This is a genomic window from Nocardiopsis ganjiahuensis DSM 45031, assembly GCF_000341085.1.
GTDB classification, from domain to species: Bacteria; Actinomycetota; Actinomycetes; order Streptosporangiales; family Streptosporangiaceae; genus Nocardiopsis; species Nocardiopsis ganjiahuensis.
Genome location: NZ_ANBA01000015.1, coordinates 169,943 through 226,363, shown reverse-complemented (window position 1 = coordinate 226,363; position 56,421 = coordinate 169,943). Strand labels below are relative to the sequence as shown.

At 72.1% G+C, this 56,421-nt stretch carries 48 protein-coding genes, 3 tRNA genes and 1 pseudogene (2 of these 52 only partly in view); 24 read left to right on the top strand and 28 right to left on the bottom strand.

Translation table 11 applies throughout. The annotated features are described in order from the left end of the window. Together D458_RS0122585 and D458_RS0122580 are read right to left on the bottom strand one after the other, a co-directional pair. Positions 1-344, bottom strand: the 5' portion of a protein-coding gene (locus D458_RS0122585) for a flavin-containing monooxygenase (RefSeq protein WP_017589008.1). Its footprint begins 1,381 nt before the window's first position; the window shows 344 of its 1,725 coding nt (coding positions 1-344); its start codon is at positions 342-344; its stop codon lies beyond the left edge, outside the window. A gap of 354 nt (positions 345-698) precedes the next feature. After that, positions 699-2,285, bottom strand: a complete 1,587-nt coding sequence (locus tag D458_RS0122580; protein ID WP_017589007.1) for a BCCT family transporter — start codon at positions 2,283-2,285, stop codon at positions 699-701. A 235-nt stretch (positions 2,286-2,520) separates the two neighbouring features. Here D458_RS0122580 and D458_RS0122575 point away from each other — a divergent pair, with 235 nt between their 5' ends. The 4 genes from D458_RS0122575 (at position 2,521) to D458_RS0122560 (ending at position 5,924) form a co-directional block, all read left to right on the top strand. Further along, complete coding sequence (locus tag D458_RS0122575) at positions 2,521-3,399, top strand: TetR/AcrR family transcriptional regulator (protein WP_026119587.1); 879 nt, start codon at positions 2,521-2,523, stop codon at positions 3,397-3,399. Positions 3,400-3,476: 77 nt separating this feature from the next. Then, on the top strand, positions 3,477-4,388 hold the full coding sequence (locus D458_RS0122570) for a BKACE family enzyme (protein ID WP_017589005.1): 912 nt from the start codon (positions 3,477-3,479) through the stop codon (positions 4,386-4,388). Positions 4,389-4,485: 97 nt separating this feature from the next. Further along, positions 4,486-5,478, top strand: coding sequence for a 3-hydroxyacyl-CoA dehydrogenase NAD-binding domain-containing protein (locus D458_RS0122565; protein WP_017589004.1), 993 nt, complete (start codon positions 4,486-4,488; stop codon positions 5,476-5,478). Further along, positions 5,475-5,924 (top strand): thioesterase family protein, encoded by a 450-nt coding sequence (locus tag D458_RS0122560; RefSeq protein WP_017589003.1) that lies wholly within the window; start codon positions 5,475-5,477, stop codon positions 5,922-5,924. Before D458_RS0122565 ends, D458_RS0122560 begins: the two co-directional genes overlap by 4 nt. Positions 5,925-6,049: 125 nt before the next feature. On the opposite strand, the gene D458_RS0122555 is transcribed toward D458_RS0122560, so the two are convergent. Then, complete coding sequence (locus D458_RS0122555; RefSeq protein WP_017589002.1) at positions 6,050-7,000, bottom strand: alpha/beta hydrolase; 951 nt, start codon at positions 6,998-7,000, stop codon at positions 6,050-6,052. Between the two features lie 76 nt (positions 7,001-7,076). After that, positions 7,077-7,745 carry a TetR/AcrR family transcriptional regulator gene (locus D458_RS0122550; protein WP_449406593.1) on the bottom strand — a complete coding sequence of 223 codons (669 nt, stop codon included), beginning with the start codon at positions 7,743-7,745 and terminating at the stop codon, positions 7,077-7,079. 184 nt (positions 7,746-7,929) lie between these two features. Here D458_RS0122550 and D458_RS0122545 point away from each other — a divergent pair, with 184 nt between their 5' ends. Next, positions 7,930-8,694: an SDR family NAD(P)-dependent oxidoreductase gene (locus D458_RS0122545; RefSeq protein WP_017589000.1), complete on the top strand. Its 765-nt coding sequence runs from the start codon at positions 7,930-7,932 to the stop codon at positions 8,692-8,694. A 123-nt stretch (positions 8,695-8,817) separates the two neighbouring features. Here the strand turns inward: D458_RS0122545 and D458_RS0122540 are convergent, their stop codons facing one another. Both D458_RS0122540 and D458_RS0122535 read right to left on the bottom strand, forming a co-directional pair. Continuing rightward, positions 8,818-9,744 (bottom strand): universal stress protein, encoded by a 927-nt coding sequence (locus tag D458_RS0122540; RefSeq protein WP_026119585.1) that lies wholly within the window; start codon positions 9,742-9,744, stop codon positions 8,818-8,820. Positions 9,745-9,951: 207 nt separating this feature from the next. Beyond that, on the bottom strand, positions 9,952-11,064 hold the full coding sequence (locus D458_RS0122535) for a hypothetical protein (protein ID WP_017588998.1): 1,113 nt from the start codon (positions 11,062-11,064) through the stop codon (positions 9,952-9,954). Between the two features lie 232 nt (positions 11,065-11,296). Between D458_RS0122535 and D458_RS0122530 the strand changes: the two genes are divergently transcribed. From D458_RS0122530 to D458_RS0122515, 3 genes are all read left to right on the top strand, one after another. Further along, complete coding sequence (locus D458_RS0122530) at positions 11,297-12,142, top strand: MerR family transcriptional regulator (protein WP_017588997.1); 846 nt, start codon at positions 11,297-11,299, stop codon at positions 12,140-12,142. Between the two features lie 3 nt (positions 12,143-12,145). Beyond that, positions 12,146-13,120 carry an arsenic resistance protein gene (locus tag D458_RS0122525; RefSeq protein ID WP_017588996.1) on the top strand — a complete coding sequence of 325 codons (975 nt, stop codon included), beginning with the start codon at positions 12,146-12,148 and terminating at the stop codon, positions 13,118-13,120. Positions 13,121-13,302: 182 nt separating this feature from the next. Further along, positions 13,303-13,800, top strand: coding sequence for a DinB family protein (locus D458_RS0122515; RefSeq protein WP_017588994.1), 498 nt, complete (start codon positions 13,303-13,305; stop codon positions 13,798-13,800). A 226-nt stretch (positions 13,801-14,026) separates the two neighbouring features. On the opposite strand, the gene D458_RS0122510 is transcribed toward D458_RS0122515, so the two are convergent. From D458_RS0122510 to D458_RS0122495, 4 genes are all read right to left on the bottom strand, one after another. Beyond that, positions 14,027-15,505 carry an aldo/keto reductase gene (locus D458_RS0122510; RefSeq protein ID WP_338037020.1) on the bottom strand — a complete coding sequence of 493 codons (1,479 nt, stop codon included), beginning with the start codon at positions 15,503-15,505 and terminating at the stop codon, positions 14,027-14,029. 60 nt (positions 15,506-15,565) lie between these two features. Continuing rightward, positions 15,566-15,639, bottom strand: a tRNA-Val gene (locus D458_RS0122505). Between the two features lie 13 nt (positions 15,640-15,652). Beyond that, a tRNA-Cys gene (locus tag D458_RS0122500) sits at positions 15,653-15,723 on the bottom strand. A 40-nt stretch (positions 15,724-15,763) separates the two neighbouring features. Further along, positions 15,764-15,836 (bottom strand) — tRNA-Gly (locus D458_RS0122495). A gap of 207 nt (positions 15,837-16,043) precedes the next feature. On the opposite strand from D458_RS0122495, the gene D458_RS0122490 reads away from it, so the two are divergent. Next, positions 16,044-17,222 (top strand): molybdopterin molybdotransferase MoeA, encoded by a 1,179-nt coding sequence (locus D458_RS0122490; RefSeq protein WP_026119584.1) that lies wholly within the window; start codon positions 16,044-16,046, stop codon positions 17,220-17,222. A gap of 81 nt (positions 17,223-17,303) precedes the next feature. On the opposite strand, the gene D458_RS34020 is transcribed toward D458_RS0122490, so the two are convergent. Further along, positions 17,304-18,935: an MFS transporter gene (locus tag D458_RS34020; RefSeq protein ID WP_017588991.1), complete on the bottom strand. Its 1,632-nt coding sequence runs from the start codon at positions 18,933-18,935 to the stop codon at positions 17,304-17,306. A gap of 214 nt (positions 18,936-19,149) precedes the next feature. Between D458_RS34020 and D458_RS0122480 the strand changes: the two genes are divergently transcribed. The 3 genes from D458_RS0122480 (at position 19,150) to D458_RS0122470 (ending at position 21,720) form a co-directional block, all read left to right on the top strand. Beyond that, complete coding sequence (locus D458_RS0122480) at positions 19,150-19,701, top strand: TetR/AcrR family transcriptional regulator (protein ID WP_017588990.1); 552 nt, start codon at positions 19,150-19,152, stop codon at positions 19,699-19,701. A 405-nt stretch (positions 19,702-20,106) separates the two neighbouring features. Then, positions 20,107-21,291: a mannose-6-phosphate isomerase, class I gene (gene manA, locus D458_RS0122475; RefSeq protein ID WP_017588989.1), complete on the top strand. Its 1,185-nt coding sequence runs from the start codon at positions 20,107-20,109 to the stop codon at positions 21,289-21,291. 54 nt (positions 21,292-21,345) lie between these two features. Next, entirely contained in the window at positions 21,346-21,720 is a 375-nt protein-coding gene (locus tag D458_RS0122470; protein ID WP_017588988.1) for an FKBP-type peptidyl-prolyl cis-trans isomerase, read from the top strand. A gap of 89 nt (positions 21,721-21,809) precedes the next feature. On the opposite strand, the gene D458_RS0122465 is transcribed toward D458_RS0122470, so the two are convergent. Beyond that, positions 21,810-22,985, bottom strand: a complete 1,176-nt coding sequence (locus D458_RS0122465; RefSeq protein WP_017588987.1) for an acyl-CoA dehydrogenase family protein — start codon at positions 22,983-22,985, stop codon at positions 21,810-21,812. Positions 22,986-23,200: 215 nt separating this feature from the next. Here D458_RS0122465 and D458_RS0122460 point away from each other — a divergent pair, with 215 nt between their 5' ends. Beyond that, positions 23,201-23,842, top strand: a complete 642-nt coding sequence (locus D458_RS0122460; RefSeq protein ID WP_017588986.1) for a TetR/AcrR family transcriptional regulator — start codon at positions 23,201-23,203, stop codon at positions 23,840-23,842. 66 nt (positions 23,843-23,908) lie between these two features. Here D458_RS0122460 and D458_RS0122455 read toward each other — a convergent pair whose 3' ends face one another. Continuing rightward, positions 23,909-24,487, bottom strand: a complete 579-nt coding sequence (locus D458_RS0122455) for a TetR/AcrR family transcriptional regulator (RefSeq protein WP_017588985.1) — start codon at positions 24,485-24,487, stop codon at positions 23,909-23,911. 71 nt (positions 24,488-24,558) lie between these two features. On the opposite strand from D458_RS0122455, the gene D458_RS0122450 reads away from it, so the two are divergent. Beyond that, positions 24,559-25,833, top strand: a complete 1,275-nt coding sequence (locus D458_RS0122450) for an MFS transporter (protein WP_017588984.1) — start codon at positions 24,559-24,561, stop codon at positions 25,831-25,833. On the opposite strand, the gene D458_RS0122445 is transcribed toward D458_RS0122450, so the two are convergent. Then, entirely contained in the window at positions 25,830-29,165 is a 3,336-nt protein-coding gene (locus tag D458_RS0122445) for an acetyl-CoA carboxylase family protein (RefSeq protein ID WP_017588983.1), read from the bottom strand. The genes D458_RS0122450 and D458_RS0122445 overlap by 4 nt on opposite strands. A gap of 115 nt (positions 29,166-29,280) precedes the next feature. On the opposite strand from D458_RS0122445, the gene D458_RS0122440 reads away from it, so the two are divergent. Next, positions 29,281-29,952 (top strand): TetR/AcrR family transcriptional regulator, encoded by a 672-nt coding sequence (locus D458_RS0122440; RefSeq protein WP_017588982.1) that lies wholly within the window; start codon positions 29,281-29,283, stop codon positions 29,950-29,952. A gap of 142 nt (positions 29,953-30,094) precedes the next feature. On the opposite strand, the gene D458_RS0122435 is transcribed toward D458_RS0122440, so the two are convergent. From D458_RS0122435 to D458_RS0122425, 3 genes are all read right to left on the bottom strand, one after another. Continuing rightward, the gene (locus D458_RS0122435) at positions 30,095-31,057 is read right to left on the bottom strand and encodes an SDR family NAD(P)-dependent oxidoreductase (RefSeq protein ID WP_017588981.1); all 963 of its coding nucleotides are present in this window, start codon (positions 31,055-31,057) and stop codon (positions 30,095-30,097) included. 171 nt (positions 31,058-31,228) lie between these two features. Next, positions 31,229-32,884: a hypothetical protein gene (locus D458_RS0122430; RefSeq protein ID WP_017588980.1), complete on the bottom strand. Its 1,656-nt coding sequence runs from the start codon at positions 32,882-32,884 to the stop codon at positions 31,229-31,231. Further along, positions 32,869-33,660, bottom strand: coding sequence for an ABC transporter ATP-binding protein (locus D458_RS0122425; RefSeq protein WP_017588979.1), 792 nt, complete (start codon positions 33,658-33,660; stop codon positions 32,869-32,871). Before D458_RS0122425 ends, D458_RS0122430 begins: the two co-directional genes overlap by 16 nt. Positions 33,661-33,825: 165 nt before the next feature. On the opposite strand from D458_RS0122425, the gene D458_RS0122420 reads away from it, so the two are divergent. Next, positions 33,826-35,067, top strand: a complete 1,242-nt coding sequence (locus D458_RS0122420; protein ID WP_017588978.1) for a sensor histidine kinase — start codon at positions 33,826-33,828, stop codon at positions 35,065-35,067. Next, positions 35,067-35,780: a response regulator transcription factor gene (locus D458_RS0122415; protein WP_017588977.1), complete on the top strand. Its 714-nt coding sequence runs from the start codon at positions 35,067-35,069 to the stop codon at positions 35,778-35,780. Before D458_RS0122420 ends, D458_RS0122415 begins: the two co-directional genes overlap by 1 nt. Positions 35,781-35,786: 6 nt before the next feature. On the opposite strand, the gene D458_RS0122410 is transcribed toward D458_RS0122415, so the two are convergent. Beyond that, positions 35,787-36,365, bottom strand: coding sequence for a TetR/AcrR family transcriptional regulator (locus tag D458_RS0122410; protein WP_017588976.1), 579 nt, complete (start codon positions 36,363-36,365; stop codon positions 35,787-35,789). 134 nt (positions 36,366-36,499) lie between these two features. Here D458_RS0122410 and D458_RS0122405 point away from each other — a divergent pair, with 134 nt between their 5' ends. After that, positions 36,500-37,972, top strand: a complete 1,473-nt coding sequence (locus D458_RS0122405) for an FAD-dependent monooxygenase (RefSeq protein WP_017588975.1) — start codon at positions 36,500-36,502, stop codon at positions 37,970-37,972. A gap of 39 nt (positions 37,973-38,011) precedes the next feature. Here the strand turns inward: D458_RS0122405 and D458_RS34015 are convergent, their stop codons facing one another. Continuing rightward, complete coding sequence (locus D458_RS34015) at positions 38,012-39,421, bottom strand: MATE family efflux transporter (protein WP_040702673.1); 1,410 nt, start codon at positions 39,419-39,421, stop codon at positions 38,012-38,014. A gap of 97 nt (positions 39,422-39,518) precedes the next feature. On the opposite strand from D458_RS34015, the gene D458_RS0122395 reads away from it, so the two are divergent. Continuing rightward, positions 39,519-39,965 carry a carboxymuconolactone decarboxylase family protein gene (locus D458_RS0122395; protein WP_017588973.1) on the top strand — a complete coding sequence of 149 codons (447 nt, stop codon included), beginning with the start codon at positions 39,519-39,521 and terminating at the stop codon, positions 39,963-39,965. A gap of 205 nt (positions 39,966-40,170) precedes the next feature. On the opposite strand, the gene D458_RS0122390 is transcribed toward D458_RS0122395, so the two are convergent. Both D458_RS0122390 and D458_RS34010 read right to left on the bottom strand, forming a co-directional pair. Continuing rightward, positions 40,171-41,295, bottom strand: a complete 1,125-nt coding sequence (locus D458_RS0122390; protein WP_017588972.1) for a hypothetical protein — start codon at positions 41,293-41,295, stop codon at positions 40,171-40,173. Between the two features lie 102 nt (positions 41,296-41,397). Beyond that, positions 41,398-42,050: pseudogene (locus tag D458_RS34010) on the bottom strand (response regulator). A gap of 128 nt (positions 42,051-42,178) precedes the next feature. On the opposite strand from D458_RS34010, the gene D458_RS34945 reads away from it, so the two are divergent. After that, a complete protein-coding gene (locus D458_RS34945) occupies positions 42,179-43,870 on the top strand; it encodes a serine hydrolase domain-containing protein (RefSeq protein WP_017588970.1) in 1,692 nt (563 codons plus the stop codon). Here D458_RS34945 and D458_RS34000 read toward each other — a convergent pair. From D458_RS34000 to D458_RS0122365, 3 genes are all read right to left on the bottom strand, one after another. After that, positions 43,827-45,167, bottom strand: coding sequence for a sensor histidine kinase (locus tag D458_RS34000; RefSeq protein ID WP_152521210.1), 1,341 nt, complete (start codon positions 45,165-45,167; stop codon positions 43,827-43,829). The genes D458_RS34945 and D458_RS34000 overlap by 44 nt on opposite strands. Before the next feature lie 151 nt (positions 45,168-45,318). Continuing rightward, a complete protein-coding gene (locus D458_RS0122370; RefSeq protein ID WP_017588969.1) occupies positions 45,319-45,849 on the bottom strand; it encodes a DUF7144 family membrane protein in 531 nt (176 codons plus the stop codon). A 228-nt stretch (positions 45,850-46,077) separates the two neighbouring features. After that, positions 46,078-46,815, bottom strand: coding sequence for an SDR family oxidoreductase (locus D458_RS0122365; protein ID WP_017588968.1), 738 nt, complete (start codon positions 46,813-46,815; stop codon positions 46,078-46,080). Positions 46,816-46,988: 173 nt separating this feature from the next. On the opposite strand from D458_RS0122365, the gene D458_RS0122360 reads away from it, so the two are divergent. Further along, complete coding sequence (locus D458_RS0122360) at positions 46,989-47,822, top strand: helix-turn-helix transcriptional regulator (protein WP_017588967.1); 834 nt, start codon at positions 46,989-46,991, stop codon at positions 47,820-47,822. A 26-nt stretch (positions 47,823-47,848) separates the two neighbouring features. Continuing rightward, positions 47,849-48,394, top strand: coding sequence for an ArsR/SmtB family transcription factor (locus D458_RS0122355; RefSeq protein WP_017588966.1), 546 nt, complete (start codon positions 47,849-47,851; stop codon positions 48,392-48,394). Positions 48,395-48,550: 156 nt separating this feature from the next. Here the strand turns inward: D458_RS0122355 and D458_RS0122350 are convergent, their stop codons facing one another. From D458_RS0122350 to D458_RS0122335, 4 genes are all read right to left on the bottom strand, one after another. Then, a complete protein-coding gene (locus tag D458_RS0122350; RefSeq protein WP_017588965.1) occupies positions 48,551-49,498 on the bottom strand; it encodes a carbohydrate ABC transporter permease in 948 nt (315 codons plus the stop codon). A 1-nt stretch (position 49,499) separates the two neighbouring features. After that, positions 49,500-50,456 carry a carbohydrate ABC transporter permease gene (locus D458_RS0122345; RefSeq protein ID WP_017588964.1) on the bottom strand — a complete coding sequence of 319 codons (957 nt, stop codon included), beginning with the start codon at positions 50,454-50,456 and terminating at the stop codon, positions 49,500-49,502. Continuing rightward, positions 50,456-51,826, bottom strand: a complete 1,371-nt coding sequence (locus D458_RS0122340) for an extracellular solute-binding protein (RefSeq protein WP_017588963.1) — start codon at positions 51,824-51,826, stop codon at positions 50,456-50,458. The genes D458_RS0122345 and D458_RS0122340 overlap by 1 nt, the downstream gene beginning before the upstream one ends. A 121-nt stretch (positions 51,827-51,947) precedes the next feature. Further along, entirely contained in the window at positions 51,948-53,786 is a 1,839-nt protein-coding gene (locus D458_RS0122335; protein ID WP_017588962.1) for a glycoside hydrolase family 2 protein, read from the bottom strand. Between the two features lie 191 nt (positions 53,787-53,977). Between D458_RS0122335 and D458_RS0122330 the strand changes: the two genes are divergently transcribed. Then, on the top strand, positions 53,978-55,042 hold the full coding sequence (locus D458_RS0122330) for a LacI family DNA-binding transcriptional regulator (protein ID WP_026119582.1): 1,065 nt from the start codon (positions 53,978-53,980) through the stop codon (positions 55,040-55,042). Positions 55,043-55,352: 310 nt separating this feature from the next. Continuing rightward, positions 55,353-56,421, top strand: the 5' portion of a protein-coding gene (locus D458_RS0122325; RefSeq protein WP_017588960.1) for a sensor histidine kinase. Its footprint extends 728 nt past the window's final position; the window shows 1,069 of its 1,797 coding nt (coding positions 1-1,069); the start codon lies at positions 55,353-55,355; its stop codon lies beyond the right edge, outside the window.

Sequence of the window (56,421 nt, the reverse complement as noted above, 5' to 3'; positions counted from 1 at the left end):
GCGTAGGAGAGGATCTCGGGCTGGGCGGCGTAGCGCTCGCTCCAGACCCACTCCTGCTGGAGGTCCTCGTCGAAGGAGTAGGAGTAGAAGACCGACTCGGCGTCGCAGCGGGCACCCGGGTAGCGGTTCCAGTACCAGGTGCCGCCGACACCGTCTCCGGCCTCGAAGGCGTGCGCGGTCAGGCCGAGGCGGTCGCGCAGGCGGTGAAGGGCGTACATGCCGCCGAACCCCGCCCCGATGACGGCCGCGTCCAGCCGGACCGGCTCGGGTGCGGCGGGCGGTGGGGCGGAGGGGGAACGGGGGGCGGGAATCTGCGCGCTCTGGTTCGGGGGGAGGTGCGGCATGGGTTCCTTCCGATGCGCCCGGGGGGTGGGGCAGGGCGGCGCCACATTAACCGCTGAAAGCTCGAAAAGAAAGGGTTTTCGCACCGATCGGCATGATGAAGATCGCTCTGTGTGACTGCGTGTACCCGTGTGTACCCGTGTCCGAATTCGTGTTCCCGGTGGCCGTTCCCGAACGGCCACCGGGGCACCTGGTGGCCCGGTTTTCCCGTGACCAGGCCACCGGGTGGCCAGGTTTTTCACCACCCGGCCACCAGGTCAGGACCCGAAAGTCCAGAACTGTTGTCGGTGGGGTCCCAGGGGCTGAGACCTCGGCGCGAGGACCGGGGCGGTGACGGGGTGGGTGCCCCGGCCGGGTCAGGCCGCGGTCCGGTCCGGACCGCTCTCGGGGGCGGACTCCGCCGGACCGCCCTCGGGAGCGTGTTCCGCCGTGGCGCCCTCGTGGGCGCGGAGCCAGCGGACGAGGGAGACGGCCACCAGGCTCAGGATGGCGATCAGCGGGAACGCGGTCACGACCGACAGGCTCTGCAGTGCTTCGGTGCCCCCCGCGGACATCACCGAGACCGACACCGCGGTGAGCACGCAGGCCCACAGCACGCGGTTGAACCGCGAGGGCTCGACATCGTTGGGCAGGTCGCGCGAGGTGGCCGACCCCATGATGTAGGACGCCGAGTCCAGGGTCGTGGCCAGGAAGATCAGCAGGAGCACCAGGAAGAGCGGCGTGATGACCTCCCTGAGCGGGAACGCCTCCAGTGTGGCGAAGATGGCCGAAACCGCACCCTCGGCCTCCAGGGTGTCGACGATGTCCGCGTTCCCCCGCAGCTCGAAGGCCATCCCGGAGTTGCCGAGCAGGGCGAACGCGAGCCAGCAGCCCAGGCTTCCGAAGCCGCACATCCCGACGATGATCTGCCGGACGGTGCGGCCCTTGGAGATCTTGGCGCAGAACATGCCGACGAACGGGCCGTAGGAGATCCACCAGCCCCAGTAGAAGACGGTCCAGGTCTCCTGGAAGCCCGAACCCCCGACGGGATCCGTGTAGGTGCTCATGCGCAGGATGTTCTGGGCGAGCATGCCGACGCTGTTGGTGAGGGTGTCGATGACGAACACCGCCGGCCCCACCAGCAGGATCAGGACCCCCAGGGTCGCGGCCAGGTAGAGGTTGAGGTTGGCGAGGCGCTTCAGGCCGCGGTGCAGCCCGAGGAAGACGCTGCCGGCGAACAGCAGGGTCCACAGGCCGATGACGACGGTGTTGAGGGTGGCTCCCGCCTCGATCCCCAGCATGCGGGAGGCGCCTTCGGCGATGGTGGGCACGGCCAGGCCCAGAGAGGTGCCGGCCGCGCCGATCATCCCGATGATGAAGAAGACGTCGATCACCCGCCCGGGCCAGCGGTCGACGCGGTCGCCCAGCACGCCCCGGCAGGCCTCGCTGAGGCGCAGGTGGCGGGCGCGCCGTACGTGGTAGGCGTACGCGAGGGCCAGGGTCGGGACGCAGAAGACGGCCCAGGCGGTGGGGCCCCAGTGGAAGAGGGGGTAGGTGGCCGACCACTCGGCGGCCTCGGCGCCACGCGGTTCGAGCTGGTAGGGGGGATCCACGTGGTAGTGCGCCCACTCGATGATTCCCCAGTACATGAGGCCGCCGCCGATCGCGGCGGTGAAGATCATCGCGAGCCAGGTGGGGGTGGAGAACTCGGGGCGGTCCTCGGCGCCGCCCATCCTGATGTTGCCGTACCTGGAGAAGGCCAGCCAGACGAGCAGGAGGGCGAGTGCGACGACGAACCACATGTACGCCCAGCCGAGGTTCGACTGGAGTTGGGATAACACGCCCCCGAGGAGGCGCTCTCCCGCCTCCGGGGCGAGCACGAAGGGTGCGGTGAAGCCGACCACCATGATCAGGGCGGGCCAGAAGACTTTGCTGTCGATGTTCCAACGGATGGCTCGGGTCACCTCCGGGCTCGGGGTCAGGGGCCTTCTAGTTCCTACTGTGTTGCGGTTGACTTATCAAACAGTCAGGTGTCGCATCGTTGCGATTTCATCGTGCGCGCGAGGATGGAGTCAGAGAGAAAACGGCTGGTGGTAAGGGTTGCGTGACGCACGTGGGTGAGAGGTGGGATGTTTGTAACGAAGTGGCAACCAGAGGGCTCGTTGCGATTATCGCTATTCTGTTGCTACCTTCGCTTCCGTGAGCGACCAAGCAGATGTGCGCGGCAGGGCACGTGAGGCCATCCGCAGGTCCGGGCTGTCCCAGCGGGAGTTCGCGGGACGGCTCGGCCTCGACCCCACCAAGCTCTCCAAGTCCCTGACCGGGACCCGGCGTTTCACGGCCCTGGAACTGGCCGGGATCGCCGACGAGACGGGGGTGACCGTCCACTGGCTGCTCAACGGCGACGACGCGGCCGAGACCGTCTCGGCGGCTCCGCGCGACTCGTCGGCGGTGACTCCGCCGCCCGCGAGTCTGGCCGACCGGCCCGGAGCCGCCAAGGAGCACAACCGCAGACTCCAGATCATCGAGGCCGCGTGGCAGCTGATCGCCGAACACGGCTACCACTCGGTCCGGATCGCCCAGGTGGCCCAGCTGTGCGGGACGTCCAGCGCGACCGTCCACTACCACTTCCCGACCCGGGACCTCCTCCTGGAGGAGGCGCTGCGCCACTCGGTGAAGCAGGCGTTCGACCGCCAGGTGGCGAGCCTGCACACCATTCGCGATCCGCACGAGCGGCTTCTGCAGCTCATCGAGCTCCAGCTGCCCGGCTCCGAACGGCTGCGCCTGGAGTGGTCGGTCTGGATGCAGGTGTGGGCGGCCGCCGCCCTCGAGCCGGGGATGCGCGAACTGCACGCCGACTCCTACCGGCGCTGGCACGAGACCATCGCCCGCACCCTGCGCGAGGGGCAGGAGAGCGGGTCCTTCCGCGCCTTCGACGGCGAGGAGATGACCAGACGCCTCACCGCCCTCATCGACGGCATGGGGATCCAGGTCATGACCGGGATGCCCGGGCGGTCCGTCGAGCACATGCGCACCACGCTTCACGCGGTCATCGAGAAGGACGTTCTCGCGGACTGATCAGCCCGGCCGGGCGGCGACCCCTCCCGGCCCCGGGCACGCAGGACCCACACGGACTACGGAGACAGAGCACCGCCATGAGCGACACCATGAACCACAAGCCCATCCTGACCTGTGCCCTCACCGGCGCCGGGGACACCGTCGGCCGGAGCGAGCACGTTCCGGTGACCCCCGAGCAGATCGCGGCCTCGGCGGTCGAGGCTGCCGAGGCCGGGGCCAGCGCGGTGCACATCCACGTGCGCGACCCGAAGACGGGCGCGCCCTCGCGGGACAACGCGCTCTACCGTGAGGTCGTCGACCGCATCCGCCAGACCGGCATCGACATCGTCATCAACCTCACCGCCGGCATGGGCGGCGACCTGGTGATCGGCCAGGAGGACCCGCTGCGCTTCGAGGAGGGCACCGACCTGGTCAACGGGCTGGACCGCCTGCCGCACGTGGAGGAGCTGCTCCCGGACATCTGCACCCTGGACTGCGGCAGCCTCAACTTCGGCGACGGCAGCAACGTCTACATCTCCACTCCGGACATGCTGCGGGCGGGCGCCAAGCGCATCCAGGAACTGGGTGTGCGCCCGGAGCTGGAGATCTTCGACACCGGCCAGCTGTGGTTCGCCAAGACGATGCACGCCGAGGGCCTCATCGACGACCCGTCGATGTTCCAGCTGTGCACCGGCATCCCCTACGGCGCGCCGTCCGACCCGGCGGTCCTCCAGTCGATGGTGAACATGCTGCCCGAGGGCGCCGAGTGGGCGAGCTTCTCCATCGGTCGCAAGCAGATGCCGTGGGTGGCGCAGTCGGTGCTGCTCGGCGGGCACGCCCGGGTGGGGCTCGAGGACAACCTGTACCTCAGCCGCGGGGTGAAGGCCACCAACGGCCAGCTCACCGAGAAGGCCGTCAACATCATCGAGCAGCTCGGGGCCCGTGTGGCCACCCCGGAGGAGACCCGCGCCGTGCTCAAGCTCCGCAGCGCGAACGGGGCCCAGGCCTGACCGTCGCCGCGTCCGGCGGGCGCCCCCGCCCCGGCGGGTCCGGACCAGCCCGGATCCCGCCCCCCGCAACACGAGCCCCAGCAACATGAGGAACACGATGACCACACAGAACACCAGAACCACCCCCGAGGCCGTGCGCACGGTCGCCTGCGTCGGCGCGGGCGTCATCGGCGGAGGCTGGGTCGCCCACTTCCTCGGCCGCGGGTACCAGGTGGTCGCCTGGGACCCCGCCCCCGACGCCGAGGCCAAGCTCCGCGAACTGGTCGCCTCGGCCTGGCCCGCCCTGGAGCGGCTGGGCCTGGCCGAGGGAGCCTCGCAGGAGAACCTGCGGGTCGTCGACACCCTGGCCGAGGCCGTCTCCGACGCCGACTTCGTCCAGGAGAGCGCACCGGAGCGCCTCGACCTCAAGATCGACCTGCTGGCCGAGATCGACGCCGCCACCCCCGCGGGTGTGGTCATCGGCTCGTCCACCTCCGGCTACAGCATGAGCGAGATGCAGGTGAAGGCGGCCGACCCGGGACGGCTCGTGGTCGGGCACCCGTTCAACCCGCCCTACCTCGTCCCCCTGGTCGAGGTCGTCGGCGGCGGACTCAGCGAGCAGTGGGCCGTCGACTGGGCCTCGGACTTCTACCGTGTCGCGGGCAAGTCGGTGATCAGCATGGACCAGGAGCTTCCCGGGTTCATCGGCAACCGCATCCAGGAGGCCGCCTGGCGCGAGGCCCTGCACATGGTCGCCGAGGGCGAGGCGACGGTGGAGCAGATCGACCTGGCGATGACCAGCGGGCCCGGGCTGCGCTGGGCCTTCTTCGGCCCCTGCCTGACCTTCCACCTGGCCGGAGGAGAGGGCGGTATGGCGCACATGCTGGACCACTTCGGTCCGTCCCTCAAGTCCCCGTGGACCCGTCTCGAGGCCCCCGAACTCACCGAGGAGCTGCGTGACCGCATGGTGAAGGGCACCGACGAGGTCGTGGCCGGACGCTCCACCGCCGAACTCATCGCCCAGCGGGACCGCCGTCTCATCGCGGTGGCCCGGGCGCTCGAGGAGGTCGAGCGCGAGGAGGCCGCCGAGCTGGAGAGGCGGAACGCGTGAGCACGTCCTTCACCCAGCGGCTGCGGCCCGAGTGGATCGACTACAACGGACACCTCAGTGAGGCCTACTACGTCCTGGTCTTCGGGTTCGCGACGGACGCCCTCATGGACCGCGTCGGCCTGGACGCCGCCTACCGGGAGCGGTCCGGCTGCTCGCTGTACACGGTCGAGGCACACGTGAGGTACCTGGACGAGGTCGGTGCGGACGCCGAGGTCGAGGTCCTCACCCGGGTGATCGCTCCCGACACCGCCGCACCCGGCACCAAGAAGGTGCGGATCTGCCACGAGATGCGGGTCGACGGAGCCCTGGCGGCGACCGAGGAGCTCATGGCGCTCCACGTGGACCAGGGGCAGGGCCGGGCGGTCCCCCTCCCCGAGGAGGTGGCCGCGCGGCTGGCCGCACTCGCCGAACCCGCCCCCGACTACGCGGGCCGGTCCATCGGCTAGCTCGCCGCCGGCCGCGCCCATCCCAACCGCGTGGAGCGGGTAGCGGGGCGGTGGGACCGGAGCTCCTGGACCGGTGCTTCTCGGCCGGGCCCCGCGCCCCGTGCTTCCCGGGCAGTGTTGCGGGGTCAGGGATGCGGTGGAGCACCCTCCCCGAAGGCCGCGCGGAGCGCCTCGACCTGTTCGCGGCGGAACTCGCGGACCACGCCCGCCTCGGGGAAGAACGTGTCGAACCCGTGGAAGGCTCCCGGCACCACGGTCGTTCCGCAGGGCACCCCCGCGGCGCGGAGGCGTTCGGCGTACGCGAGGTCCTCGTCGTGGAACAGGTCGAGTGTGCCCACACCGATCCAGGCCGGAGGCAGTCCGGACAGGTCCGCGCGCCGGGCGGGGGCCGCGTAGGGGGAGACCTCCGCGGCCCCCGGGGCCCCGCCGAGATAGGACTCCCAGGCGAACCGGTTGTTGCCCACCGACCACATGCGGACGTCGAGGCCGTCCAGGTCGGTGCGCAGGGTGGTGCGGTCGTCCAGCATCGGGTAGACGAGCAGCTGGAACACCGGCCGGGGACCGCCGCGGTCGTGGCACATCAGCGCCAGGGCCGCGGCGGCGCCGCCGCCCGCGCTGGCCCCGCCGATCGCGACGCGGTCGGGGTCGAGGCCCAGCCGGTCGGCATTGTCGACCGTCCAGGAAAGGGCGGCGTAGGCGTCCTCGACCGGTGCCGGTGCGGTGTGGTCGGGCGCCTTGCGGTACCGGACGGCGACCACGGTGGCGCCCAGCTCCCGGGCGAACTCGATGCTCCCCTTCTCGTCCTGGATCGGGCTGCCGAAGAGGTACCCGCCGCCGTGGATCCACAGCAGGGCGGGGGAGGGACCCTCCGACGACCGGGGACGGTAGACGCGCAGGGCGACCGGGGGCGCGCCCCCGGGGCCCGGAGCGGCGTGTTCCTCGATCACCAGGTCCGAGGGGGTCGGGCCCGGCCGCATGCGGTCGGCGAGCCGTTGGGCCATGCGGGCCGTGCGCGGGCCGATGGACGGTGTGGGCAGGAACCGGGCGCGGGACAGGTCAGGGTGCAGCTGGGACATCGGGTTCCTCGGATGGTGGTGGGGGACGGGCGGTGGATCCGAGCGGCAGAGCGCTCCCTCCCGTCCGGAGAGCGCTCTATGTACGGGTGTTCCGCGCTCCGCGGCGCTCGGGGAGCGGTCCGAGACCGTCGCCGACGGTGGTCAGGGCCTCCTGGACCAGGCCGATCATGTTCCCGTCGTGCTGTCCGCCGGCGGCGAGCTGCTCCGAGGCCACCCGCAGCGCCACGTTGATGGCGGCGGCTTGGACCCGGACGGACAGGGTGTCGGGTGTGGCGCCGGCGCGTTCGGCGACGGCCTCGGCGAAGACGTCCTCGGCGGTGTGGTGGACCTCCAGCCACACGGCCCTGAGCCCGGGCTCCGTGCGGGTCATCCGGATGAGGTCGAGCGTCGGGGCGCCCAGGGCGGCTCCGGTGCCCCCGTCGAGGGCGCCCGAACGCTCCAGGTGCTCGGCGAGTGACAGCTCGGCGGGCCAGGACCGCAGGCGGTCCGCCACGAGGTCGAGCCCGTCGGTGAGCAGTGGGCGTACGCAGCTCTCCTTGCTCGGGAAGTAGCGCCACAGCGTACGGGTGGAGATCCCCAGTTCGTGGGCGATGTCGTCACCCGTGGTCGCGGCCACCCCCTTGGCGGTGAACAGCTCCACGGCGGCTCGGGCGATCTGCATGCGCACGACCTCCCTGCGTCGACTGCTCATGGGCGGCCGCCCCCGGACGGACGGCCCGGGGGAGGGGTTCTGGTCCTGGGGCACGCGCCCTCCTCCGTGTGTCTCCTCTGTGCCGCCAACTCTACTGAGCTGGTGGTCCTGCTCCAGAATAATTGTCTTTCAGTGACAAAAAGTCCTACAGTGACAATTGTGACCACGGAGGTCACCCGGGTCCGGCGCTCAGCGGGGCGCGGGGAAGAGCCCCAGCAGGGGAGAACAGAGGAACGTCATGACCGCATCGGGTCTGGCCGGGAAGAACGCCGTCGTCACCGGGGGCGGCTCCGGCATCGGGCGGGCCACCGCGCTGCGCCTGGCACAGGAGGGAGCCCGGGTCCTGGTCGCCGACCTCGACGGTGACTCCGCCGCCACCGCCGTCCAGGAGATCCGCGCCGCCGGGGGCACCGCGGAGAGCGTCGCGGGCGACCTCAGCCGCCAGGAGGTCGTGGACGAGGTCGTCGCCACCGCCCTGGAGAGCTTCGGAGGGATCGACGTCCTGGTCAACAACGCCGGGATCATGGACGACATGTCCGCGACCGCCGACGTCACCGACGCGCTCTGGGAGCGGCTCATCCGGGTCAACCTGACCGCGCCCTTCCTGCTCACCCGCGCCGTCCTGCCGCACATGGTCGAGCGGGGCCGGGGATCCGTGGTGTTCACCGCATCCGAGGCCTCCCTGCGCGGCAGCGCCGCCGGGGCCGCCTACACCGCCGCCAAGCACGGGGTGGTGGGCCTGGTGAAGTCCACCGCGGTCATGTACCGGGACCAGGGCATCCGGGTCAACGCGGTCGCCCCGGGCGGTACGGCCACCGGGATCAGGGTCGACGCGGACGCCGAGGCGTCCGGACCGGCCGTCCTGGGCCGCTACATGGGCAACATGGGCGGGGTCGCCCAGGCCGACGAACTCGCCGCGGCCATCGTCTTCCTGGCCTCCGACGCCGCGAGCAACATCAACGGCGTACTGCTTCCGGTGGACGGCGGCTGGTCGGCGGTCTGACCGGCATCCTCCGGCTCTCGGCCTCGGACCGGATCCGGGGCGCGACGGCCCCCGGAACACACCGGCCCCGGAAGCGGGCGGGCCCCGGAGCCCGTACCCGGCTCCGGGGCCCGTCCGTGCCTGTCAGCGCCGTGGCCGGGGGTGCTTCGGCAACACCGCGACCGGCACGGTCGCCGCGTGCAGCACGCCCTGACTCACCGAACCCAGGAGCAGGCCGCGCACGCTGCCCCGACCCCGGGAACCGACCACGATCAGATCCGCGGCGGCACCGGCCTCGACGACGGCCTCGGCGGCGTCCTTGCCACTGCGCACGACGGAGACCCCCACACCCTCGGTCCCGCTGTCCGCGACCTGCGCCAGCATTTCCGAGACCATCTCCTGCGAACGCTCGTCCAGCAGGTCGTCCGGGGGAGACCAGCCGCCCGCGGCCAGGGCCTCGGAGTCGAAGGGCAGCGACACCTGCCAGCTGTGCACCACCACCACCGAACCGCCCTCGACCCGGGCGGCCTCCCGCAGGGCGAAGGCCAGCGCCCGCCGGGAGTTCTCGGAACCGTCCACCCCCACCACGATCCGGCGCGGCGGATCGGCCGGCACGGTCGTCCCGGCCGAGGGCACCACGACCACCGGGCACTCCGCGCGCGCCGCCATCCGCACGCTCACGGACGCGTCCAGCGCCGAACGCGCCGCGCCCAGGCCGCGTGAGCCCACGACCACGAGATCCTCCGGGGAGAGCCTGCGCAGCAGGGCGGTGGCGGGGTCCTCCAGCGCCAGGACTTCCCCCACCTGCACGTTCGGGTGCAGTTTGCGCACACGTTCGGTGGCCTCGGCCAGCACGCGGCGCCCCTGCTCGGTGACCTCCTCGGGTGGCGGGAACCGGGTGGGGCCCGCGTAGACGGACATCACCAGCGGCATCGCCAGGGCGTACACCACGTGCAGCGGCCACCCCAGCCGGTCGGCCTCCATGGCCGCCCAGGCCAGTGCGGTGGACGCGGCCGGAGACCCGTCGATCCCCACTGCGACCTTCGGCGCCCTCGTCTCGTTCTGCACCATCGACAGCCCCCTTCTGACAGGCGCCGCGAACATCACGGCTCCGTCAGGAGTCTTTCACCCGGTGTGTCCCGATCACAGCCCTCCAGGACGCCGTTTCCGCTGTGCCCTTCCGTTGCGCCTGCCCCGGTGGCCCTCCCGTCGCGACGGCCACCGGGCGGAGGGAGGCGGAGGGAGGCAGGCTCCCTCCGCCGGTTCGTGGGCTCCGGGTCAGCGGTTGACGGGTGTGTTGGGGGCCCAGGAGAACTCGCGGTCGTAGAGGTAGCGCAGTTCCGGATCCGACTCGAGAACGAGGTCCTGTCCCGCTCCCTCGACGTGCACCCTGCCGTCGTCCTGGATCTCCCAGCCGAGGGTGAAGGGCTCCCCGGTGTCACGGACCAGGCCGCGGTCCCCTTCCATGACCGGGTACAGGGAGACCTCGATCTCCCCCTCGCCGATGTGTTCGTACCGCCCTTCCCACAGGTCACCGTTGGCGTGGCGGATGGTGAGCATGTACGCGCCCGACATGGACGCGTACTGGCCGAAGGCGACCTCCTGCCATCGCTCGTCCTCGGAGAGCTGCGCGGCCGGTTCGGCGGTGTCGCCGACCACGCGGTAGACCCCGGGGAGCGGGGAGTCCGACGCCTGCGGCACCAGGGTCGGTGCCAGGGCGATCGGCCCCAGGAGGACCAGTACACCCAGGGAGCCGAAGATCCACCGGGTCACGGCGTGGACCCGCGGCCACGGGACCGGGCGCGGGGTCGTCGCCCCCTCGGTGGGACGGCCGGTGAGGAAGCGGAGGAGGCGCGGCACCTCCGGCAGCAGGACCAGGACACAGCCGACGGCCATGACGAGGGCCAGCTGCTTGACCGGGACGTCGTAGAGGAGGTTGAGCAGGAAGACCGCGCCCATCGCCATGGCGCCGAGGAGACCGCCGAGCCAGGCCGTGCGCCGCCAGATGAGCAGCGCCCCGGCGAGGATCTCGACCAGCCCCGAGAGGACCTGGAAGACCGGCGCGTAGGCGACGAAGCTCCACAGCAGCCCCATGGGGCTCTTCTCCCCGAAGGCGAGGAGGGCGCTGCTGTAGTCGAGGAGCCCCATCTGGCTCATCAGGACTTTCAACCAGCCGTAGATCATGAGGTAGTGGAAGAGCCACAGCCTCAGGAGGCCGTGCCCCATCCACAGCGCGGTGACCCACCCGGGCCGACCGGTTCCGGGGGGTGCGGCGGGCGGAGGCGGCGGTCCGTCGGTGGAGGCGGGCGCGGCGCCGGCCTCGGTGTCCTGTTCGTCGGAACCCTGCTCGTCGACCGGGGTCGAAGGGTGACCGGGGGCGGGGGAGGTCATCGTCCTCGTTTTCGTTGTCGGGGCTCGAAGGGGCGCGGTCCGCCCCCCGGTGTTCGAGTCTGCGGCAGTGCCCGGGGTTCCGGGAACCGAACGTTTTCTCGCGCGTGGCCAGTGGCGGCCGGAAGGCCCCGCCGGCCGGGTCCGGGGCACCGGACCCGGGGTGGGGGAGCCGAACTCCGGACCCCTCCCCGGGCTTGACCTTCGAGTCGACTCGAAGGCCTATCTTGGGCGCATGGTGTTGATGCGCGTCTCCGAGCTGGCCGAACGCTCCGGTGTTCCCGCCTCCACGCTGCGCTACTACGAAGAGCGCGGGCTGCTTCCCGCGCAGCGCTCCCCGGCCGGCTACCGTCTCTACGACCAGCGCTCGGTCGAACGGCTGGCGTTCATCGGCACCGCCAAACAGCTCGGCCTGGACCTGGACGAGATCGGCGAACTCACCGCGGTGTGGTCGGCCCATTCGTGTTCCCGGGTCAGGTCCGTGCTCCGGCCCCGGCTTGTCGAACGCCTGGCGGAGGTCCGCGAACGCAGCGCTGAGCTGGAGGAGTTCCGGTCCGTGCTCCGAGACGCGCTGCGGCGCCTGGACGCACTGCCCGACCGGGACACCCCCTGCGATCCGGACTGTGCCTTCCTCGCCGATGGCCCGGACCCCGCCCCGAACCCCGCCCCGGGCCCCGCCCGGCGTGTGGGCGCGCCTGCGGCCCGGCCCGCACGCCGTGCGCGTGAGCTGACCGTGTCCGCCACCCCGAGGGTCTCCTGCTCACTGGAGGAGGACGACCACCGGGAGCGCCTCGACCGGTGGCGCCTTCTGCTGGAGCCGGCCCGCCGGGTGCGCCACGCCCGCGGGAGTACCTGGACCCTCCCCCTGGAGAAGGCCGGGGCACTGGCCGAACTGGCCGCCGCCGAACAGCAGTGCTGTTCCTTCCTGGACCTGGGCATCGACTTCAGCGCCCGCCGGGTGCACCTGCGTGTGAGCACCGGCCCCGGCGACCCGCCCGCACCGGGCAGCCGCGCCGAGCAGGCCGCCCGCCTGCTGGGGGCCGAGCCATCGCAACCTCCGACCCCTTCCGAGGAGCCCTGACCGATGTCGATCGCCGAACGCCTCCAGAGTCTTCTGGTGGCCGTCGCGGCCCTGGCCGGGCTGGGGGCCGGGCTCCTTCTCCCGATCGGTGCGGCCGCGGAGCACGTCGTGCTGCCCGCCCTGCTGGTGATGCTCGCCGCCGTGTTCGTGCAGATGGACGCCGCCCAGGTGGCGCAGGCGCGGCGGGCGCGGTCCGTGGTGGCGGCCAGCCTGGTCCTCAACTTCGTCTTCACCCCGCTCCTGGCCTGGGTGCTGGGAGCGGGTCTGCTGGGTTCCGAACCGGACCTGCGGATCGGCCTGCTGTTGCTGCTGGTGACCCCGTGCACGGACTGGTACCTGGTCTTCACCGCCATGGCCCGCGGCCACACGGGTATCGCCGCGGCCCTGCTGCCGGTCAACCTCGTCCTGCAACTGCTGCTGCTACCGGTCTACGTGCTGCTCCTGGGCGGACGGGCAGCGATGGTCGACGGCGCGACCCTGGCCGAGTCGGTCCTGCTCGTCCTGGTCCTGCCGCTGACCCTGGCCGCGGTCACCCGCTGGGCCGCCGCCCGGTACAAGGGCGCCGACTGGCGCGACCGGATCGTGGTCGCCCCGGCCGCGCGGGTGGTGCTGCCGCTGCTGTACACGGCGGTCTTCGCCATGTTCGCCTGGCAGTCCCGCACCGTGACGGAGCACGCCCTGGACCTGCTGGCGCTCCTGCTGCCCCTGGCGGTCTTCTTCGTCCTGGCGCCCGTGGTCGCGGTGTCCGCGGCCGGGCTCCTGCGCCTGCCCGCGGAACAGAGGGTCACGCTGGTCATGACCACCACGGCGCGGAACTCGCCCATCGCGCTGGCCGTCGCGGTCGCGGCCTTCCCCGACCGGCCGCTGATCGCCCTCGCCCTGGTGGCGGGGCCGCTGCTGGAGCTGCCGCTGTTGGCCCTGCTGGCCCAGATCGTCCGCGTCCCGGCAACCCCGGACAGGACCCCCTCCGGCCCCTGAACGTCACCCCTGCCGGATACGGTGCGGACGACCGCGTCACGCGCGGTGCCGTCCGAGGGAGGGGCAGCCATGGACCGCTGGTTCGAGGACACCGGATCCGTCACGCCGTTCGCCGAGGATCCGACGGTGGCCAGGAGGTTCCACGAGGGCGTCTCCGGCCTGACGGGGGAGGTCGCCGCATCGTGTCCGACACCGAGATGACGACGCTGCTGGGCTTCTTGACCGACAAACGCGAACACGTCCTGGGCGCCCTCGAGGGCCTCGACGACGAAGCGCTCCGGCGCCCGGTACTGCCGTCCGGCTGGACCTGCCTGGGCCTCGTGCGCCATCTCGCCCTGGACGACGAGAAGTTCTGGTTCCGCGCCGTCGCGGCAGGCGAGCGGCTCGCCGTCGAAGAGATCCTGAGCTCCGGGGACGACGCCTGGAATCCCGCACCGGAGACGTCTGCACAGGAGGTTCTCGCCCTGTACCGCGAACAGATCGAGCTCTCCGACGTGATCCTCGCCGGCGCCGACCCGGACGCGGCCACGGCCTGGTGGCCGGACTTCTTCGACGGCTGGCGCTACGACACCCTTCGTGAAGTCGTCCTGCACGTCATCACGGAGACCGCGACCCACGCCGGGCACCTGGACGCTGTCCGGGAGCTCATCGACGGCAGGCAGCGGCTCGTCATCACCTGACCGCCCCGCTTCGGGAAAGGCCGCTCCGAGGGCGGCTTCCGACGTGTCCTCGTCTCGCGGCAGGGCAGATCTCGTGGACGGCCCCACGCGGCCCGGGTCGCTCCTGTCATCGACGGGAAGCCCCGGTGGATCCGTACCGGGCGCCCAACAGCTCCCCGCAGTGCCTGACATGTATGAGTGCCTCTCACCGCGGGCTGTGAGCGTGCCCGGTGAGTTTCCGCCGCTCTCAGCGTCGTCGCAGCGTCGGGTCGAGCAGCGCGGGCGGTGTGTCGTTCTTCTCCGCCGGGGCGAGATCGATCCCAGGGGGGACGATCGCGTCGATCGCGTCAAGGACCTCGGTGGACAAGACGGTGTCAGCGGCGGCGAGCTGGGAGCTGAGGTGCTCCAGGGTGCGCGGTCCGATGATCGCCGCGGTCACGGCCCGATGCGCGGTGACGAAGCCGAGGGCGAGCTGGATCATGGTCAGGCTGGCGTCGTCGGCGAGTTTCGCGAGCTGCTCGACGGCGTCGAGCTTGGCGCGGTTCGCGGGGACGGTGAGGTCGAAGCGCGGTTGCATGAACGTCGAGCGGCTGGTCGTGATCTCCCGGCCTTCGCGGACCGCGCCGGAGAGCCATCCCGACGCCAGCGGACTCCACGCCAGCACTCCCAGGCCGTGTTCCTCGGTGACGGGCAGCACGTGGCCCTCGATGCCCCGCTGGAGGATGGAGTAGTTCGGCTGTTCGGTGACGTAGCGGCCGAGTCGGCGGTCGTGGGCGACTCCCTGCGCTTGCACGATCCGGTAGGCGGGGAAGGTGGAGCTGCCGAAGTAGCGGATCTTTCCCGCCTGCTGCAGGTCCGTCAGCGCGGACAGTGTCTCCTCGTCGCTGGTGTTCGGGTCCCACCGGTGCATCTGATAGAGGTCGATGTGATCCACGCCGAGTCGGCGCAGGCTGCCTTCGAGCGCGGTGATCAGCCAACGGCGTGAACTTCCGCGGTGATTGCGGTCCTCACCCATGGGGAGCGTTGCCTTTGTCGCCAGGACGACATCGTCGCGGCGGTGCCCGAGCGCCTTGCCGAGCATCTCCTCGGACTCCCCGCTGCTGTACGCGTCAGCGGTGTCGATGAGGTTGATCCCCGCGTCGAGCGCGGAACCGACGAGGGAGTCGACGTCTTCCTGACCGGTTCGGCCGATCCGGCCGAAATTCATCGCGCCCAGCGCGAGGGTGCTGATCTGGACGCCGGTGCGTCCGAGGGTGCGGTACTGCATGAGCAGGGTTCCTTCCGGCGGGTGATCTTCTTCGGCGATCACGCTTCCTCTGGCACGATGGAAGCGGATCACTGTTCCAGATCGACTATACGGATCGATGTTCCGTTTATCAATCCCGTCGTCAGGAGGGCCTGTGACCAGCAGTGAGAAGCGACCCGTGCGGGCGAAGCGCGCCGATGCCCAGTGGAACGAGAAGGTGCTGCTCGATGCCGCCGCAGCCGTGTTCGGCGCTTCGGGGGTCGACGCGCCGGTTCGCGAGAACGCCGCGAAAGCGGGTGTCAGGATGGGGGACGATCTATCGTCAAGCCCGGTGGACGCGGAGCGTGGAGCGCTCACGCAAAGGGATCGGGGCCGGTCGTTCGGTATGGCGCCGATCCTCGAAGAGCACTGCTGTGGAAACAGCGAAAGCGGGCTCCCGGAGGAACCCGCTTCGAAGTCGATCTCCCAGATGTCTCCCACCACGGGGACCGGGGACACACCAGAGGCCAGATCCGAAGATCTGGCCTCTGGTCCTACTTGTGGGCGATACAGGACTCGAACCTGTGACCCCTACCGTGTCGAGGTAGTGCTCTAGCCAACTGAGCTAATCGCCCCAGTGAAACTGGGAGGTGGAGACGGGATTTGAACCCGTGTAGACGGCTTTGCAGGCCGCTGCCTCGCCTCTCGGCCACTCCACCGAGTACACGAGAGGCGATCTCTCGCCCCGCGTCTCCCTCGAGCGGACGACGGGATTCGAACCCGCGACCCTCACCTTGGCAAGGTGATGCTCTACCAGCTGAGCCACGTCCGCTTGCTGCTTCGGCCCGGCCCCCGTTTCCGTGGGCCCCGCCTTGCTGCTGATTAAGACTTTAGCGGAGATTCGACAGACGGCAAATCGGAGGTCGTCGGGGGGTGGTGCGGCGGTGGCTGGTGAGCGGAGCGCAAGCGGTAGCGTCCGCCTCATGTGGCCCGGGTAGACAAAGGGGCACACCCTCGGATCTGGAGTGGACGGAGCGGCATGGACGGTTCGGCGTGTGGCGGTCACCGAGGTGCCGTCCCTTGGGGGGCGGCGCGCGAGCGGGCCCGGCTGTTGGGGGAGGAACTGGGCTCCCCGGTACGCGAACTCCCGCTGGGGCGGGCGCTGGGCGGTGTGCTCTCCGGTGACCTGCGGGCCCTGGTGGGTTCGCCCGCCTTCGACGCCTCGGCGATGGACGGGTTCGCGGTGGCGGGGCCGGGTCCCTGGAAGCTGGTGGGGACCCAGTTGGCCGGGGTTCCGGTGGCCGGGCTCTGCCTGGGATCGGGTGAGGCCGTGGAGATCGCCACGGGCGCCCGGGCGCCCAAGGGCACGGAGGCGGTCCTGCCCTACGAGCTGGCCGACGTGGTGGACGGGTGGGTGCACGGTGAGGCCCTGCCGGGGCGGCACGTGCGCTGGTCGGGTGAGGAGACCGCCCCGGGGGAGACGGTGCTGGCGGAGGGAACCGAGGTGACCCCGGCCGTGCTGGGCCTGGCGGCGAGTCTGGGCCACGACCAGCTGGAGGTGCGTCTGCCGACGGTGTCCGTTCTGGTCACCGGCGACGAGATCGCCACGGCCGGGCTCCCCGGCGAGGGCGTGGTGCGGGACGCCATCGGCCCGCTGGTGCCGGGGGTGATCGCCTGGGCGGGCGCTCACCTGGAGCGGGTCCGGGTGCTGGGGGACGGTTACGCGGACCTCCGTGAGGCGTTGGCCACGGCCGGGACCGACGTGGTGGTGGTGTGCGGTTCCTCGTCCAAGGGCCCCGCCGACCACCTGCGCGGTGTGCTCCGGGAGGCAGGCGCCCGGACGGTCGTGGACGGGGTGGCCTGCCGCCCGGGGCACCCGCAGCTGCTCGCGCACGCCGACGGCACGGTGTTCGTGGGGCTCCCCGGCAACCCGAACGCCGCGCTGGTGGCCTCGCTCACCCTCCTGGTGCCCCTGCTGGGAGCGATGTCCGGGCGGCCCGATCCGGCCTCGGTTCCGGGAACGGTCCCCTTGGCGGGGGAGGTGCGTTCACGGCCCGACGACACCTGTCTGGTCGCGGTGCGGCTGCGGGAGGGGCGCGCCGAACCGGTGGGGCACGACCGCCCGGGCAGTCTGCGCGGCGCCGCCCTGGCCGAGGCGTACGCGGTGGTGCCCCCGGGGTGGTCCGGTGGCGAGGGGGAGCTGCTGCGCCTGCCGTGAGCCCGCACCCGGCGGCCGGGGCGCGCGTCGGCCCCCGAGGACGCTTCCTCGGGGGCCGACGTGTGCGGTGACCGCCGTTGGCTACTTCGCGGTCTCGGAGAGCTCGGTGTCCTCCTGGTGGGCCTTTGCGGGCTCCTGGGGCTCCACGGCCGGGTTCCCGCGTCCGCGCAGCAGGAACCAGGCCTGGGCCGCGGCGGCGAGCACGATCACCACGGCGATGGCCGAGGTCAGGTGCATGCCGTTGGTGAACGCCAGCTGTGCCGAGTCCATCAGCGCCGCCCCGGCCGAACCGCCGAGTTCGGCGGAGGCGTTCGCGGCCCCGCCCAGGGTCTCCCGGGCGGCGTCGGTCGCGGCGCCGGGGACCCCGTCCACCTCGGTGAGGTGGACGCGGTAGAACGCCGTCAGGACACTGCCCAGTACCGCGACGCCCAGGGCACCGCCCATCTCGTAGGCGGTCTCGGAGATCGCGGAGGCGGCACCGGCCCGCTCGGGCGGGGCGGCCGACATGATCGCGCCGTTGGTGAGCGTCTCGGCGAAACCGGCGCCCAGGGAGATCAGGACGAAGGCCGCGGCCACGAGCACGACACCGCGGACGAGGTCGTCGGCGGGTGTGAAGACCAGCGTGCCGAACCCGGCCGCCGTGACGATCAGGGACACACCGATGACCGTGGCCAGGCTCAGGTGGCGGGCCAGCCGGGCCGCGACCAGGCTGGCGACGACGGACAGGATCAGCCCCGGGACCAGCACGAGGCCGGCGCGCATCGGCGAGACGCCGAGCACCAGCTGGAGGTACTGGGTGAGGAAGAACAACGACCCCACCAGGGAGAACACGATCATCAGGTTGGTGACCACGGCCACGCTGAACACGCGGGAGCGGAACAGGTCCACGTCGATGAGCGGGTCCTCGAGCGTGCGCTGTCGGCGGACGAACAGGTAGCCCAGGGTCAGGCCGAACACCAGCGAGAGGACCGGCAGGACGTCGAGGCCGCCGGTGGCCAGCTTCTTGATGCCGAAGACGGCGGGCAGCATGGCGCCCATGGACAGCACGACGCTCGGCACGTCGATGCGGCCGGAGTCCGGGTTGCGGGACTCACGGACCAGCAGCGGCACGAGGATCAGGATCAGCGCCATCACCGGCAGGTTGATCAGGAAGACCGAGCCCCAGAAGAAGTGCTCCAGGAGCCAGCCGCCCAGGATCGGACCGAGCGCGGCGCCGGCGGAGAACCCGGAGGCCCAGATCGCGATGGCCAGCAGGCGCTGGCGCGGGTCCAGGAAGATGTTGCGCAGCAGGGACAGGGTCGAGGGCATCAGCGAGGCCCCCGCGACGCCCAGCAGGGCGCGGGCCAGGATCAGCGTCTCGGAGTTGGGCGAGAACGCGGCCAGCAGGGAGGCGACGCCGAAGGCGGCCGAACCGACCATGAGCAGGCGGCGCCGTCCGATGCGGTCACCGAGTGAGCCCATGGTGATCAGCAGGCCGGCCAGGACGAAGCCGTAGATGTCGATGATCCACAGCAGCTGACCGGAGCTGGGGCTCAGCGCCGTGCTCAGAGCCGGGACCGCGAAGCCGAGCACGGTCATGTCGACCGAGATCAGCACCACGGGCAGGACCAGGACGGCGAGTGCGGCCCACTCGCGCGGACCCGCGAGCGCGGACGGGGCCCCGTTGCCCCCGTGCGCGTGGGTGGCGCCGTTTCCGGCCTTGGCGGAACTCATCTTTCCCTCGTATCGCTTGTGGTGGCTGGTGGACGGTGCGCCGCTCGGTGTGAGGGCACGGGCCCGGCAAGGAGTCGGTACTGCCGGGCGGAACGGGAAGTCTGGTCGACCGAGGGGTGCGGCACGCGTGGTCCGGGACCCGGGTGCGGGCACAGTTCGGGACTCTTCAACCGTCCAGCCGGTACAGTACCGTCCAGCCGGTACAGTGTCAATCGTGAGCACATCGAACACGCGCGACCGCATCCTCGACGCCCTACAGGACATCCTGATCAGCGACGGTTATTCCTCGGTGACCCTGGAGCTGGTGGCCCGTACCGCCGAAGTGTCCAAGGGAGGGCTGCTCTACCACTTCCCCTCGAAGGCGTCCATGATGGTCGGCCTCATGGAGCGCGTCCGGGCGCTCGCGGAGGAGGAGTTCCGCGAGGCGGTGGTGAGCGAGGAGGGAGTGGTCCGCTACTTCCTGCGCACGTCGCTGCCGCAGACCTCGGCGGAGGGGGAGCTCTACTGGGCGGTCATCGCCGCCCTGCGGAGCAAGGAGGACATCCCTCCGGAGGCGGGGATCCTGGTCAAGGAGCTGTTCGACCGCTGGGGCGACCTGTTGCACGCCGAACTCACCGACCCCGTGCTGGCCGAGACCATCCGGCTGGCCGGCGACGGCATGTACATGTCCTCGATCGCGGGGCTGGGCCGACCCGACCCCGTGCTCACCCAGCAGGTCGTCGACCGCCTGGCCGAGGCCTCCGACCGGGTGCGGCGCGAACGCTGACCCCGGTCGCGGGTCGGCGCCGCCGGGTCCGAACCGGGTGACCGTCGGCCCTTCCCCGGCGGCTCTTCGCGACTACGCTTTTCCCATGCGCTCTCCGGTCCCCGAATGCCGACAATTGCCCGCTGGTAGGGTCGGCGGTCACCCGGAGGGCACCGTCCGTTGTCTCTGGAAGGTAATGGTGTGGTGCTGTTCACGTGTCCGGGAACGTGGTTTACTTCCCAGTAACTTCGTTGCCGTCACCGGGCGCCGCAACAGGGTGCCTGCCCATCCGGCGAGGTGAGGTGTGCACCACCGCGAGATGTGGGGCGTGCCGTGTCGACCGGGAGGCCTCTCTTGGCAAGACTGTTCCCACCTCGCCGGAACGTCCACGGGGTGAGGACACGCCGACGGGAAAGCGGGGAGCGGATGCACAGGCTCACCAACCGGGTACGACCGTACGCCTGGGGAGCACGCTCTGCCATTCCTCGCCTGCTGGGCACCGAACCCGACGGCACACCCCAGGCCGAGCTCTGGCTGGGCGCCCACCACGGCGCCCCCAGCACCGCGCACTGCGACGACGGCTCCAGACCCCTCCCGGAGCTGATCTCCGAGGACCCCCACCGCGTCCTGGGCCCCAGGACCGCCGAACGCTTCGGCGCCCGGTTGCCCTACCTCCTCAAGTACCTCGCGGCCGAGGCCCCCCTCTCGCTCCAGGTGCACCCCGACGCCGAACGGGCCCGCTCCGGCTACGAGTCGGAGGAGCGCGCGGGCATCCCCGTCGACGCCCCCCACCGCAACTACCGCGACCCGCACCACAAACCCGAACTGCTCCTCGCCCTGGAGCCCTTCGAGGCCCTGTGCGGCTTCCGCGAACCCGCCGCCACCGTCGCCGACCTGATCGGGCTCGACAACGAACTGGCGAACTCGCTCCGCGAGGACCTGTCCGACGCCGACACCCACGTCGCCCTGCGGGCCGCCCTCACCCGCCTGCTGACCCTCCCGGCTCCCGAGCGGTGCCGGATGATCGACGAGTTCGTCCGGGAGTGGTCCGGCCGGGGCAGACGCGGCGCCCACGCCGAGATCGTCGTGGACCTGGCGGCCCGCTACCCCGGAGACCCGGGCGCGGTCGCCTCCCTGCTCCTGAACCGCGTCACCCTCTGGCCGGGGCAGGCCCTCTTCCTCCCGGCGGGCAACCTGCACGCCTACCTCCAGGGCACCGCGGTCGAGGTGATGGCCAGCTCCGACAACGTGCTCCGTGCCGGCCTGACCGCCAAGCACGTGGACGCCCCCGAGCTGCTCGACGTGGTGGACTTCTCCGTGCTGCCCATCCCGTACGCCCAGCCGGGCTTCCTCGACGGCCGCCGCGAGTTCCGTCCGGCCGCCCCCGAGTTCGCCCTGCACGAGATCGGCCCCGGCCGGATCACCGCCCACCTGCCCGGCGACGGACCCACCGTGGTCCTGTCCCTGCACGGCAGTGTGGAACTGGTCGCGGAGGTCGGCGAGGGGGTCACGCTGCGCCGCGGGGAATCGGTGTTCGTCCAGGCCGACAGCGGTCCCATCAAGGTGGAGGGCCACGGCCACGTGGTCGCCGCCACTGTCGGCGACCACTAGCGCCCACCGATAACCTGGGCCCCTCTGTTCACGTCACCAATTGGGGGACCCACCATGGCGCTCGAGCGTCCTGAGATCGACTTCATCGAGGGCCCGGCGCCCGCGGACCTGGAGATCACCGACCTCACCGTCGGCGAGGGCGACCAGGCCGGGCACGGCAGCACCGTCAGCGTGCAGTACGTCGGTGTCGCGCACTCCTCCGGCGAGGAGTTCGACGCCAGCTGGAACCGCGGCGAGCCGCTGCGCTTCCGCCTGGGTTCCGGTCAGGTCATCCCCGGTTGGGACCAGGGTGTCCTGGGCATGCGCGTCGGCGGCCGCCGTCAGCTGGTCATCCCGCCGCACCTGGCCTACGGCGACCGCGGCGCCGGCGGCGTCATCAAGCCGGGGGAGACCCTGGTGTTCGTCGTCGACCTGGTCGGCGTCAGCTAACTCCGCCCCACCGTGCTGCCGCACCGCGGACGCACAAGGGCCCGTGCCGCGCTCCCACGTGCGACACGGGCCCTTTTCGGTCCCGCTCCCTACTCAAGGGTTGCGCCCACCTTCACGTGGCCCTTGAGGAGGTCGCGGGCGATCGTGCGGCGCTGGATCTCGTCGGTGCCCTCGAAGATGCGCAGCAGGCGGACGTCGCGGTAGAAGCGCTCGATGGGCAGCTCGCGGGTGTACCCCATGCCGCCGTGGATCTGCATGACCCGGTCGACGATCTCGTTGGCCTTCACGCCGCCGAACAGCTTGGCGATCGACTGCGCGTGCCGGGAGTCCTTGCCCTGGGACACCTGCCAGGCGGCGTGCAGCACCAGCAGGCGCAGCGCCTCGATCTCGGTCTGGGAGTCGGCGATCATCCACTGGATGGCCTGGCGGTCGGCGATGGGCGCGCCGAAGGTCTCGCGGGTCTTCGCGTAGTCGATGGCCATGTCGAGCAGCCGCTCGCAACCGCCCAGCGCACGGGCGGGCAGCAGGTAGCGGCCCTTGCCGATCCACTTCATCGCGAGGGCGAAGCCGTAGCCCTCCTCGCCGAGGATGTTCTCGTGCGGGACGCGCACGTCCTGGAAGACGAGGGAGGCGGGGCGGCGCTCGCCCATGGTGTCGATGGGCTCGGAGGTCCAGCCCATGTCGCGGTCGACGAGGAAGCAGGTCACACCGCCGTTGGCGCCCTTCTCGGGGTCGGTGACCGCGAAGACCATGGCGAAGTCGGCCTCCTCACCACCGGTGATGAAGGTCTTCTCGCCGTTGATCACCCACTCGTCGCCGTCGCGGACGGCCTTGGTGCGGATGGCCTTGGCGTCGGAGCCCGCGCCGGGTTCGGTGATGGCGAAGCAGGACCTGCGCTCACCCTCGATGGTGGGGAGCAGGTAGGTGCGCTTCTGCTCCTCGTTGGCGTAGTAGAGGATGTTGTCGGCCTCGCCGCCGAACTTGAAGGTGAGGAAGGTCCGGCCGAGTTCGATCTCGATGAGGGCCTCGCTGATGGCGTCCAGGCCCATGCCGCCGTACTCCTCGGGGGTGGCCACACCCCAGAAGTCCGACTTGCGGGCCAGCGCGCGCAGCCGGGTGCTCTCCTCGCGGGTCAGGCCGGGCGGGTGGCCCTCGCGCTCGCGGCGCAGCACCTCGTTCTCCAGCGGCATCAGCTCCCGCTCCACGAAGGTCCGCACCCAGCTCTGGATGGCGCGCTGCTCTTCGCTCAGTGAGAAATCGATCACGGCTGCTCCCAAGTAACCTAACGCTGTTCGGTTATTTGAGGGTACGTTGTGCCCGACGGTCCGCGCAAGAGAGCGGCCTGACGCTGTGAGGTTGCGGTGGAATCACCGATACCCCGCAGAGCGCGGGCCGCCGCCGTGCGATGATCGGCGCGGACACCGGACCGACCGGCACGCGACGGCGCAGCGTGGAGAACAGTGCAGAAGGGGAGCCTTTCGTGGCCCGACCCAAGACACCGATCCTGAGCAAACCGGCGATTCGCGGAGCCGCGCTCACGCTCATCGACCGGGACGGGCTGGAGAAGCTGTCCATGCGCAAGCTCGCCCAGGAGCTCGCGGTACAGGCCGCCTCGCTGTACAGCCACTACCGCACCAAGGAAGAACTGCTCAGCGAGGTCGCCGAGGAGGCCACCACGCACATCGACGTCACCGGCTTCGACGGCGGTGACTGGCGTGAGGGGCTGGCCGTGTGGGCCCGCTCCTACCGCGCGGCCCTCGACGCGCACCCCAACCTGCTCCCGGTGATCGCCGCCGGCCCCGGGCGCCGCGAGGAGGCGCTGCGCCGCGCCGACGCCGTGCACGGCGGGCTCGTGAGTGCGGGCTGGCCGCCCCGCTACGCCACGATGATCGGGGCCTCCACCAAGTACCTGGTGGTGGGTGCCGCGACCAACTCCTTCTCACGCGGGTTCGACGACGACGTGCGGGTCTACCAGGACCGCTACCCCAACCTGTCGCAGGCCCACCGGCTGGCCGAGGTGGCCGCCGAGATCGACGAGGACAGCTTCGAACTGGCGCTGACGGCCTTCATCGACGGTCTGGTCCCCGTCTACGAGAAGGTCCGGGTCCGGCACGAGGACTGAGCGGGGGCGGGCCCGGCCCGGTGCCCGGCACCGGTGCGGGCGCCTTCGCCGGTGTGTCCTCCCTGTTCAGAGGGCTGGAGCGGCGCTGTCGATCCAGTCGCAGAGCAGCTCCAGCCCGGCTTCGGCGCGCCCCCGGTCGCCGGTGACGAGGTAGTCGGTCTCCAGCCCGGAGAAGGCCGAGTTCAGCAGCGTGGCCAGGATGAGGGCGCGGTCGGCGGGCACCCGGCGCAGGGTCAGGCACGAGGCGACGAACTCCGCGCGGCCGCGCACGAACCCCGCGCCGGCGGCGGGCAGCTGCCCCGAAGCCGCCAGGCCCTCGATCTCCCGGATGAGCCGGGTCATGGGCAGCTCCTCGCCGAGGTTGCGCCGCCAGGCGTCGCGGACGATGCCGCTGACCGGGACGGCCGGGTCCTCCCAGCCCCTGGTGGCCAGCAGGGACCGGTGCTGGCGCTCGTCCAGGCGGGCCAGGACCGCCGAGAGCAGGTCCTCCCGGTCGGCGAAGTGGTGGGTGAGCACACGTGTGCTCTGGCCCAGCCCCTGGGCGAGGCCGCGCAGCGTGAACCCGCTGATCCCGGTGTGCGCCAACTGTTCGATGACAGCGTCCAGGACCTCGCGGCGCCTTGCCGGATCGGCTTTCCGAGCCATGTGTACCTCCTGGTCCTACCGGTCCCCAACTCTGGCACAAGCATTTGGGTAACAACTGTTACCCTTATTCGATGCGTACTCCTCCTCTCTGGCTCCTGGCCCTCGTCCTGGCCGCCTTCACCGTGCAGACCGACGACTTCATCGTCATCGGGGTCCTCCCCGCCATCGCCGCGGACACCGGCGTCTCCGAAACCGCGGCGGGCCAACTGGTCACCGTCTACTCGCTGGTCTACGCGCTCACCGCGCCGCTCTGGGGGGTCCTGCTCGCCCGGCTGCCGCTGCGGCGGGTGCTGTCGGCCGCCCTGGCCGTGTTCACCCTCGCCAACCTGGCGGTGGTGTGGGTGGAGGGCTACCCGGCCCTGGTGGCGCTGCGGGTGGTCGCGGCGCTGGCCGGCGCCGTGGTGCTGCCCGCCGCGCTGGCGGCGGCCACCACCCGGGCCCCGCAGGAGCGGCGGGGCAGGTACCTGGCCGCGGTGATGACCGGCCTGACCGGAGCGATCCTGCTGGGAGTGCCCGCGGGGACGTGGATCGGCGCGGCCTTCGGGTGGCGGGCCACGTTCGTGTCCTGCGGGCTGCTCGGCGGTCTCGCCCTGCTCCTGGCGGCCCGGTCGCTGCCCGCGGCAGGGGCGTCCCGGGAGGCCGCCCCGGAGGGCGGTGCGGGCGCACCGGCTCCGACGGGGACGGGACCTGGCGCGATGGCGGCCGTCCGCGCCGAACTGGCGGGGTCCCTGCGGCCGCTGCTGAACCTCACCGTCGTGGGCCTGCTCGCGGTCACGGCTCTGGTGGTCGCGGGCAACCTCGCCTTCCAGACCTACCTGGCCCCCTTCCTCGCCGGGCTGTCCGGGGTGGGGCCGCACCAGCTGTCCGCGCTGTTGGTCGCCGCCGGCGTCGGCGGGGTGGCGGGCACCCAGTACGCGGGCCGGATGGTGGACCGGGTCGGCCCGCGGTGGGCGTTCGGGCTGTCCTGCGGCGCCTTCTGCCTGACGATGGCCGCCTTCGCGCTCCTGTGGCTGACCGCCCCGGTTCCGGTCTGGGCGGCCGCCGCACTGCTGGTGTGCTGGTCCGCGGCTGCCTGGGCGGTGCCGACCACGGTGCAGGCGCTCACCCTGGCCCGGGTCGGGCCGCGTGCCGCGACCCAGGCCATGGCGGTGCTCAGCAGTTCGGTGTACGTGGGAGCCGCGCTGGGCGGGGTGGGCGGCGGGCTCGCCGTGGCCGCCGGCGCCGGTCTGGTTCCGGTGGTCGCCACACTGTCCGCGCTGTCCGGTCTGGTCCTGGCCCTTCTGGTGACCCGTGAGGGGACGGAGCCGGAGAGCCGGGCCGACACGTCGGCCCGGCCGGCCGGCTAGCCGGCGGCTCCGCGCCCCTCGGCCAGGGCGGCGACGATCCAGTTCCGGGTCTCGGCCGGGTCGATGACGTCGTCCAGTTCGAACACCGAGGCCGCGCTGGTGGCCCGTCCGCGCCTGTAGGCCTCGGCGAGCACGGCGTCGAAGGCCGCCGTCCGCTCCTCGGGGTCCTCGATGGCCTCGAGCTCCTTGCGGAACCCGAGCCGTACCGCGCCCTCCAATCCCATCGGCCCCAGCTCTCCGGTGGGCCAGGCCAGGGTGGCGGCGGGCGCGCGCAGGTGGCCGCCCGCCATGGCCTGCGCTCCCAGCCCGTAGGCCTTGCGCAGCACCACGGTCACCATCGGGACGCGTAGTTGGGCGCCGACGACGAACAGCTGGGAGAAGTACCGGACGGTGGCGGTGCGCTCCGCTTCGGGGCCGACCATGAACCCCGGGGTGTCGCACAGCGACAGCACCGGCAGCCCGTGGGCGTCGCACAGCCGGAGGAACCGGGCCGCCTTGTCGGCTCCGTCTGCGTCGATCGCACCGCCGAGGTGGGCGGGGTCGTTGGCGATCAGGCCCATCGGCCGCCCCTCCACCCGCACCAGTGCGGTGACCAGACCCGGGCCGAAGCGGCGGCGCAGCTCCAGCACCGAACCGGTGTCGGCCAGGGTGCGGACGGCCCTGCGGACGTCGTACACGCGCAGCCGGTTCTCCGGGACCACGTGGCGGAGCAGGCGCTGGTCGGCGGCCTCCCAGTCGTCGTCAGGGCCCTGGAAGTAGGACAGGTAGTCGCGGGCGGCGCGCACGGCCGCGGCGTCGTCCTCGACGAGCAGGTCGATGACCCCGTTGGGTTCCTGGACCTCCACCGGGCCGATCTCCTCGGGTCGGTACACGCCCAGGCCGCCGCCCTCGATCATTGCCGGCCCGCCCATGCCGATATTGGCGTCACGGGTGGCGATGACCACGTCGCAGCAGCCCAGCAGCGCGGCGTTGCCCGCGAAACAGCGGCCCGAGGCCACCCCGACGGTGGGCACCCGCCCGCTGAGGCGGCCCATGGCGGCGAACGTGGTGACACCCAGCGCGGAGGCGGTGTTGGGGTCGACGTCACCGGGACGGCCGCCGCCGCCCTCGGCGAAGAGCACGACCGGAAGGCGCCGCCGGTGGGCGATCTCCAGCATGCGGTCGGTCTTGCGGTGGTTGATCACACCCTGGGTTCCGGCCATGACGGTGTAGTCGTACGACATGACCACGCAGTCGGTGCCGTCGCCGGGCCGACCGCCGGTGCTGTCGTGGCCGTGGCGGTCGGTGTTGATCCGGCCGATTCCGGTGACCATGCCGTCGGCGGGGGTGTTGGCGGCCAGGTCCTCGTCGGAGCGGCGGCCGCGCTGGGCGGCCACCGCCAGCGCGCCGTACTCGGTGAACCCTCCGTCCCCGCACAGGTCGGCGATGTTCTCCCGGGCGGTGCGGCGGCCCAGGCGGTGCCGCTTGGCCACCGCCTCGGGGCGGCGCCCGTCGGTGCCCAGCGCGTGGCGCTCGAGCACGTCGGCGAGGTCCGGCCGGACCTGGTCGAGATCGACCTCGTCCTCGACCGGGCCCGCTTCCTCCTCCGATCCGTCCGCCACGAACTCCAGCAAGGGCTCCCCCTCGGTGACGGTGTCCCCGACCGCCGTGCGGACCTCGCCGACGGTCCCGGAGGCGGGCGCGGCCAGGACGTGCTCCATCTTCATGGCCTGGAGCACCAGCAGTGGCGCCCCGGCCCGGACGCGGTCGCCGGGCGCGGCCTCCACCGAGACGACGGTGGCGGAGAACGGGGCGGTGAGGTGACCGTCCGGATGGCCGTCCGGGGCTTCGGGGCGCTCCTCGTCAGCGGACGCGGAGGTGGGATCGGGCGGGGACGAGGCGCGGGGGACGAGGGGCGCGGCCCCGGCCCGGGCGCGGAGTTCGGTGAGGTGGTCGGTGACGAAGCACGTGGTGGCCTTTCCGGAACGGAACACCGGGTGGCGCAGGACCGCCCGCAGGAAGGGGATGTTGGTGTCGGCCCCGGCGACCGAGAACTCGGCCAGGGCCCGGTCGGCGAGGTCGGCGGCGGCGATCAGCCCGCCGCGCGGGGCGTGCGCGACCACCTTGGCGAGGAGGGGGTCGAAGCCGTCCCCGGCGGTGTGGCCGACCGCGCCGTGGGTGTCCACCCGAACGCCCGGGCCGGTGGGCGGGGTGAAGGCGGTGAGGGTGCCGGAGGCGGGCAGCGCCGACCCGTCGGGGCCGGTGGTCTCCAGACTGACCCTGGCCTGGACGGCGTGGCCGCGCGGGGCGGGGACGGCGTCCTGGCCGAGGTCCTGGTCGGCCAGGGTCCGGCCCAGTGCCACCTCGATCTGCGCGGCGACCAGGTCGATCCCGGTGACCTCCTCGGTGACGGTGTGCTCCACCTGCAGGCGCGGGTTGGCCTCGATGAAGTGGAAGCCGGGGGAGCCGGGGTCGGCGGAGCCGGCGGGGGACCCGGTCGGGCCCCCTGCCCCGACGAGGAACTCGAAGGTGCCCAGACCGGAGTAGGAGACCTCCCGGGCGAGGGTGAGCGCGGCGTCGAGCAGCCGCTGCCGGAGCCGCTCCGGCAGGCCCGGGGCTGGAGCCGTCTCGACCAGTTTCTGGTGGCGCCGCTGGACGCTGCACTCGCGTTCCCACAGGTGGGTGACGGCGCCGGTGCCGTCACCGATCACCTGCACCTCGACGTGCCGGGCGCCCTCCACCAGCCGCTCCACGTAGAGGTCGCCGCGGCCGAGCGCGTTCCGCGCCTCGGAACGGCAGCGCTCGTAGGCGAAGGGCAGGTCGGCCGGGTCGGTGACCGCGCGCATGCCGCGTCCGCCGCCGCCCGCCAGGGCCTTGACCATGACCGCTCCGCCGGGGCCGAGCCCTCGCAGGAAGGCCTCGGCCTCTTCCAGGGAGGTGGCCCCGGAGGTGCCGGGCGGAACGGGCACGCCGAGGCGCTCGGCCAGGCCTCGGGCGCGGGCCTTGTCACCGAACAGGGAGAGGGTCTCGGGGGAGGGGCCGACGAAGACCAGACCGGACGCGGCGCACAGTTCGGCGAAGCCGGCGTCCTCGCTGAGGAACCCGTATCCGGGGTGGACCAGCGCGCAGCCGGTCTCGCGGGCGACGGCGACCAGCCGCTCGGCGTCCAGGTAGGCGGCCGGTCCGGAGGCGTTGAGGGGCCGTGCCTGACCGGCGAGGCGGACGTGTGCGGCTCCGGCGTCCTCGGCCGCGTACACGGCGACGGTGTCCAGACCGAGGGAGGCGGCGGCGCGGACGACGCGCACGGCGACCTCGCCCCGGTTGGCGACGAGCAGGCGGGTGGGTTCGGGCACGGGGGGTCCCCTTCCTGGGGGCGCTCGGCCGGTGGGTGACCCGAGTCTGCACCCGCGTTGACACCAGTGTCAACGGTGGTGTCCTCCGGGTGAGGGCTCTGGGATACTCGCCCGCATGGACGAGCCAGGGAAGCCGGAGAGGCCGGAGAAGGCGGGAACACCGGGGCGAACAGGGAAGAGGGAGTGGCAGACCCGGACCAAGCACGACCGGGCCGACAGCGCCACCCGCGCCGACCTCCTCACCGCGGCGCGGAGGGTGTTCGAACGCAACGGCTACGCGCGGACCACCGTCGCGGGGATCACCGCCGAGGCGGGGGTCGGCCGGGCCACCTTCTACGTGTACTTCGCCTCCAAGGAGGAGGTGTTCGCGGTCCTGGCCGAGGGGGTCCGGGCCCGCTTCCTGGCCAGTCAGGAGCTCGACGGGATCGACGCCGAGGACCCCTACGCGGTGGCCCGGGAGACCGTCACGGCCTTCCTGGACGCCTACACGGAGAACCTCGCGTTCATCACCGTGCTCCAGCACCAGTCGCTGTCCGACCCCGCGATGAGCGCCCTGTGGGAGGAGATCCACGGGCTGCCGCGCCGCCGATCGGCCCGCTACACCCAGCGCCTCGTGGACCGGGGGCTGGCCGACCCCGCGGCCTCGCCGGAGGCCGTCGCCCAGGCGGCCGGGGGCATGGTCGCGGCCTTCGCCCGCGGGCTCGCCGCGGCCCCGGGGGACCGCGCCCGGGCCGCCCGGGAACTGACCGCGATGTACGTCCGCCTGCTGGGGCTGCCGGAGCGGTGACGCGCCGGTGGCGGGGCACCCCGGCGGGACCGGGAGGCCCCGACGGTGAGGGCCCCGTCCGCGGTGCGCCTCCCAGGTCAGGGGGCCGCACCAGCGGACAGGGCCCCGGGGTCGGAGCGCTCCCCGGACAGGGAGTCCGGTGTCAGGAGCGCGCGAAGGCGTCCACCCCGGTCAGCTCGGCCGACCAGGCCCACAGCCGTTCGGCCTGTTCGGGGTCGCTGGCGTGCGGGGCGATCCCGCCCTCACCCCGCGAGGGGTCGGCCTTCTCCGGGAGTTCGGCGATGTCGGCGTTCTCGCAGTACAACCCGCCCAGGCCCGCCAGCCGCGGCGAGGTGGCCGCCCACACCTGGGTGGCCGCGCCCTGTTCGGGGGTCTTGAAGACGGGGTTGACGGTGTTGCCCTCCTCGTCGATCCAGCCCCGTTCCACCATTTCCCCGGTGGTCATGTGGCGCTGCAACTCGGTGAGGATCGCCCCCGGGTGCAGGGCGAAGGCACGCACCCCGTGCTCGCGGCCGAGCCGGTCCAGGTGCACGGCGAACAGCACGTTCGCGGTCTTGGCCTGCCCGTAGGCCTGCCAGCGGTCGTAACCCTGCTCGAACCACGGGTCGTCCCAGCGGATGCCGGACGCGTGGTGCCCGCTCGAGGACACCGAGACCACGCGGGCGTCCTTGCCGAGCCTCGGCCACAGCCGGTTGACCAGGGCGAAGTGCCCCAGGTGGTTGACGGCGAACTGGGACTCCCAGCCGGGTCCGACCACCGTGTGCGGGTTGCCCATGATCCCCGCGCTGTTGATCACCAGGTCGATGCGGTCGTACGGGAAGGACTCCGCGAAGCGGCGCACGCTCTCCAGGTCCGCCAGGTCCGTCTCGGCGACCTCGGTGCCGGAGATCTCCGCGAGCGCCTCCTCGGCCTGGTCCGGCCTGCGCGCCGGGACGACCACGCGGGCGCCCGCCCCCGCGAGGGCCCGTGTGGTCTCCAGTCCGATTCCTGAGTAGCCGCCGGTCACCAGGGCGGTCCTGCCGGTCAGGTCGATGCCGTCGAGGACCTCGGCCGCGGTGCTGCGCATGCCGAAGCCGGAGCCGATCTTGCTCTGTTTCGTGGTCATGCGGCCCACGCTAGGAGCTGGAGCGCGCTCCAGGTCAAGCCCCGCCGCCGGGCCGCGGCCGAGGTGCTGCGGGCTCTGCAGGACACACCTCTGTGGTCGGGCTACCCGGAGTGAGGAAGGAACACCGGTGGCGGCCCGGGGCCGCCACCGGCGCCGCTCCTCCGCGGGGGCTCAGGACCCGGTCGGTTTGATTTCGTTGTTTGCAGACAGCGCGCCGCGCTCCAGTCGGTCCAGCAGGCCGCCGGACCTCGGAACGGCCTGGGCGGCGATCTCCTTGCCGTAGCGGATACGGGTGAAGGTCTCCGGGAGCCGGCTCTCCAGCCTCCGGTGGGCCGCCCACCCCATCAGCCAGGCGGCCAGCGCGCCGTTGGCCAGGGCGACCGGGACCGCCAGCCACGGCGTCCCCTGCGCCCCCGCCCACACGGCCGCCGCGAGGGTCGGGGCCGCGAGCACGGGGAAGGCGACCAGTGTCAGCCACACCTGGAGCTGGTTGTCCCCGGTGTCGTTGGCGTCCACCCGCCGGTGCGGGTCCACCCCTGGGGTCACGGCCACGACGGACAGCAGGACCGCGAGCCCGTTGGTCACGCCGAGGGCGACCACGAGGCCGATCAGTACGTAGGGCACCGCCCCGTACTCACCGGTGGCCACCACCATCACCACGCTCATCAGCGCGGCGAGGGGGGTGATGAGCAGGGCGATCGCGACCTGCCGCCCCCGGATCTCGGCGCGGACCGTGTCCCGGCCCTGGCCGACCACGCTCAGCCACAGGGCGGTGCCGTCGTGCCCGTACAGGTTGGAGCTGCTCATGCCCATGATCACCACGGCGAAGACCCCGGAGAACGGAGCGATCTGCGGGAGGTAGCTGATCAGCCCGAGCAGACCGATGAACAGACCCGCGTACAGGGAGGAGCGCAGTTCCAGACCGCGCCACGGGTCGCGCCACCACTGGCGCAGCTCCTTGCCGACCACCGCGCCCAACGGGGTGTCCGGCAGGAGCGGGCGTCCGCCGTCGAACACCCGGGAACCGAGCGGGCGCGAACGCCGCCGTACCCCGCGGGAGGTCACGGCGGGTGCCAGCAACCGCACGGTGACCAGGACCGTGACCAGGGTGAGCGCGGCGAAGGCGCCCAGCCAACCGAAGGCCGCGCCCCACGCCCCCGCGACGGCCGCGTCCACGGCCAGCACCGGCCAGGAGGTCGGCAGTACGGACAGCACGGTCACCGCCGTGCCCTGGAGGCCGAACTCGGACAGGCTCCCCACCGCGGCCAGGGCGGGCTGGACCGCCACCCACCCGAAGAACAGCCCGGCCACGATCAGGCCCCACTGCAGCGAGGCGATCTCCATGCCGAGGCGGCTGTGCATGGCCGCGCCCAGCGCTCGGAACACCAGGCGCGACAGCGACACCATGAACACCACCAGCAGGAGCATTCCGAGCAGACCCAGGAACAGCGCGGCGGCGTCGGAGGCCCAGGCGTGCCAGGCCAGCGCAGACGTCGCCACCAGGGTGAACAGCGCCCCCGCGCCGATGAACATGGTCACCAGCAGACCGGCGCCCACCCGGTTCCGGTCCAGGGGAAGGAGGGTGAAGTACTGCGAACGCAGCACCCCCACACCGTTGGTGATGGTCGGCCCCAGCACCCAGCCGCCGGCCCACACCGCCAGCACCAGCATCAGCAGGCTGGACCGCACCTCGGCGGAGGCCGCGGTCACCGTCAGGTACCAGGTCAGCCCGGCGCCGAGGAGGATCAGCGACAACGAGAACCACCGGGTGGCGCCGGTGGTGTGCCGCCCCAGGGTGAACTTGAGCCGGATCAGGAGTTCAACCACGTCAGGTCCTCCTCGCTGACCTCGCGCGCCCCGACCAGCCGTACGAAGGTGTCCTCCAGGGTGGCGTCCACGCCCCGCACGTCGCCGAGCGTGCCGTCGGCCAGGACCCGGCCCTCGGCGATGATCGCGACCCGGTCGGTGAGCTGCTCCACCAGGGCCATCACGTGGCTGGAGATGACCACGGTGCCGCCGCCGTCGGTGAACCGGCGCAGGATGGCGGTCAGCACACGGGCCGACACCGGGTCGACGGCCTCGTAGGGCTCGTCCAGGACCAGCACGTCCGGCGCGTGCAGGAGCGCCGTGGCCAGGCCGATCTTCTTGCGCATACCGGTCGAGTACTCGGCGACCAGCACACCGTCGCGCTCGGCCCCGTCCAGTTCGAGGACCTTGAGCATCTCCTCGGCGCGGGTGCGGGTGACGTCGCGGTCCAGGCCGCGCAGCCGCCCCCAGTAGTCGAGCAGCTCTCCGCCGGTCAACCGCTCCGGGAGGGAGAGCCCGTCGGGCAGCACGCCCAACCGGTGCTTGGCCTCCACAGGGTCCTTCCACACGTCCACACCGAGCACCCGCGCGGTTCCCGAGTCCGGGCGCAGCAGACCCACGGCCATCGACAGGGAGGTGGTCTTGCCCGCGCCGTTGGGACCCACGAGTCCCAGCATGGCGCCGCGCGGCACCGTCAGGCTCACGCCGTCGGCGGCCCGGGTCTCGTTGAAGGTCTTGGTGAGTTCGTCCAGTTCCAGTGCTGGAGCGGCTGCTGCTGGTGCGTCGGCTCTTGTCATACCGCCCATACTTCGCCACGCACCCCCCGCGCGCATCGGTCACCCGGACAGAGTCCCCGGTCAGGTGGCCGGCGTGCGGGGCCGATTCCTGGCCTGGCGGTCGAGGCGGCGGCAGGGGCGCGGTCCTAGGCTGGAGGCCGGTACGGGACCGAACGGGGAGGGCACATGGAGGAGGGGCGCCGCAGCCGCCGTGACCTGGCCGTCGACGGTCTCCTGACGGTGTTCGCCGTGGGCTTCGGGCTGCTGTCCTTCTCCGGTTACGCGGCGGACATCCACCCGGCCGACCGGGTGCCGGAGTGGGTGCTGTGGCTGGACCTGGCCTGCCTGCCCTTGGCCTGCGCCGCCCTGTGGTGGCGCCGGGACCACCCGCTGGCGGTGGCGGCGGGGGTCGCCCTGGCCTCCTCGTTCTCGACGTCGGTGCTCGGTGCGCTGACCGTGGCCCTCATCGGCCTGGCGATCTACCGGCCCGTGTCCCAGGCGGTCGGGGTGGCGGCGCTGACCGTGGTCCTGGGGCTGCCCTGGGTCGTCCTCGTCCCCGCCACCGCCGCCGACTCCGTGTTGACCGGCATCCTGATCCTGGTGATGCTGAGCGCCTTCGTGGCCTGGGGCGCTGCCATCGGCTCCCGGCGGCGCCTGGTCGACCGGCTGAGGGAGGACGTGCGGCGCGAACGCGAGCTCAAGGAGGAGCGGCTGGCGGCGGCGAGGGTGGCCGAGCGCCGCCGCATCGCCCGCGAGATGCACGACGTCGTCGCCCACCGCATGTCCCTGCTGTCCGTGCACGCCGGGGCGCTGGCCTACCGCACCGAGCGGGCCGAGAGCGGGGAGGCCGAGCCGTTGAAGGCCGCGGAGGTGGGCGCGGCGGTGAGGGTGATCCGCGACAACGCCCACCGGGTCCTGGACGAGCTCAGCGACATCCTCACCGTGCTGCGTTCGGACGACCTGACCGGAGAGGACGACGAGGCCGTGCCCCAGCCCCGCCTGGCCGACGTGTCGCGCCTGGTGGCGGAGGCGGTCGAGGCGGGGGAGCGGGTGACCTACACCTCGGACCTGCCCGAGGGGGCCGAGCCCCGGGACCCGGTGCAGCGCACGGCCTACCGGGTGGTGCAGGAGGGGCTGACCAACTCCCGGAAACACGCCCCGGGGGCGAAGGCCTCGGTCACGGTGTCCGGCGCCCCGGGACGCGGGCTGGTGGTCGTGGTCAGCAACGTGCTCCCGGTGGGCAGGTCCGTCCGGGAGATCCCCGGCGCGGAGGCCGGTCTGGCCGGGCTGGCCGAGCGGGTGCAACTGGAGGGCGGGCATCTGAGGCACGGCCCCGCGCACGGCCGGTACCGGCTGACGGCGACCCTGCCCTGGCCGCAGGGCCGGGCTTCGGGCGCACCCGGGGGAGATCGGCGGAAGGTGTCATAGTGGTGGCCGTGAACGCTCCCATCCGGGTCCTGCTCGTGGACGACGACGCCCTGGTCCGCTCCGGTCTGCGCCTGATGCTCTCCGGCGACGGTGACATCGAGGTCGTGGGTGAGGCCGACGACGGCTCCGCGGTCGCGGCCGCTGTGGCCGAGCACCGGCCGGACGTGGTCCTGATGGACGTGCGGATGCCGGGGGCGGACGGCATCGCCGCCACCGAGGAGCTGCGTTCGGGTACGGCTCCGGGGGCGGACAGGGGTACCGGGCCGCAGGTCATCGTGCTCACCACCTTCGACGCCGACGCCACCGTGGTGCGGGCCCTGCGCGCGGGCGCCGCCGGTTACCTGCTCAAGCACACCGACCCGGCGCGCATCGTCGAGGCGGTGCGGCGGGCCGCCTCGGGCGAACCGGTGCTGTCGCCGAGCGTGGCGCGCGCCCTGATGGACCGGGTGGCCGGTGGCGACCCGGGGGAGCGCTCCGAGGCGCCCACGCGCCGCGAACGCGCCCGGGCCCGGCTGGCTCTGCTCACCGACCGGGAGCGGGACGTGGCCGAGGCGGTGACGGAGGGGCTGTCCAACGCGGAGATCGCCGAACGCCTGTACATGTCCATGGGAACCGTGAAGGCGCACGTGTCCAGCGCGCTCACCAAACTGGACCTGTCGGGCCGGATCCAGCTGGCCCTGCTCACCCACGACGCCCGCCACTCCGAGGACTGAGCCCTCTCAGGCGGCGCCCGCCGCGGTGGCCATGGCGGCGGCGAGGGCCTCGGCCTCCTCCTTCTCGGGGAGCGGCTGACCGCTGGCCATCCGCGCCATGATCACCCCGGAGAGCAGGTCGGCGACCAGCCGGGCCCGGTCGGTGCCGGTGATCTCGCCGCGGTCCACGGCGCGTTCCAACAGCGCGGTGACCATCTCGAGCCGGCGGTCCAGGACGGCGCGCATGATCACCGAACCCGCCTGGTCCTGGAGCGCGGCCACGAGGGCGTGCCTGGCCAGGGTCTGGGTGGCGGCCTCGCCGAACACTCCGTAGACGGCGAGCACGGCCGCGCCCATGTCGCCGCGGAGCGTGCCGGTGTCGGGCACCTCGATCCGCCCGATGGTGACCTGCTCGGCGGCGGCCAGGACCAGCTCCTGCTTGGTGGCGTAGCGGCGGAAGACGCTGGTGCGTCCCACTCCCGCGCGTTCGGCGACCTCGTCGAAGGTCAGCTCGAACCCGCGTTCCAGGAGCAGTTCCACAGCGGCCCGCCGAACGGCTTCGTCCACGGCGGGGTCGGGGCGGCGGCCGCCGCGTCCCTTGTTCATCTTCCTCTCCCCGGGCTCTTGACAGCAGTTGAGGTACTCGTAGTATCGGTACTAAGCATTTCGGTACTCGGAGTACCTGTACTAAAGATTCCGGTATTCAGAGTACCGGATAACCCCCCGTAGGGAGAAGCGCCATGAGCGTCATCGTCGTCGGAGCCGGTCCCACCGGCCTCATGCTCGCGGGAGACCTCGCCGAAGCCGGCATCGAGGTCAAGATCCTGGAGAAGCGCGCGGAGGAGTCCAACCTGACCCGCGCCTTCGCCCTGCACGCCCGCACCCTCGAACTGTTCGACATGCGCGGTATCGCCGACGAGATCGTCGAACAGGGCTTCCAGGTCCCCGAGGTCCGACCCGTGCTGGGAACCCGGGAACTCGTCCTCGACCTGCGCCACCCCGAGAGCCGGTTCCCCTACGTGCTGACCGTCCAGCAGGCCCGGACCGAGGCACTCCTCCAGCGCCGCGCCGAGCGCCTGGGCGTGCCGATCCTGCGCGGGGCCGAGGTCACCGGGCTCGACCAGGACGAGGGCGGGGTCACCCTCACCGTCCGCACCGCCGAGGGCGAACACACCGAACGCGCCTCCTACGCGGTCGGTGCCGACGGCGCGCACAGCGCCGTCCGCGCCCGGCTGGGGGTGGGGTTCAGCGGACACAGCTACGACACCCACATCATCCTGGCCGACGTGCGCCTGGAACAGGACCTGCCCCGCGCGGTCAACCCGTTCATGGGCGCCGACGGTGTCGCCCTGCTGCCTCCCTACGGCGACGGCTGGTTCCGCGCCACCGTCTGGGACCGGACGCGCCAGGACGTGCCCATCGACCGGCCCGTCGGCCTGGAGGAGCTCAACGACTCCCTGGGCCGCATCACCGACGGGCAGCTCACCGTCGCCGAGACCCGCTGGTCCACGCGCTTCCTCAGCGAGCGCCGCCAGGCCGACCGCTACCGGGTCGGCCGGGTCCTGCTCGCCGGGGACGCCGCGCACGTCCACTCCCCGATGGGCGCCATGGGCATGAACACCGGGATCCAGGACGCCGCGAACCTGGCCTGGAAACTCGTCGCGCTGGAACAGGGCTGGGCACCGTCCTGGCTGCTCGACACCTACGAGAGCGAACGCCACCCGGTGGGGCGCTCGACCCTGCGCCTCACCGACGCCATCCTGCGCATCGCCGTCGCCCCGGCGCCGATCCGGGCCATCCGCCCGTTCGTCGCTCCTCGCATGCTCCGGATCCGTAAGGTCTCCGAGGGGGTGCGCAGGCTCCTGTCCGGGATCGGCGTGCACTACGACCGGCCCGAGCCGGTGGAGGACACCGTCTCCGTGGGACAGCGCGTGGACGACCTGTCACTGGTCAGCGCGGGCGCGCCGACGCGGTTGTACGAACTGGTCGACCCCGCCCGGTTCACACTGATCGACACCACCGCCGACGGGAGAGCTGCGAAGGCCGCCGAACCCTGGGCGGACCGGATCCAGGCCCTGCACGTCCGGGGTGAGCTGCCCGAGGGCGCGGACGTCCTCCTGATGCGACCCGACGGCTACGTCGCCTGGAGCGGTGAACGCCCCTCCGCCGCGCAGACGCGCACCGCCCTCAGCGAATGGACGGGCACGCCCTGACCGCGGTCGGGGCATCCGTACCACCGGCCCGGCCCCTGCTCATCCGGAGCGTTCCGCCCCCGCCTCCGGTGCTCCCTCCCGGACCGCCTTCCGGGATATCCTCAGGAACGAGATCCACTGGAGCAGGACCAGCGACGCCGTGGCGGCCGTGTAGGCCGCCCACAGGGCGGTCAGCCCGCCCAGCTCCACGACCGGCACCGACACCAGCACCAGCAGCCCGTAGCCGAACGCGAACGCGTACACGGCGGGCCGTGTGTCCTTGAGCCCGAGCATCCCGCTGTTGGGCGCCGACTGCAGGGCGTCGAACAGGCCCACCAGACACAGCAGCGGAACGATCGCGACCACCCCCGCGTGCACGTACGGATCGTCGGTGAACAACCACGCCACCGGACCGGCCCCCCACCACAGCACCGTCCCGCTGACCACCACCACCGGGACCGACACCAGGTAGCTCGCCAACACGGTGCGCACGACCAGGGGCCGGGAACGCGCCCTGGCGGCCCGCACGGTGAACGGCACGGTGGCCTGACCCACCGCGACGAAGGAGATGAAGGACAACCCGAGGAGCACCACCACGACCTGGTGCACGGCGGCCTCCTCGGGGCCGATCCGGGCCACCACCACGGCCAGGACGCTCAGCGACCCCGACTTGATCAGCAGTGTGGAACCCGTGGGGACCCCGACCCTGGCGATCCGGCCGATCCCCGCCCACCGGGGCCGCCCGAAGCCGATCCGGTACCCGCGCAGGACGGTCATGCGGCCGACCACGGCGAAGTTCAGCCCCAGGGTGAGCACGTTCATCCCGAGCATCGATATCCCGGCGCCCAGCAGCCCCAGTTCCGGGAAGGGGCCCGGGCCGAGGACCAGGACCGGGGTCAGCACCAGGCTGAGCGCCACGGCGGTCAGGGACAGCACCAGCACCGCGGTGGTGTGGCCCAGGCCCACCAGCAGCACCGTGGTGGCGTTCTTGATCGAGGCCAGCACCACGTACCCGGCCATGCACAGGGGGTAGAGGCCGAGTGCTGCCACGGTCGGCTCGGCCACCCCGATCAGCCGTGCGCCCAGCGGGACGGCGAGGATCAGCAGCCCTCCCAGGAGCCCCAGGAAAAGAGCGATCCACAGGCTGTCGCGCACCACCGGTGCCAGTGCCTCGGGCGAGTCCTCGTTCTCCGTGAAGAAGGGCATCGAGCCGCGCAGGGTGCCGTGCACGACCATGATCATCGGGTTGAACACGGCGATCACCAACGCGTAGGCGGCCAGCTCCACGGTGCTCGTGTTGCCCAGGACCGCGGCGGTGACCGCGGTCCCGAACAGGGTCGCGAACATCGACAGGTACAGCGGCAGGGCCTTGCCCGCGATCCGTCGGGCGATCACCCCCGAGCGCCTCGGGAGCTCGGGTGGTGCTGCGGCGGTCGGAGGGGCCTGGGCGGGATCGGTACTCGACGACATGCGCGGGGACGACTCCTTGGGGGGTGAGCGTTTTCCCGGGGGCGGGGAACGTAGCATCTGGCTCGACAGTGCGTTCGATGACGAGGGGACGGTTCTCATGGCCGAAAAGCGCGTGCTCTGGGGGAAGAAACTTCCACAGGTCTACAAGAAGCTCGACGAGATCGACCACATTCTCGCCGGCCACCTGGACGTGAAACTGCTGGAACTGGTCAAACTCCGCGCCTCCGTGCTCAACGGCTGCGCGTTCTGCGTGGACCTGCACACCCACAAGGCCCTGGGCGAGGGTGAGTCCCAGCAGCGGCTCTTCCTGGTCTCCACCTGGTACGAGGCCGGTGAGCGGTTCACCGAGCGGGAGCGCGCCGCCCTCGCCCTGACCGACGAGATGACCGAACTGGGCGGCACCGGGGTGTCCGACCAGGCCTACGAGGAGGCGGCCGAGCACTTCGACGAGACCGAGCTCGCCGCCCTGATGTCCGCCATCGCCATGATCAACCTCTACAACCGGCTCGCGGTCACCAGCCAGCTGCACCCCAAGGAGCGCTAGCCACCGGTCCTGCCCGGCGCCGGTGGCCGGTTCCGACCACCGGCGCCGGGCAGGGGCCGCGCTCACCGGCGCTCGGCCGCGCAAACGCTGTACCCCTTCGGGTCGCGGCACGGGCCCCGGTCCGCCTCTAACCATCTCCTGGTCCGGGGCCTGAGGGAGCGGCGCGGATGGGCCGTCACCGCACAGGAGATCGGCGCGTGCGCGGTCACAGTGCCTCCTTCGGGGCGGGACAGTGCTCCGCCCCGTACTCCAGGGCGGCCAGGGTCAGCCCGACCACCTCCGACCGGTGCTCCTCCACCGCGGCGGCGTCGACGAGGGTGCGCAGCGCCCCGGGCACCAGCGTGGCCAGCGCCCCCTCCACCGCGGTCTCGCCCAGCCGGTCGCGCAGCCCGCCGACCACCCCGGGCCAGCGGGACTCCAGCACGGCGCCGTTGGCCACCGCGGTGTGCCAGACCGAGGCCAGGTGCGGACGCGGGACCAGGTCCCCCAGCGAACCCCCTTCGGTGCGGGCGGTCAGCGCGGCGGCCAGCCCCGCCTCCTCGGCTCCCCACGTCGCCAGGGCCTCGGCCAGGGGCAGGTGCGCCTCCGGTACGTCGCGGTCCAGGTCGATCAGGGAGGCCGCCCCGGTGGTCCAGTTCAGGTGGGGCAGCGGGCGCGGCGGTTCCAGGACCGAGGTGTCGGTCCCGGGCGGCGGTTCCGGGGCGAAGCACACCGATCTTCGCGCTCCGTGCCCGGAGTTGCCGACCAGGCTGGGCAGCTCCTCGTGCTCCACCGGGTTGGGTACCGCCACCAGGGCGGGCGTCCCGGTGCGCCGGACGAACCGCAGCACCTCGCGGTCGTCGGGCTCCCCCTCCACCGCCTCCTCCGCGAGGAACCGGCCCAGTGCCGCGGACAGCTCCGAGGGCAGGGCCAGGGCCACCGTGGGCACGTAGGGGTTGACCACCGGGACCGCTCCGGCACCGGTGAACACCGCCCAGCGGGCCAGCGTGGCGGTGCGCGAACCCCACTCGACGAAGAACGACACCGCCGCCTCCGGGTGGGCGGCCAGGTACCGTTCCACGGTCCCGGCGAAACCCTCGGCCAGCCGGGCGTCGTCCTGAAGGACCAGGTGGTGCGTGGTCTCGTGCCGCGCGGCCGCACCGAACGCCACCCGGGCGCTGCGCAGCGCGGTGGGCGGACCGTCCGGCTCGGGGTCCAGGGCCAGGCCGGTCAGGGGGAGGCCGGTGCTCTCGGCGACCCTTCCGGCCGCGTCGGCCCGGGCGGGGTGGCACATCACGGAGGCGGACACACGGATGCTCTGGGAGCGCTGGGGGGTGTGCATGCTCTCCATTCTAGGTTTTCCGGCGCCGCGAAACCGGTTGTCCACAGGATTGCCGCGAGGTCGGCGGACCTCCCGGCCCGGGTTCTCCTGCCGGACCCGGGCGGGAGCGGGTCACCCGTCGATCAGTCCGGCCTCGTAGGCGATCAGAGCGGTCCGGACCCGGTTGCCCTCGCCCAACCGGTCCCGGATCGCCTCCAGGTGTGTCTTCACGGTGCTGTCGGACAGCCCGAGCTCCCGCGCGATCCCCGCGTTGGTCAGTCCCGCTCCCACCAGGGACAGCACCTCGCGCTGCCGGACGCTGAGCGCGGCCACCCGCTGCCGGGCCCGGGCGGCGGGGCCTCGGCGCGGGAACCGATCAGGTCCACGACCCGGCGTGCCACCTTCGGCGACAGGAAAGCCCCGCCCTCGGCGGCCGCGCGCACCCCGGTCAGCAGTTCCTCGGGGTCGCCGGTCTTGAGCAGGAAACCGCTCACGCCGTCGTCGAGAGCGGCGCTCACGTAGGCGTCCTCGTCGAAGAGGGTGAGCATGACCACCGCCGTCTCCGGGTGGGACCGCCGGATCCGCGCCGCCGCGTCCAGGCCGTCTCCGCCGGGCATGCGCACGTCCAGCAGGACCACGTCGGGCAGCAGCCGGCCCACCAACCGGACCGCCTCCGGGCCGTCGCCCGCCTCGCCGACCACCTCGATGTCGCCCTGCGCCGTCACCACCGCACGCACCCCGGCGCGCACCAGTGCCTCGTCGTCGGCCACCACAACCCGGATCATCGAACCTCCTCGCCCCCGATGACGCTACCGCTGCGGCCGACGCGCCGACGGGGGTCGGCCGAAAGTCAGGTGCGCCGACCTCCTTCACCCGATGCGGACCCGGAGCCGCGCTCCGTAGCGTCGCTTCCATGCGACACCTCCCAGACCTGCCTGCCCCGCCCGGCCCCGAGTGCTCCGAAACCGCCGCGGGCTCCGGCGCCCCGGCGCGTCCCACCGTGATCGTCGCCTCGCTGGCCGCGATCGTGGCGGTGGCGGTCCTGGCCGTGCCCTCGGCCGCTGCCGCCGCGGCCGCCGCATCGCCGGTCGCCGCGGCCGAAGCCGCCGACTCCACCTCCGCCGATTCGGCCCGGGCCGGGGGAACCGCTCCACCGGCACCGGATTCCGCCGCCGTCGACGAACTGGCCCGGGAACACCTCGACGCCGCCGGTGTCTCCGGGCTCACGGTCACCGTCGTGCGCGAGGGGGAGGTGGTTCACGCCGAGGGCTACGGCCACAACCCCGACGGCGCGGACGTCACCGGTGCCACCCCGGTGCCCGTCGCCTCGCTGAGCAAGTCCATGACGGCGGCGTCGATCCTGCGCCTCGCGGAGGAGGGGGAGCTCTCCCTGGACGATCCCGTCCGCGACCACCTGCCCGGCTACCGGCCGGTGGACGACCGGGCCGAACGGATCACCGTTCGCCAGCTGCTCGACCAGACCTCCGGGCTCGGCTCGTACGGCCTGGTCAGCCCCGACCGGCAGCGGATCGGTTCCAAGGAGGAGGCGCTGGAGGTGCTCTCCGGCATGGAGCTCACCTCCGATCCCGGCGAGCGGCACACGTACTTCGGCGGCAACTACTGGCTGGCCGCCGCTCTCGCGGAGGAGGTCACCGGGCTGGAACGCGGCGATCAGATGGACGAGAACGTGTTCGGGCCGCTGGGCATGGACGACACCGGGACCGCTCAGGACCCGGACAGGGCCGGTCCCGGCGGGGCGGCCTCCGGATACGGCGGGCTGCTCGGCACCGGGATCGCCCGCGGCGGGTTCGGTGACTACTCCGCGGGCACGGGGGACGTGGTCACGACCGCGGAGGACCTGGGCCGCTTCCTGGCGCCCTTCACCTCAGGGGGCCTCGCCGCGGACGGTACCCGGTTCCTCGGCGAGGAGTCCGTCGACGCCGCGCTCACCGCGTCCGCGCCCGAGGGGGTGTACGCCCTCGGGTGGCGCGAGCGGTCCGATCCGGACGACGGGCCGCCCCGCGTGACCCACGACGGCGCCGGCTTCAACCACCTCGCCCACCAGGGAATCCACCTGGAGCGGGGATACGCCGTCGCGGTCACCGCCAACACCATGCTCCTCCTCGACCCCACCTTCACCCTCGCCATGGCGGTCATGGACCTGGTGACGGGGGAGGAACCCCCGCCGCCCGGCCGGAACAACCTGTGGGTCGACCTGGGGGTGTCGGCGCTGCTCCTGCTCTCGGTGGGACTCGGTGTCCGCCGCTGGACCACCGCGTCCGAGTGGGCCGAGCGGGTCAGGGAGCGCGGCAGCCTGCGAGCCGCGCTCGGGCTGGTTCCGCGCTTGCTGCCGCTGGCCCTCGTTCTGGGCTTCGCCCTGGTCATCGCGCTCAACGGAGCGCACCCCCGCAGCCTGATGCTGTGGTTCATGTGGCCGATGCTCGGGCTGTGGGGCCTGGTCGCGACCCTGTCCCAGACCTCGACCGTCCTCGTGCGGCTCCACCGCCTGCGCCGGTCCGCACCCGGCTCCGGGTCCCGCCCGGCCGCCGGCCCGGGAGCGGTCACCAGCCCAGGAGGGACGACAGGGAGTACAGCGCCGCGCTGAGGGCGACCAGAGTGACCGACGTGCGCACCAGGTCGCGGACCAGGCTCCGCTCGGCCTCCCGCACCCGCTCCGGCGGCAGCGGTGCGAGCGGCTCCGCGGCTTCGGATCCCTGCGACGGCGTGAGCCCTCCGGCAGCCGGGGCCGCGGGCTCTCCGGCAGCCGGTTCCCCGGACCCGCCGGAGGTCGGGGCCCCGGGGCGCTCCTCCACCGGGCCCCCGTCGGCGGCCCGGACGGCGGGTGGAATGGACCGGTGGGGGACCGCGGCCGCCACGGAGAAACCGCCCCCTTCGTCCGGTCCGGCCCGGAACCGCCCGCCCACCAACCGCAGGCGCTCGCCCAGGGCCTCCAGACCGACCCCCGAACCCGGCGCCGCCGCACCGGCTCCGGGAGGTTCACCGTTGGCCACGAGCACCTCGGTCTCCGTCTCGGAGCTGGTCACCCGAACGGTCACCGAGGAGCCCGGAGCGTGTTTGGCGGCGTTGGTGAGTGCCTCACGGACCACCCGCGAGACCGTGCTCCGAACCAGGGGCGGAGCGTCCGTGCCGGTGGCGTCCAGGGTGACCCGCATCCCCGCTTCGGCGGACCGCCGGACCAGTACTTCCACGTCCGCGGCCTCGCCGCCGTCGACCTCGGACTCCTCCCGCAGGACCGTCACCACCTCGCGCAGCCGTTCGGCGGCGGTCGCCGCGCCCTGCCGGAGTTCGGCGGCCGCGGAGCGCACCTGCTCGGGGGTGAGATCGGTGCGGACCTGCAGTGCCCCCGCACGCAGCGCGATCAACCCCAGTTCGTGTCCGAGGGAGTCGTGCATGTCGTGCGCGATGCGGGCCCGTTCCCGGCGGCGGGTCTCCTCCAGCGCGCCCAGGCGTGCGCGTTCCTGGAGCTCCCGGTACCGCCGCCATCCGGCGCCCGCCGCCAACGGCAGGAGGATGGTCAGCGGTATCTGCGCGATGGCGTTGAAATGCGCCGCTCCCGCAAGGACCAGGGCCGTACCGGCGGCCAGCATGGCGGCACCGGACAGGATCAGTGCGGGTGAGGGGCGCAGCCCGCGCTGACCGACCCGCAGAGCCGTGTAGAGGGCGGGAGCCGACGCCGAGGGGGTCCACAGGAGGATCGCGAACGCCGCGACCAGGGCGGTGCGGGGGAACCGCTGGTTCAGTGCGAGGGGCACGGCCAGGGCGGCCACCAGCAGGACCGTGCCCCACCGCGGCAGGTCGGATGCCAGCGTGACTGACAGCGTCAGCAGCAGCGCGACGCCGACGTCCATCGCCGGCCAGAACCGGATTCTCGTGCGGAGCACCGTTCGCCCCTCCCCTCGCGGACCGCGAGTCTAACCGCGGGACGCCCGAGGCACCCCGGACACCCCGGACGCCCGGGACCGGCACAAGAAGGAACCGCCCCCGTCCCGGAACCGCGGGACGGGGGCGGTCGACGACGCCCGGCAGGCGGGGTCAGCTCGTGGGCTGCTGGTGCTGGCCGGCCCCCCGGCCGGTCTCCTGCCCCTGCTCCGGGGCCCGGGTGGGGCGGGGAGCGGCAGCGGGCCGTTCGTGTGCGGCCCGGTATCCGGCGCGGTAGCTGCCCTCGGCGGAGTCCTCGCTCTCACCGCGGATCGCGGCGGGCCAACCCGCGGTGAGGCCGTAGATGACCAGGATGTCGATGGCGATGACCACCACCGACCACAGCGGCATGGCGATGAGGAAGGCCAGCTGGGCGATGGCGTTCAGGGAGGCCAGGACGACGGCGAAGACCCGGGCCCAGGTGCTGCCGGACAGGACCGACAGACCGGCGATGACCAGGACCGCACCCCACAGCCCCAGCAGGACGCCCCAGCCCCCGTAGTCCAGGACGAGCATCTGGGAGCCGGTGGCAACGAAGTATTCGGGGGTGAACATCGCCGCGACGCCCTGGATGATGTTGATCGCGCCGGTGACGATGAGCAACGTCGAGACGAAGTACTGCCAACCGTTGGCCTGTGTCCGCATGGGTGCTCCTTTACCGGTCGCCCGGTGGACTCTGGGGTCCGACGGGGGGCGACCCCTCGGGTTTACACGAGCATTGGGGCCGAAGGCCGCATCCTCATCATCGGACAAATGGTGTAACGGTGACGGAATCGGTTCTTCCGGATCGGGCAAAGCTCGTGCGTGAGCACTGATTCTCGGGACTATCGGCTCTCCGGACCCTCGGAACCGCACGCCTTCCGGTTCTCGGAGCTACCAGGCCACCGGTCCCTCACGATCGATGAACGTCCCGGACGGGGCGTGCGCCGGCAGCGACGCCGCGGCCAGGATCGGCGCGACCGCCTGCTCGGGAGTGAGCGGCGCCTGGCCCTTGTTGCCCGGGGTGAGCTCGGTCTGTACGAAACCGGGGCAGACGGAGGTCACCTTGACGGGCGTCCCGGCGAGCTGATTGGCCAGGCTGACGGTGATGCTGTTCAGAGCGGCCTTCGAGCTCCGGTAGGCGGGCACGGCCGTCCCGTGGTACGGCGATTCGGGGTCGCCGTGGTCGGTCAGGGAGCCCATCCTCGAGGAGACGTTCACGACCCTCCCGGCCCCGGAAGCGCGCAGCAGCGGCAGGAACGCCTCGATGACCGCCACGGGCCCGAACACGTTGGTGCGGAAGGTCGCCTCGAACAGTTCGACACCGGCGAACTCGCGCTGTTCGGCGTCGGTGGCCTCGGGCAGGATCCCGGCGTTGTTCACCAGAACGTCGATGTGGTCGCCCCACTGCCCGACCTGCTCGGCCGCGGCCCGGGCGCTGGCGGGCGAGTCCACGTCGAGCCGTACGAACCGGGCGGAGTGGCCCTCGGCGTTGAGTTTCTCGGCCGCGGTCCGGGCGGCCGCCTCGTCGCGTGCGGCGATGACGACGGTGTCTCCGGCCTCCGCCAGCGCTCGGGCGGTGGCGAACCCGAGTCCGCGGTTGGCTCCGGTGACGACACTGGTCCTGGACATCGTGGTGGTCCTTCCGATCTCGGTGCGGCGGCGTGCGCCGCCGGGGGCCGGGTCAGCTCCCGCTTCGGAGTGTGGGCGGTGCGGCGGGCAGGGGGGAGAGACCCGCCGAGGCTGGGATCGGCGGTACCAGGCTCGCGTCCGCGCGGTCCCCGCCCGTCGGGCATCCTGGTGGGATGGATCGAAGCGAGCTGGCGGGGTTCCTGCGGGACCGGCGCGGTCGGGTGCAGCCCGCCGACGTGGGACTGGAGGCCGGGCGCAGGCGCCGGACCCCCGGGCTGCGCCGGGAGGAGGTCGCCTGGCTGGCCGGCATGTCCGTGGACTACTACATCCGGCTCGAGCAGGCGCGCGGGCCGCGTCCCTCGCGGCAGGTGCTCGGCGCGCTGGCCCGGGCGCTGCGGCTGACCGATGACGAACACACCCACCTGCTGCACCTGGCGGGGGAGGCCCCGACCCCGCCCGGTTTGTCACGCGACGTCCCGGCCGGGGTGCTCCACCTGCTGGACCGGCTCGGGGATACTCCCGCGGTGGTGCTCGACGCGAAGTTCGACGTCCTCGCCTGGAACGCGATGGCGGCCGCCCTGTTCACGGACTTCTCGGCGCTCCCTGCCCGCGAACGCAATCTCCTGCGGTGGCACCTGAGCGACGGCGCCTCGGTGACGGACCCCGGCGACGCCGACCGGATCGTCCGCGAGATGGTGGCTGACCTGCGGGCCGCCGCTGGGCGCCACACCGACGACCCCGGTCTGCCCGCACTGGTCGCGGAGCTGGCCGAGCAGAGCGAGCGGTTCGCGCACCTGTGGTCCGACCGCGAGATCAAGGTTCAGCGAAGCAGTGTCCACAGGATGCTCCACCCGGTCGTCGGCCCGCTGGAACTCGACTCCCAGGCCCTGATGGTCTCCTGCGCCGACCAACGGCTCCTGTTCTACACAGCCGCACCCGGCACCCCCTCCCACGACGCTCTCCAACTGCTCCGGGTCGTGGGCGTGCAGAACCTCGATCCCGCATAAACGCTTTTACGTAAAAACGTAGAATCGTGTACCGTGGTCCCGTGCCAGAACCAACCTCAGAACCGACCGCGGAGCAGCGCCTCGCCGCCCTGGAGATCCGGGTCGCCGAACTGGAGCAGCGGGCCCGGGCCGCCGACCCAGCCGACTCCGCCGAGACGGCCTACACCGAGCAGTTCTTCGCCCTGGAAGCGCTCAAGGGCCGCGTCCCCGAAGACGGGGCCGTGGTCTTCGCGGGCGTCGTTCGGGTCCAGGGCAGCCCGGAGCCGGTCCAGTGGCAGTACGGGAAGTCCGTCGACGAGATCGAGAACCTCGACTGGTCCGCGATGGCGGGGAACCTCGACGCGCTCGGCCACCCCGTCCGGCTCAGCCTCCTCCACGCGGTCTGGTCCGGGGTCGGCACCGTCGCCGAACTGAAGGAACGTGAGGAGTTCGGCACCAGCGGTCAGATCTACCACCACATCAACCTGTTGGTCGCGGCGGGCTGGCTCGTCACCCGCAAGCGCGGCCACTACGTCATCCCGGCGGAACGGGTGGTCCCGCTCCTGGTGGTCCTCACCGCCGCGCGGGGCTGAGGGCCCGGGGGAGCGGTGCTGAGCAGTACACGGACCACGGCCGCCGCCTCGATCCTGACCGTCGCCGCGGTCCTCTTCCTCACCCTGTGACCGGTGGCCGGCCGCCTTCTCAGCGAAGGCGGCCGGCCACCGGGCGGGGCGCTCCCGCGGACACTCCTACTGGCCGGTGATCCCGGTCGTGGCCACACTGCTCACGATCTGCCGCTGGAACAGCATGAACACGATGATCATCGGCGCCGCCGCGATCATCGACGCCGCCAGCTGCGAGGCGTAGAACGTCCCGTAGGAGTCCAGGATGTTCGGGATGCCCACGGGCAGCGTCATCAGGGCCGGGTCCGTGGTGACGATGAACGGCCACAGGTAGTTGTTCCAGGCGGAGATGAACACGAAGATCGCGGCCGCGGCGAGGATCGGCCGGGACAGCGGCAGGATGACCGAGGTGAACAGCTTCCAGTACGAGGCCCCGTCCATCCGCGCCGCCTCGTCCAGCTCCTTGGGCACGGCGTCGAAGAAGCGCTTGAGGATGAAGACGATGATCGGCGCGACCAGCTGCGGCAGGATCACCGCGGGGTAGGTGTCGACCAGGTTGAGCGACACCATCTGCTGGAACAGCGGGACGATGAGCAGCTGGGGCGGGACCACGATCGCCGCGACCGTGACGATCATCAGCGCCGCGCGGCCGCGGAAGGCCATCCGGGACATCGCGAAGGCCGCCGGCGCCGCCACCGCGAGGGTGAACACCGTGACCAGCGCCGCGATGAGCAGGCTGTTGAACATCCACATCTGCACGTTGCTCGCGGCGAAGAGGCTGCTGTACTGCTCCAGCGTGAACCCCGACTCGGGGAACAGGGTCAGCGGCAGCGAGATCGCGTCCGACTCCGCCTTGAACGAGGTGGCCAGGCCCCACAGCATGGGCGTCAGCCACAGCACGGTGAGGACGACCAGTGCCGTGAGGGCGGCGATCCGCGGTCCGCGTCCGCCGCCCAGGACCAGGTCGCGCCGCCGGGCGTGCTCACGGGCGAGTTCGGCTCTTCGGGCCGATCTGGCCGACCGGCCTGTCCGACCCGGCCGGTCCGGCCGGATGGTGAGGGTGTCCGTGCTCATGTCAGGCCTTTCTCCGCGTCGTGATCCACAGCTGGACGGCGGCGACGACGAGGACGATCGCCAGGAAGAGGTAGGAGACGGCCGCGCCGAACCCGAACCGGTAGCCGGTGAAACCCACGTCGTAGATGTAGAGCAGCAGTGAGCGGGACGAGTCCCCCGGACCGCCCCCGGTCATCAGGTAGATCTGGTCGAAGACCTTCATCGAGGCCAGCACCTGGAGCAGCACCACGACCACGGTGATCCCGCGCAGCTGGGGGACGGTCACGTACCACAGCCGGGCCCAGGCACCCGCGCCGTCCAGCGCCGCGGCCTCGTACAGGTGGTCGGGGATCGACTGGAGGGCGGCCAGGTACAGCAGGAAGTTGAAGCCGACGGTCCACCACACCGTGGTGAGCGCCACCGACCACAGGGCCACACCGTCGTCGTTCAGCCAGCCCAGCCCTTCCATCCCGAAGGCCCGGAGGACCTGGTTGAACAGGCCGAAGTCGTCGACGTACAGGAACTGCCACACCAGTGCCACGGTGGCGACCGGCAGCAGGAACGGCATGAAGAACGAGAGCCGCCACAGCCACTGGCCGGGCATGCCGGTGTGCACCAGGACCGCCATGGCCAGCGCGACCACGACCAGGGGGACGGTGGTGACGACGGTGAACAGGACGGTGTTGCCCAGGGTCTTCCACACCAGCGGGTCACCGAGTGCCTCGGTGTAGTTGTCCGGCCCGACGAAGGTGCCGCCCGCGCCGTTGAGCGCGGTGTCGGTGAAGCTCATCCACAGGCCGCTGAGCAGGGGCCAGAACAGGAAGAGCGCGTACACCAGCAGGAACGGGAGCAGGAAGCTCAGCGGAGAGTCCGGGACGCGCCGCCACAGGCGCAGCGCGGGACCCGGCCGGGGCTGTGGCGCACGGCTGTCCGCGCGGGTACCGGGGGTGGCAGGGGTGGTGTCGGTGGGTGCGCTCATCAGGAGACCCCCTCCGACGGGTTGATCCGGGCCGCCCAGGAGTCGAGGGAGCGGGCCAGCTGCTCCACCGCCGCCTCCGGGCCCTCGCCGCTGACCGCCGTACGCAGAGACTCGCTCACACTGGAGTGGAACTGCGAACCCGCCCCCGCGAACCACACCTCGGGGTCCAGGACCGGCGTCTCGCCCGCCGACGCGTAGTCGGACTGCGGGGTCAGGGCCTGGTACTCCGCGGACTCCATGACCGGCGAGTACGCGGGGATGTGACCGGCTTCGCCCCAGGTCAGGCTGTTCCGCACCATGAGCGCCACGAACTCGTGGGCGGCGCGCACCCGCTCCGGGTCGGGATCGTTCTGTCGGGGCAGGACGAAGGCGTGCGAGTCGGCGTAGCTGCCGGGGTACTCGAAGACCGTGGGGAACGGCGCCGCGCCCAGGTTCTCGACGTTGTCCAGCAGGTAGGGCAGCTCCCACTCACCGCAGACGAGCATCCCCGCCCGGCCGGAGCTGAAGCCGGCCAGCGCGCTCTGGTAGGTCAGGTCGTTCTCCGAGGTCTGCCCGTCCATGAGCTCGGCGAGGAAGGAGAACACCCGCAGCGCCTCGTCCCTGTCGAGCTCCGCGGGTCCGCCCTGGGGCAGCTTCAGCTCCGCGCCGGTCTGGTTGTACAGCTTCCAGAAGATCCGCCACCCCTGGGAGTCGTCGTTGACGTGCCCGTAGGTGATGCCGCTGCCCCCGGAGACCTCGGCGATCGCGCGTGAGGCCTCCAGGAACTCCTCGGGGGAGTCGAGGGCGCGCAGTTTGCCGTCGGTGTCGAGCAGTCCGGCCCGGTCGGCCATCCCGGTGTCGTAGAAGAGGACGACCGGGTGGGTGTCCAGGGGGATCGCGTAGGTGGAACCGTCGTGGATGCCGCGCTCCCAGAGATCGGGCACGAAGTCCTCGGCGGTGACCCCGAACTCGGCCAGCAGATCCAGGTCGAAGGGGTCGAGCAGCCCGCCGGGGGCGTACCCCGGAAGGCGGGACATGTGCATGACCGCGGTCTCGGGGGCGCGCCCGCCCACGGAGGCCATGGCCAGCTTGGTGTAGTACGGCGGCCCCCAGGCGAGGGTGCTCGGGGTGACGCGCAGGTGCGGCGCCTGATCACGCACCGCGTCGAGCATGGTCTCCAGGCGGGCGCCGTCGCCGCCCTGGAACAGGCTCCAGAAGCGCACCTCGGAGGTGTCGGCGGCGGAGCCGGGAGCACAGCCCAGGGCCGAGGCGCCGAGGGCGAGGGCTCCGGCTCCGAGGAGCATCTGGCGCCGGGTGGGCGGGGACACGGCTCCGGTCGGCGGACCGGAGCCCGCGGACGGCGGGATCGGGGGAGAGGGATGGGGGGACATCGACGACCTCCTTGGTCGTTCCGACGCATGACGGGGAAGCGGGGCCGGGGGAGGGGACCCGGCCCGGGGAGCGCCCCGATCGGACAGCCGGTCAGGGAGCTCGGCCGGTGGAGGGGCTCGGTCAGCCGGGCTGCGGGCCGTCCTTCTCGAAGGCGGCCGTGCGCCGCTGGGCGGCGGCGATGCGGGCGGTGTCGAGCTTCTCGCTCCGGTCGAACCGGTAGACACCGTTGCGTTCCTGGAACACGTCGGTGAGCTGGGTGTAGCAGTAACCGAACATGTGGGGGTCGTCCAGGAGGACCCCGGTCAGGCCCTCGAAACGGGCGTGGAACTCCTCCGGCGTCCGGGGGTCGCTGCCGTAGCCCCACGAATCCCCGCCGCGGTCGGTGTCGGGGTCCCACCGGATGCCGCCGAACTCGCTGCAGAAGTAGGGCTGCCCGCGGTAGGCCGTGGACCAGGCGCTCCCGTCGTCGCCCTTGTTGACGTAGGGGGAGTCCTCCGCCAGCCCGCGCATCTGCTCCCGGAACGCGTCCGGGTCCTGCTCGTAGCTGTGCGAGTCGTAGACGTCGGTCCGGGGCACCCGGTGCGAGTAACCGGAGGCGTCGACCACGGGGCGCGAGGGGTCCAGTGCCTTGGTGGCCAGGAACATCGCCAGGGTCACGTCGTCGAGGGAGGTCGTGCGGTCGTGCAGCCGCTGGAAGGTCTCGTTGAGCGGGCACCAGCCGACGATGCTGGGGTGGGAGTAGTCGCGCTCCACGGCCTCCAGCCACTGGGCCACGTAGGAGGCGTCGGGCCGCTGGTTGTCCAGGGCGGCCGGGCCGTCGGTCGCGCAGCCCCAGTCGCCGAACTCGCCCCACACCAGGTAGCCGAGCCGGTCGGCGTGGTAGAGGAAGCGCTCCTCGAAGACCTTCTGGTGCAGCCGTGCGCCGTTGAAGCCCGCGCGCAGGCCGAGTTCGATGTCGCGCACAAGCGCCGCGTCGTCCGGCGCGGTCATGAGTCCGTCGGGGTAGTAGCCCTGGTCCAGGACGAGCCGTTGGAAGACGCGCTCGCCGTTGATGAGCACGGCCTTGCCCTCGATCGAGACCGACCGCAGCCCCGCGTAGGACTCCGCGCCGTCCACGACCGCGCCCCCGGCGTCGACCAGTTCCAGGCGCAGCGTGTACAGGTGGGGGTCCTGCGTGGACCACGCACGGCGACGGCCCTCGGGGATCATCAGGGTCAGCTGCGGTGCGGTGTCGAGGTCGGCGCGGACCTCGGCGGCCGTGACCTCCCCGTCCCCGTCGCCGAGGACGGCGCGCACCCGCAGCCCCGATCGCGGGCCGGACAGGGGGAGGCGGACGTGGAAGGCCCCGTTGGCGAGGTCGGGTGTGACGCGCGGGCGCCGCAAGTGGGTCTCGGGCACCGGCTCCATCCACACGGTCTGCCAGATCCCGGTGGTGCGCGTGTAGTGGCAGCCGGAGTTGGCGTACCAGGTGGCCTGTTTGCCCCGGGCCTGCGGGCCGTGGCGGGTATCGCGTGCGCGCACGACCACGACGGCCTCCTCACCGGGCTCGGCGACCCCGTGCAGGTCGGCGGTGAAGGGGGTGAACCCGCCCCGGTGGCGCGCCACCTCCACGCCGTTGACCCACACGGTGGTGTCGTGGTCGACCGCCTGGAAGTGCAGCAGCGTGCGCCGACCCGCCCACTCCTGGGGGACGCGTACGGTGCGCCGGTACCAGACCGCCTCCATGAAGTCGGTGTCACCGATACCCGAGAGCTCGGACTCGGGGCAGAAGGGGACCGTGATGGTTCCGGCGAGCTCCGCGTCGCGCAGACCCCGTTCGAGGCCGCTGTCACCGCGGTCGATCTCGAAACCCCAGGAGCCGTTCAGGCACAGCCAGTCGGCCCGGGCGAACTGGGGGCGGGGGTACTCGGGGCGCGGCGGCGCGAAGGGCCCGCTCTCGGACGGTGTGGGTGACTGCATGAGGCTCCCCTCGGTGAAGGCACGGCGGTCAGATGTGTGACCCGCGTCATGTAGGGAACTATGTGAGCATATTTTTACATCGATGTAAATCCCTCCACCGGGGACGGGCGGCCTCCGCCGCCCCGAGGGACAGCGGGCTAGGATGGCGCGGAACGGAGGTGGCTTTGGGGAACAGGCCGCGTATCAAGGATGTGGCGCGACGTGCGGGTGTCTCGCAGAAGACGGTTTCCAACGTTATTAACGACCACCCGAACGTCAGCCCCAGGACCCGAGCGGCCGTGGAGGAGGCCATCGCGGCCCTGGGCTACCGGGTCAACCTCGCCGGGCGCCACCTGCGCCGGGGCGAGTCGGGGGTGATCGCCCTGATCGTGCCCGAACTCGACCTGGGGTACTTCGCCGAACTCTCCGACCTGATCATCAGGGAGGCCGAACAGCACTCCCGGACCGTGCTCGTGCACCAGACCGAGGCCCGCCGGGAGCGCGAGATGGCGGCCCTCGACGGGTTCGGCACCGACTTCGTCGACGGGGTCCTGTTCAACCCGCTGGCCATGGACGACGACGACCTCGCCGCCCACCGCTCCCGGCTGCCGGTCGTGCTCCTGGGCGAGACGCCCCAGGCGGGGCGGCACCACCACGTCACGATCGACAACGTCAGGGCCGCGCGCGAGGCCACCGACCACCTGCTCGACGCGGGACGGACGCGCATCGCGGTGATCGGCGGCCGCCCGCCGGGCCCGAGCGGGACCGCCGAACTGCGCGCCCAGGGCTACCGCGAGGCCGTCGAGGCCCGCGGGCTGGCGTACGAACCCGAACTCGTGCGGCCGGCCCGGCACTTCCACTGGCAGGACGGCGCCGACCTTGCCGCCGAGCTCGTGCGCTCCCCGCGGCCCCCCGACGCTCTGCTGTGCCTGAACGATCCGCTGGCGCTGGGGGCGATCCGCGCCCTCTACGACGCCGGGGTGCGGGTGCCCGAGGACGTGGCCGTGGCCGGGTTCGACGACATCGCCCTGGGCCGCTGCTCCGTGCCGAGCCTGACCACCGTCTCACCGGACAAGCCGGGCCTGGCGCGTGCGGCGGTGAAGTTGCTCATGGAGGAGATCGAGGCCCGCCGCTCCCCTTCCGCCCCGTCCTCCCGGGAAGCGGCGGAGGGGACCGTTTCCGCATTCGAGGATTCCACCCCCGGGGATCCCGCTCCGAAGGAGATCGTCGTCGGGCACACCCTCCTGGTCCGGGAAAGCAGCGGACCGAAGTCCTGATCCCTTCCGGGCGCCGAAGCGAAAAAACGAAAAAGGTCAAAACACTCTTCGTTCAGACAAAAGAACCCAATGCTGCAATGTCCATTTAAAGCGGGTTTGCGGCGAAGCGCTTCGAGGGTTTTTGTGCTGGCCGGTGGGCTTGGTTACGAGAAACTCCCCGTTCTTCTCGGGGGTGGACTAACGTGAAATCCATCCACCTCGGAAGGTCCCACCTCCGGGATGTCCGGGGTGTTCTCCCCTGCCCCTGACACCGGCGGGCGGAACGGTAACGGCTCCTCCATCCGCCCGAAACGCCGCGAGGAATGCATTCATGGCAGTACACCTGTCCGACCGGAAACGCCCTTTCCTGCGCCCCGGCCAACAGGCACTCGTCGCTCTTCTGATCACCTCCGCCCTGACCGCCCCGGCCTGGTCCTGGACGGTGATCGAGAGCCCCGAAGCGGCCCGATCGGTCATCGCCCTGGTCGTCGGTGTGGCCGGCCTGCTGCTGTGCGCGGCCGTGGCCACCGCCGCCTACCATGCGGCCGCCGCGCGCATCGCCCGTGCCCACGGCACCAGGGTCAGCGGCGGTGCGCGGACCCTGGAGGAGGAGACGGGGCGGGTCGTCGACGCGCTCCTGCCCGCCCTCGCCCACGCGGCCCGCGAGGGACGCCCCGTCGAGGCCGTGCTCTCCGCGCACCCCCGCCCCACCCACCCCACGGTCGACCGGCTCGCCCATGCCGTCACCACCCAGGTCGCCGGCGCCGAGCGCCGCTCGGCCGAGGACCGGGCGGCGCGCGCGGAGATCGAGAACGAGGTCACCGACCTGGCCGACGCCGTGCTCCCGCTGATCGTGCACCGGGTCCGCGAGGACCGCACCACCGCCGTCGAGGTCCTCGAGCAGGAGTTCCAGGACGTCCACGCGCCCGTGGCCCACCTGCGCCGACGCGTCCTCGAGGAGATCCTGGCCGGCGAGCGCCGCTCCGCCACCGCCCTGGTCTCGGCGGCCAACTCCGGCGGGCGCATCCAGGCGCACCTGACCACCCTGCTCGCCCAGCTCCGGGATCTGGAGAACCGCTACGGCGACCGCCCCGACATCTTCCACGACCTGCTGGCGGTCGACCACAACGTCGCCCGCACCGGCCGCCTCGCGGACGCGTTCGTCGTCCTCGCCCAGGGGCGTTCCGGGCGCCGTTGGACCCGCCCCATCGTGATGGAGAGCATCCTGCGCGGGGCCATGGGCCGCATCACCGCCTTCCGCCGTGTCCGGCTGCACTACACCAGCAAGGTGGCGGTGGTCGGGTACGCGGCGGAGGGGGTCATGCAGGCGCTGGCCGAGCTCATGGACAACGCCGCCAACTTCTCCGCGCACGGCACCGACGTCCACGTCTACGTGCAGG

Coding starts and splice junctions, on each gene's coding strand:
- D458_RS0122450 (WP_017588984.1), top strand. CDS start 24,559: ATGCGTACTCCTCCTCTCTGGCTCCTGGCCCTCGTCCTGGCCGCCTTC.
- D458_RS0122405 (WP_017588975.1), top strand. CDS start 36,500: ATGAGCGTCATCGTCGTCGGAGCCGGTCCCACCGGCCTCATGCTCGCG.
- D458_RS0122350 (WP_017588965.1), bottom strand. CDS start 49,498: ATGAGCACGGACACCCTCACCATCCGGCCGGACCGGCCGGGTCGGACA.
- D458_RS0122360 (WP_017588967.1), top strand. CDS start 46,989: ATGGATCGAAGCGAGCTGGCGGGGTTCCTGCGGGACCGGCGCGGTCGG.
- D458_RS0122440 (WP_017588982.1), top strand. CDS start 29,281: ATGGACGAGCCAGGGAAGCCGGAGAGGCCGGAGAAGGCGGGAACACCG.
- D458_RS34945 (WP_017588970.1), top strand. CDS start 42,179: ATGCGACACCTCCCAGACCTGCCTGCCCCGCCCGGCCCCGAGTGCTCC.
- D458_RS0122555 (WP_017589002.1), bottom strand. CDS start 7,000: ATGTCCCAGCTGCACCCTGACCTGTCCCGCGCCCGGTTCCTGCCCACA.
- D458_RS0122340 (WP_017588963.1), bottom strand. CDS start 51,826: ATGTCCCCCCATCCCTCTCCCCCGATCCCGCCGTCCGCGGGCTCCGGT.
- D458_RS0122435 (WP_017588981.1), bottom strand. CDS start 31,057: ATGACCACGAAACAGAGCAAGATCGGCTCCGGCTTCGGCATGCGCAGC.
- D458_RS0122345 (WP_017588964.1), bottom strand. CDS start 50,456: ATGAGCGCACCCACCGACACCACCCCTGCCACCCCCGGTACCCGCGCG.
- manA (WP_017588989.1), top strand. CDS start 20,107: ATGCACAGGCTCACCAACCGGGTACGACCGTACGCCTGGGGAGCACGC.
- D458_RS0122570 (WP_017589005.1), top strand. CDS start 3,477: ATGAGCGACACCATGAACCACAAGCCCATCCTGACCTGTGCCCTCACC.
- D458_RS0122390 (WP_017588972.1), bottom strand. CDS start 41,295: ATGGAGAGCATGCACACCCCCCAGCGCTCCCAGAGCATCCGTGTGTCC.
- D458_RS0122565 (WP_017589004.1), top strand. CDS start 4,486: ATGACCACACAGAACACCAGAACCACCCCCGAGGCCGTGCGCACGGTC.
- D458_RS34015 (WP_040702673.1), bottom strand. CDS start 39,421: ATGTCGTCGAGTACCGATCCCGCCCAGGCCCCTCCGACCGCCGCAGCA.
- D458_RS0122370 (WP_017588969.1), bottom strand. CDS start 45,849: ATGCGGACACAGGCCAACGGTTGGCAGTACTTCGTCTCGACGTTGCTC.
- D458_RS0122490 (WP_026119584.1), top strand. CDS start 16,044: ATGGACGGTTCGGCGTGTGGCGGTCACCGAGGTGCCGTCCCTTGGGGG.
- D458_RS0122540 (WP_026119585.1), bottom strand. CDS start 9,744: ATGGTGCAGAACGAGACGAGGGCGCCGAAGGTCGCAGTGGGGATCGAC.
- D458_RS34020 (WP_017588991.1), bottom strand. CDS start 18,935: ATGAGTTCCGCCAAGGCCGGAAACGGCGCCACCCACGCGCACGGGGGC.
- D458_RS0122410 (WP_017588976.1), bottom strand. CDS start 36,365: ATGAACAAGGGACGCGGCGGCCGCCGCCCCGACCCCGCCGTGGACGAA.
- D458_RS0122545 (WP_017589000.1), top strand. CDS start 7,930: ATGACCGCATCGGGTCTGGCCGGGAAGAACGCCGTCGTCACCGGGGGC.
- D458_RS0122530 (WP_017588997.1), top strand. CDS start 11,297: ATGGTGTTGATGCGCGTCTCCGAGCTGGCCGAACGCTCCGGTGTTCCC.
- D458_RS0122365 (WP_017588968.1), bottom strand. CDS start 46,815: ATGTCCAGGACCAGTGTCGTCACCGGAGCCAACCGCGGACTCGGGTTC.
- D458_RS0122395 (WP_017588973.1), top strand. CDS start 39,519: ATGGCCGAAAAGCGCGTGCTCTGGGGGAAGAAACTTCCACAGGTCTAC.
- D458_RS0122455 (WP_017588985.1), bottom strand. CDS start 24,487: ATGGCTCGGAAAGCCGATCCGGCAAGGCGCCGCGAGGTCCTGGACGCT.
- D458_RS0122470 (WP_017588988.1), top strand. CDS start 21,346: ATGGCGCTCGAGCGTCCTGAGATCGACTTCATCGAGGGCCCGGCGCCC.
- D458_RS0122420 (WP_017588978.1), top strand. CDS start 33,826: ATGGAGGAGGGGCGCCGCAGCCGCCGTGACCTGGCCGTCGACGGTCTC.
- D458_RS0122335 (WP_017588962.1), bottom strand. CDS start 53,786: ATGCAGTCACCCACACCGTCCGAGAGCGGGCCCTTCGCGCCGCCGCGC.
- D458_RS0122525 (WP_017588996.1), top strand. CDS start 12,146: ATGTCGATCGCCGAACGCCTCCAGAGTCTTCTGGTGGCCGTCGCGGCC.
- D458_RS0122425 (WP_017588979.1), bottom strand. CDS start 33,660: ATGACAAGAGCCGACGCACCAGCAGCAGCCGCTCCAGCACTGGAACTG.
- D458_RS0122535 (WP_017588998.1), bottom strand. CDS start 11,064: ATGACCTCCCCCGCCCCCGGTCACCCTTCGACCCCGGTCGACGAGCAG.